46 protein-coding genes and 1 pseudogene (1 of these 47 cut by a window edge) are annotated in these 53988 nt (G+C 45.3%); 27 read left to right on the top strand and 20 right to left on the bottom strand.

What is annotated here, in order from left to right; all coding sequences use genetic code 11:
* From Q4Q57_RS07220 to Q4Q57_RS07210, 3 genes and pseudogenes are all read left to right on the top strand, one after another.
* Nucleotides 1-470 (top strand): hypothetical protein (locus Q4Q57_RS07220; RefSeq protein WP_311890404.1); only part of this gene is annotated, 470 nt, incomplete at its 5' end.
* An 87-nt stretch (nt 471-557) separates the two neighbouring features.
* Nucleotides 558-992: a hypothetical protein gene (locus tag Q4Q57_RS07215; RefSeq protein WP_311890402.1), complete on the top strand. Its 435-nt coding sequence runs from the start codon at nt 558-560 to the stop codon at nt 990-992.
* 1475 nt (nt 993-2467) lie between these two features.
* Nucleotides 2468-2647: pseudogene (locus Q4Q57_RS07210) on the top strand (integrase core domain-containing protein); the annotation flags it as partial.
* A 34-nt stretch (nt 2648-2681) separates the two neighbouring features.
* On the opposite strand, the gene Q4Q57_RS07205 reads toward Q4Q57_RS07210, so the two are convergent.
* Entirely contained in the window at nt 2682-3848 is a 1167-nt protein-coding gene (locus tag Q4Q57_RS07205; protein WP_311890400.1) for a hypothetical protein, read from the bottom strand.
* 44 nt (nt 3849-3892) lie between these two features.
* Between Q4Q57_RS07205 and Q4Q57_RS07200 the strand changes: the two genes are divergently transcribed.
* Complete coding sequence (locus Q4Q57_RS07200; protein WP_311890398.1) at nt 3893-4135, top strand: hypothetical protein; 243 nt, start codon at nt 3893-3895, stop codon at nt 4133-4135.
* Between the two features lie 2129 nt (nt 4136-6264).
* Here the strand turns inward: Q4Q57_RS07200 and Q4Q57_RS07195 are convergent.
* The 5 genes from Q4Q57_RS07195 to Q4Q57_RS07175 all read right to left on the bottom strand — a co-directional run bounded on the left by Q4Q57_RS07195 (nt 6265) and on the right by Q4Q57_RS07175 (nt 11497).
* Entirely contained in the window at nt 6265-7008 is a 744-nt protein-coding gene (locus Q4Q57_RS07195; RefSeq protein WP_028759672.1) for a cupin, read from the bottom strand.
* 174 nt (nt 7009-7182) lie between these two features.
* Nucleotides 7183-8298 carry a hypothetical protein gene (locus Q4Q57_RS07190; protein ID WP_311890393.1) on the bottom strand — a complete coding sequence of 372 codons (1116 nt, stop codon included), beginning with the start codon at nt 8296-8298 and terminating at the stop codon, nt 7183-7185.
* Nucleotides 8299-8425: 127 nt separating this feature from the next.
* Nucleotides 8426-9562, bottom strand: a complete 1137-nt coding sequence (locus Q4Q57_RS07185; RefSeq protein WP_012089431.1) for a hypothetical protein — start codon at nt 9560-9562, stop codon at nt 8426-8428.
* 40 nt (nt 9563-9602) lie between these two features.
* Entirely contained in the window at nt 9603-9971 is a 369-nt protein-coding gene (locus Q4Q57_RS07180) for a cytochrome c3 family protein (protein ID WP_012089430.1), read from the bottom strand.
* Nucleotides 9972-9976: 5 nt separating this feature from the next.
* The gene (locus Q4Q57_RS07175; protein WP_012089429.1) at nt 9977-11497 is read right to left on the bottom strand and encodes a flavocytochrome c; all 1521 of its coding nucleotides are present in this window, start codon (nt 11495-11497) and stop codon (nt 9977-9979) included.
* 346 nt (nt 11498-11843) lie between these two features.
* Between Q4Q57_RS07175 and Q4Q57_RS07170 the strand changes: the two genes are divergently transcribed.
* On the top strand, nt 11844-12602 hold the full coding sequence (locus tag Q4Q57_RS07170; protein WP_012089428.1) for a TetR/AcrR family transcriptional regulator: 759 nt from the start codon (nt 11844-11846) through the stop codon (nt 12600-12602).
* A gap of 772 nt (nt 12603-13374) precedes the next feature.
* Nucleotides 13375-13971, top strand: a complete 597-nt coding sequence (gene trmY / locus Q4Q57_RS07165) for a tRNA (pseudouridine(54)-N(1))-methyltransferase TrmY (RefSeq protein WP_006086220.1) — start codon at nt 13375-13377, stop codon at nt 13969-13971.
* Nucleotides 13972-13992: 21 nt separating this feature from the next.
* Here the strand turns inward: trmY and Q4Q57_RS07160 are convergent, their stop codons facing one another.
* Nucleotides 13993-14859: a LysR family transcriptional regulator gene (locus Q4Q57_RS07160; protein ID WP_107947925.1), complete on the bottom strand. Its 867-nt coding sequence runs from the start codon at nt 14857-14859 to the stop codon at nt 13993-13995.
* Nucleotides 14860-14977: 118 nt separating this feature from the next.
* Here Q4Q57_RS07160 and Q4Q57_RS07155 point away from each other — a divergent pair, with 118 nt between their 5' ends.
* The gene (locus tag Q4Q57_RS07155; RefSeq protein WP_311890384.1) at nt 14978-16084 is read left to right on the top strand and encodes an NADH:flavin oxidoreductase/NADH oxidase; all 1107 of its coding nucleotides are present in this window, start codon (nt 14978-14980) and stop codon (nt 16082-16084) included.
* Nucleotides 16085-16512: 428 nt separating this feature from the next.
* Here the strand turns inward: Q4Q57_RS07155 and Q4Q57_RS07150 are convergent, their stop codons facing one another.
* Both Q4Q57_RS07150 and Q4Q57_RS07145 read right to left on the bottom strand, forming a co-directional pair.
* Entirely contained in the window at nt 16513-18300 is a 1788-nt protein-coding gene (locus Q4Q57_RS07150) for a DUF3413 domain-containing protein (RefSeq protein ID WP_311890382.1), read from the bottom strand.
* Between the two features lie 66 nt (nt 18301-18366).
* On the bottom strand, nt 18367-18585 hold the full coding sequence (locus Q4Q57_RS07145) for a YejL family protein (protein ID WP_011847036.1): 219 nt from the start codon (nt 18583-18585) through the stop codon (nt 18367-18369).
* 77 nt (nt 18586-18662) lie between these two features.
* On the opposite strand from Q4Q57_RS07145, the gene yejK reads away from it, so the two are divergent.
* Complete coding sequence (yejK, locus tag Q4Q57_RS07140; RefSeq protein WP_300480740.1) at nt 18663-19691, top strand: nucleoid-associated protein YejK; 1029 nt, start codon at nt 18663-18665, stop codon at nt 19689-19691.
* Between the two features lie 156 nt (nt 19692-19847).
* Here the strand turns inward: yejK and Q4Q57_RS07135 are convergent, their stop codons facing one another.
* A complete protein-coding gene (locus Q4Q57_RS07135; protein WP_311890377.1) occupies nt 19848-20846 on the bottom strand; it encodes a cytochrome-c peroxidase in 999 nt (332 codons plus the stop codon).
* Between the two features lie 482 nt (nt 20847-21328).
* On the opposite strand from Q4Q57_RS07135, the gene Q4Q57_RS07130 reads away from it, so the two are divergent.
* Both Q4Q57_RS07130 and Q4Q57_RS07125 read left to right on the top strand, forming a co-directional pair.
* Nucleotides 21329-22201: a 6-carboxytetrahydropterin synthase gene (locus Q4Q57_RS07130; protein ID WP_106650772.1), complete on the top strand. Its 873-nt coding sequence runs from the start codon at nt 21329-21331 to the stop codon at nt 22199-22201.
* A 445-nt stretch (nt 22202-22646) separates the two neighbouring features.
* Nucleotides 22647-23510, top strand: a complete 864-nt coding sequence (locus tag Q4Q57_RS07125) for a M23 family metallopeptidase (protein ID WP_106650771.1) — start codon at nt 22647-22649, stop codon at nt 23508-23510.
* 151 nt (nt 23511-23661) lie between these two features.
* Here the strand turns inward: Q4Q57_RS07125 and Q4Q57_RS07120 are convergent, their stop codons facing one another.
* From Q4Q57_RS07120 to Q4Q57_RS07110, 3 genes are all read right to left on the bottom strand, one after another.
* Complete coding sequence (locus Q4Q57_RS07120) at nt 23662-23922, bottom strand: DUF5062 family protein (RefSeq protein ID WP_106650770.1); 261 nt, start codon at nt 23920-23922, stop codon at nt 23662-23664.
* A 307-nt stretch (nt 23923-24229) separates the two neighbouring features.
* Entirely contained in the window at nt 24230-24895 is a 666-nt protein-coding gene (locus tag Q4Q57_RS07115; RefSeq protein WP_311890373.1) for a VOC family protein, read from the bottom strand.
* A 175-nt stretch (nt 24896-25070) separates the two neighbouring features.
* Nucleotides 25071-25583, bottom strand: a complete 513-nt coding sequence (locus Q4Q57_RS07110) for a murein L,D-transpeptidase family protein (protein ID WP_106651838.1) — start codon at nt 25581-25583, stop codon at nt 25071-25073.
* Between the two features lie 172 nt (nt 25584-25755).
* Between Q4Q57_RS07110 and Q4Q57_RS07105 the strand changes: the two genes are divergently transcribed.
* Both Q4Q57_RS07105 and Q4Q57_RS07100 read left to right on the top strand, forming a co-directional pair.
* The gene (locus tag Q4Q57_RS07105) at nt 25756-26610 is read left to right on the top strand and encodes an ion transporter (protein ID WP_311890371.1); all 855 of its coding nucleotides are present in this window, start codon (nt 25756-25758) and stop codon (nt 26608-26610) included.
* Nucleotides 26611-26657: 47 nt separating this feature from the next.
* Nucleotides 26658-28205, top strand: coding sequence for an MATE family efflux transporter (locus Q4Q57_RS07100; RefSeq protein WP_311890370.1), 1548 nt, complete (start codon nt 26658-26660; stop codon nt 28203-28205).
* Between the two features lie 250 nt (nt 28206-28455).
* Here Q4Q57_RS07100 and Q4Q57_RS07095 read toward each other — a convergent pair whose 3' ends face one another.
* Complete coding sequence (locus Q4Q57_RS07095; RefSeq protein WP_311890368.1) at nt 28456-28653, bottom strand: DUF2986 domain-containing protein; 198 nt, start codon at nt 28651-28653, stop codon at nt 28456-28458.
* Between the two features lie 365 nt (nt 28654-29018).
* Between Q4Q57_RS07095 and yqfB the strand changes: the two genes are divergently transcribed.
* Nucleotides 29019-29336 (top strand): N(4)-acetylcytidine aminohydrolase, encoded by a 318-nt coding sequence (gene yqfB / locus Q4Q57_RS07090; protein ID WP_311890366.1) that lies wholly within the window; start codon nt 29019-29021, stop codon nt 29334-29336.
* Nucleotides 29337-29465: 129 nt separating this feature from the next.
* On the opposite strand, the gene Q4Q57_RS07085 is transcribed toward yqfB, so the two are convergent.
* The 4 genes from Q4Q57_RS07085 to Q4Q57_RS07070 form a co-directional block, all read right to left on the bottom strand.
* Complete coding sequence (locus Q4Q57_RS07085) at nt 29466-32513, bottom strand: efflux RND transporter permease subunit (protein ID WP_311890364.1); 3048 nt, start codon at nt 32511-32513, stop codon at nt 29466-29468.
* Nucleotides 32510-35761, bottom strand: coding sequence for an efflux RND transporter permease subunit (locus Q4Q57_RS07080; RefSeq protein WP_311890362.1), 3252 nt, complete (start codon nt 35759-35761; stop codon nt 32510-32512). Before Q4Q57_RS07080 ends, Q4Q57_RS07085 begins: the two co-directional genes overlap by 4 nt.
* Before the next feature lie 12 nt (nt 35762-35773).
* Entirely contained in the window at nt 35774-36838 is a 1065-nt protein-coding gene (locus Q4Q57_RS07075) for an efflux RND transporter periplasmic adaptor subunit (protein WP_311890360.1), read from the bottom strand.
* 298 nt (nt 36839-37136) lie between these two features.
* Complete coding sequence (locus tag Q4Q57_RS07070; protein WP_006081983.1) at nt 37137-38423, bottom strand: citrate synthase; 1287 nt, start codon at nt 38421-38423, stop codon at nt 37137-37139.
* 415 nt (nt 38424-38838) lie between these two features.
* On the opposite strand from Q4Q57_RS07070, the gene sdhC reads away from it, so the two are divergent.
* From sdhC to Q4Q57_RS07020, 10 genes are all read left to right on the top strand, one after another.
* Complete coding sequence (gene sdhC, locus Q4Q57_RS07065) at nt 38839-39234, top strand: succinate dehydrogenase cytochrome b556 subunit (RefSeq protein WP_006081982.1); 396 nt, start codon at nt 38839-38841, stop codon at nt 39232-39234.
* Nucleotides 39228-39575, top strand: coding sequence for a succinate dehydrogenase, hydrophobic membrane anchor protein (gene sdhD, locus Q4Q57_RS07060; protein WP_006081981.1), 348 nt, complete (start codon nt 39228-39230; stop codon nt 39573-39575). Before sdhC ends, sdhD begins: the two co-directional genes overlap by 7 nt.
* The gene (gene sdhA / locus Q4Q57_RS07055; RefSeq protein ID WP_106650760.1) at nt 39576-41342 is read left to right on the top strand and encodes a succinate dehydrogenase flavoprotein subunit; all 1767 of its coding nucleotides are present in this window, start codon (nt 39576-39578) and stop codon (nt 41340-41342) included. It begins immediately after the preceding gene.
* Between the two features lie 11 nt (nt 41343-41353).
* The gene (locus Q4Q57_RS07050) at nt 41354-42061 is read left to right on the top strand and encodes a succinate dehydrogenase iron-sulfur subunit (RefSeq protein ID WP_106650759.1); all 708 of its coding nucleotides are present in this window, start codon (nt 41354-41356) and stop codon (nt 42059-42061) included.
* Nucleotides 42062-42275: 214 nt separating this feature from the next.
* Entirely contained in the window at nt 42276-45107 is a 2832-nt protein-coding gene (locus Q4Q57_RS07045) for a 2-oxoglutarate dehydrogenase E1 component (protein ID WP_311890353.1), read from the top strand.
* 31 nt (nt 45108-45138) lie between these two features.
* The gene (gene odhB, locus Q4Q57_RS07040) at nt 45139-46329 is read left to right on the top strand and encodes a 2-oxoglutarate dehydrogenase complex dihydrolipoyllysine-residue succinyltransferase (protein WP_311890351.1); all 1191 of its coding nucleotides are present in this window, start codon (nt 45139-45141) and stop codon (nt 46327-46329) included.
* Between the two features lie 105 nt (nt 46330-46434).
* Nucleotides 46435-47601 carry an ADP-forming succinate--CoA ligase subunit beta gene (gene sucC / locus Q4Q57_RS07035; protein WP_107947894.1) on the top strand — a complete coding sequence of 389 codons (1167 nt, stop codon included), beginning with the start codon at nt 46435-46437 and terminating at the stop codon, nt 47599-47601.
* A complete protein-coding gene (gene sucD / locus Q4Q57_RS07030) occupies nt 47601-48473 on the top strand; it encodes a succinate--CoA ligase subunit alpha (protein WP_220590441.1) in 873 nt (290 codons plus the stop codon). Before sucC ends, sucD begins: the two co-directional genes overlap by 1 nt.
* A gap of 380 nt (nt 48474-48853) precedes the next feature.
* Nucleotides 48854-49261 carry a nucleoside diphosphate kinase regulator gene (gene rnk / locus Q4Q57_RS07025; RefSeq protein WP_220590440.1) on the top strand — a complete coding sequence of 136 codons (408 nt, stop codon included), beginning with the start codon at nt 48854-48856 and terminating at the stop codon, nt 49259-49261.
* Nucleotides 49262-49364: 103 nt separating this feature from the next.
* Nucleotides 49365-49862 carry a GNAT family N-acetyltransferase gene (locus Q4Q57_RS07020; RefSeq protein WP_106650753.1) on the top strand — a complete coding sequence of 166 codons (498 nt, stop codon included), beginning with the start codon at nt 49365-49367 and terminating at the stop codon, nt 49860-49862.
* Between the two features lie 82 nt (nt 49863-49944).
* Here the strand turns inward: Q4Q57_RS07020 and fur are convergent, their stop codons facing one another.
* Nucleotides 49945-50376, bottom strand: a complete 432-nt coding sequence (gene fur / locus Q4Q57_RS07015; RefSeq protein ID WP_106650752.1) for a ferric iron uptake transcriptional regulator — start codon at nt 50374-50376, stop codon at nt 49945-49947.
* Between the two features lie 257 nt (nt 50377-50633).
* Between fur and cobB the strand changes: the two genes are divergently transcribed.
* From cobB to corA, 4 genes are all read left to right on the top strand, one after another.
* A complete protein-coding gene (gene cobB / locus Q4Q57_RS07010) occupies nt 50634-51365 on the top strand; it encodes a Sir2 family NAD+-dependent deacetylase (protein ID WP_220590439.1) in 732 nt (243 codons plus the stop codon).
* Nucleotides 51362-51811 carry an ATP-binding protein gene (locus tag Q4Q57_RS07005; RefSeq protein WP_300480789.1) on the top strand — a complete coding sequence of 150 codons (450 nt, stop codon included), beginning with the start codon at nt 51362-51364 and terminating at the stop codon, nt 51809-51811. The genes cobB and Q4Q57_RS07005 overlap by 4 nt, the downstream gene beginning before the upstream one ends.
* Before the next feature lie 352 nt (nt 51812-52163).
* Nucleotides 52164-52535 (top strand): hypothetical protein, encoded by a 372-nt coding sequence (locus Q4Q57_RS07000; RefSeq protein ID WP_311890344.1) that lies wholly within the window; start codon nt 52164-52166, stop codon nt 52533-52535.
* 126 nt (nt 52536-52661) lie between these two features.
* Nucleotides 52662-53609, top strand: coding sequence for a magnesium/cobalt transporter CorA (corA, locus tag Q4Q57_RS06995; RefSeq protein ID WP_106650748.1), 948 nt, complete (start codon nt 52662-52664; stop codon nt 53607-53609).
* Nucleotides 53610-53819: 210 nt separating this feature from the next.
* On the opposite strand, the gene Q4Q57_RS06990 is transcribed toward corA, so the two are convergent.
* Nucleotides 53820-53988: the end of a DUF3391 domain-containing protein gene (locus Q4Q57_RS06990; protein ID WP_311890341.1), read on the bottom strand. The gene runs 1094 nt beyond the window's last position; 169 of the gene's 1263 nt are visible here — the last part of the coding sequence; its start codon lies beyond the right edge, outside the window; it ends in the stop codon at nt 53820-53822.

Raw genomic sequence — 53988 nt, 5'->3', positions numbered from 1 at the left:
TAAACATCGCGGCCTCTGGACTCGCAACAAGTTGCTCGCCGTTTAGGCGAGCGTTAAATGCCATGGACACATTAGAGAAACTCGCACAGAAAAATAAAGCTCATCAGAAGCAGCAGAGTAATGATCGCTTTTCTACTGTCGCCATGATCTTGGTTTTGGTTCCATTTTTATTTGGAATTGCCATCGATGTAGGGGCTATTAATTCATCTCTGAACTTTAACCTTTGGTTGTATGGCTTCGGTGCGCTTTGCTTTGGGTTACTTCTAGCGGCCATGGGAGATCTTATGCTTTTCTCGCGCTGGTTAAAAATTTCTGGTTTAATTATTAGCCAAGGTTGGTTCATTTACTTTTGGGCTTTTCAAATGCAATCTTGGCTAGCGTTTGTACCATTAGTGCCAGCATTTGTTTTACTACAAATACAAATGCCCAAAATCAAAAAACAAGCTGAGCGCGAGAAAAATGGCATTTAACAAGTTAAATCATCGGAAAACCGCTCACTGGCTGCGCCAAAACGTTCGCGTTTTCCGCTGTTTAAAGCGTTATGTTTCAGGACAGTCATGAGTGAATATTTGGAATTTGAGCGATTATCCGAAATAGATGATCTGCTGAAACTAAGAGTGAAAGGCGAAAGTAGCGGATTTGCCGGTATAGCCGATTGCTACGTTAATGAAGACCAATTTCAAGAGTTTTGCATTCAACTAATTGGCTTTCCCAAGAAACGAGAGGATAGCGTTCGGTTTTTCTCTGGTGAGAGTGATCAGTTGTCTCATTTCTATATTGTGTTCTCTTGCGCCGATAATTCTGGGCGCATACTGGCGGCTATACAAATTGTATCCAGAGATACCCGTTATCCACGAGAAAAGGTATGTTTTGTAGCTTCATTCTCATTTAAGGTGGAACCAGCCGCATTTGATCGTTTTGTCGGTGGCTTATCTCGGATATCGGTAATTAATAATGTGGGTTCAAAAGCGGCCCTAGTAAATGGAACATAATAATACGCATCACTTGCGGCCTGCGGCCGCTGCGCCTCGTCGCCAGTGTGCTTTGCGTTAGGATCCTTTGCTATATGCCACTGATAAGAATAAATTTACTGTTACTGTTCAGCTTATTGGCAACAATAGTATTACTGGTTGCTGCTTTCTTTTCTTACGATTTAGCGCATGGAAATTTATGGCGTTTTTTATCATGGCCTGCTCATAAGGCTCGCCTCTGGAATGGCGGCATCGTGCTCCAATCAATAACTGACTTCATATTCACAAAGCACAGCCAAGGCAATGTACATATCGCAGAAGCCTTGATATTAATTTTTACGTGGTGGCCAGTAACATTTGCAGCCATGTACTTTACATTCCGAACCAAGCGTACAGGCCCCTAACTAGTGGTTCAAATCGCTCGCTTCGTTCACTGGGACGAGCCCCGCCCCTTAACCAAATGTTAGGTTTCGAAACATGATCGCACATCGACTGTTTTTGTTTTTATCCTGCACGGTCTATGTTGCGGGTTGTGCGGGTGTCATGGGGAGTTCGCACTAACTCATAATGGGGTAGAAGTGAACTAAAGCAGCCAGTCGAATCTGTTTGCATCGTGATTTGAATATTGGCAGGTTAAGTCACTAATCCAGTTCAATCGTGTGTTCAGTTCGACCTGTTCTTAGACTACTATTTTCACCTTCATACGTGTCACCCGATAACATTACGCTTCATGTCCTGTCGTCAGCTTTAACCAATCCCAATACACATAATGAGCCGTGGGCAGTAATGCACTAATGCCGGTGATCGATGATGGCCGGTACTGGTCCTATGATCCTGCCGTGTGTTTACCTGCAGGTGTGTCCGCTAATCTCATACTGGCTAATCGCTTGTTCAGATAATGGATGGATAGATAGGGCAGATACCTCGCATCAATGTGCATGTTTACGTTTTTGTCAGCTGCTTTACCTGCAGGTGCGTTAGTCGTTCAAGCATTTGCTGATGTTTGTGGGTGCAGCTGGCATTGAGAGGGCAGATATAGACGTGCTGTGTGACGGTGGCTAGTGAGAATACCGCACGTTTTCTTAGTTTTAGTTGTTGCTGGTATGTTATTTGATGATAGGGGTTTTACACCATTAGAGTTCAACAGTACTTCAATGCGGCCTAGATAATCCCTAGATCCCCTCAAAAAGTTGGGAGCACTCAAACCCATGCAGCAGTTGGGCTACAGGCATATCGTTGCATCAACCCTACAGGAGGATGCAATGACGTGTTTTTGTTTCTTTTGTGTTAATTATTTCCGTTCGAAAAGGTCTGGGGAATTGCGAGATTTTGAGATGTCTTGTGTGAGCAGTATGCGCTAAATTGTACAATCTCCACTCGACATCACACTTCTGGACAGAAATGAGTTGAACGAAAGAAGGAATTAAAGGGTGACTGAATTAGAAAAAGTATCTTCATTCATTCGAAAGCTCTAATTCAGTCCGCCCTCTTTATCCCAAAATGTACTAGCGGAGCACGTAAATGGGATCCTCAAAAACGAATATCTCATCAGCAACCCCTATGACCTTGAAGATGCGAAAAGAATGACTGCCGAGTCGGTAGCAACATACAATCCAAGAAGATCACATATGGCTTTAAAATACAAAACGCCCGATGAAGTTCATCGAGCGTTGTAGATTGAAAAAGTGTCAAGACTAGTCAAATGTAATGTTAACCTACGTTTTCCTCATCGTCATTAATGAGATAGCTAAATTGTGCATTATATTCACTGTCACCTTTGATCGAAGCTTGATAAGCTAATTTAACGGAGTTCCCGTCACCTAAAGCTTTTAGTAAATCAAATAAATCATCTCCGATTACATCTGCAAAAGCTTTCATGCTTACTGATTGCTCATCTTCTACTCGTGTTGTCTTAATTAAGTAATACATGTTATCGCTAGAGCGCTCAACACCATCAATATAGAACTCTGCTTCTCTAGAAACAGGTGCATTTGAAGGTGATCTCGTTCTTCTGCTGAATTCAGTTATCTCATTTCCACGAAACTCTGAGTGCCCCGCTCTAACAAAATCAGCATCGGGTACTTTTTTCAAAACATTTCTGTAAGCCTGATCTGAATACTCAGATACCTTTTCGTGCATAGCCCCCGTTTTTGGATGCGATGCATAGACGTATTTTAGTGCCGCTAAAGCTTCCTTGGTTGAATTCTCATTAGCAGAAATTGACGCTCGAATTGTGTCATGATTTTCTTTGATTTGAGCATTATCTGTACGTCCCTTAATAAATTGGGTAAAAATCCAAGTTCCAGAGATACAACCTGCTAAGCCTAAAATAAGTAGTATTTTTTCCATGCTATCCATCCCAACTAAAACGACATCTAGCTTTTCAAGAAAATGATTGAGCATACCTGCCGCATCTGCTTTAGTGTCAGATGAGCCTTTCTCAATCTTAAAGACTAATTCAAGATCTTCTTTGTCTTTATACCGTAACTTTTGAAGACTTGACGTGCTATGGATTAAATCGCCATAGAGCCTATACAACTCTTGTTGAAATCCTACATAACCTTCCATTGCTGAAATAGGTAAAGATTGATCATACCGTGGGCCTTGAATGTATAACTCAACACTAGGCCAGCCATCAAAGACGACGGATTCTATATCAGAACAACCATCTAGCAAAACGCTTTTGGCAAGCTCCAAGAAATCTTCTTCTGACTTAATTGTTACTACGGACATTAAATTATAAATCCCTTTATTTTTCTTAGAATTATGCACCTTAGTCATCAGAGTATCAATGAATATTGGTATGCATTGGTCACGAATATTTTGCTCAAATTTTACATCGAATAATTGTTCTAGTGGTTGAAATCGTACAAACATCCCCCATATCTAGTAATGACTTAATCCGACAAGAGGTAATACTGATGAACAAGAAGAAAACTTCTAAGAAACTAGCTAGTCAAGCAGGTGCAACACTTAATGATCCGAATGCATCTAAGATTAAGAAATCAATGGCAGCGGGGGCATTAGCTCAAGCAGACCCATCGAAACAGACTAGCAAAGAGATGGAGAAAAAGGCTAGTGATGTACTGAAAAGCGACAAGTTCAGCGAAGAAACAAAGAGCTTTGCGGCATCAATAGTGTCTCAATCGAATAAAGAGAGATGATTCGATGACCTGAATTATCATCCAGTAAAAGCCCCCTATTAAAGTGGTTTTACTCACTCTCTGTCTTATTTGATATGATTCATCGTTTCATTAAGGCAACGGCTGCCCAGTGTCTCATGGACAAATTTCATCTAAGATTTTTGCATAGGAGATAAGTTTATGAGTGGGCAACGATATACCCCAAATTTAAAGAAGAAGCTATTAAACAAGCGTAGTGCTATAGCGAACTTGGTCACTCTATTGAAGGTGATATTAGATTATTGAGGGTAAATACAAATGACTAAACCTCGAGAGATATCCATTTCAAACACGTTTTGGGGCAGAAGTGAGCTAAAGCTACCTGTCGGATCTAATTGCATCGTGCGTTCTGTTTGACCTGTTCTTAGACCACTTTCTTCACCTGCAGACGTATCACCCGAGCACCTTATGCGTCATGCCTAGTCGTCAGCTTTATCCAATCCCAATACAAATCATGAGCTGTGGGCAGTAATGCAGTAATGCACTAATGCGGTGGTCGAGCATGGCTGGTATCTAAGAGTGTTGTTCCACTTGGTCCTATGATCCTGCCGTGTTGATCTGCATGTGTGTCGCTAATCTCACGCTGGCTAATTGCTTGTTGAGATAAGGGAATTGATAGGGCTGATACCTCGCATCAATGTGCATATTTACGTTTTTGTCAGCAGCTTTACCTGCAGGTGCGTTAGTCGTTCAGGCATTTGCTAATGTCCGCGGATGAAGCCGGCATTGGTAGGGCTTATATAGGCGTGTTGTGCGACGATGGTGAGTGAGAATTCCGCACGTTTTCTTAGTCGTAGTTGTTGCTGATATGTTGTATGTCGATAGGGGTATTACGCCATTAGGGTTCAACAGTACTTCGTTGCGGCCTAGATAATCCCTAGATAGCCTCAAAAAGTTGGGAGCACTCAAACCCATGCAGCAGTAGGGCTACAGGCGAGTCGTTGCATCAACCCTAGAGGAGGATGCAACGACTCGATTTTGTTGCTTTTGTGTTAACGTTTGAGGGGTGTAAAGGGTAGGGCAAAAGGTGAGGTTTTTGGCTGTTTTGGGTGAATTGATGGCGCCCAAATGGAACCTCCTATTCGGCTCACGGTTTCGGTCGCGGCCTCATCCTGCGAAGGCGTTATCCGCTCGCCGTTTTTGGTTATGAAAAGTAGGCAAACTGGGATGATCGACACACTGTTTCTGGGTGATTGAACGCGTTTTTAGGCTCATGCTGCCTTAATTTGAATTGTTATTGATATGTTTCTATTCAATGGGTGTTGTTCAGTGTGTTGCACCAATATGGTTCAACCGTTTTTCGATGCGGCCTAGATAATCCCTAGATAGCCTCAAAAAGTTGGGAGCACTCTAGCCCAAGCAGCAGTAGGGCTACAGACGAGTCATTGCATCAACCCTAAGGAAGGATGCAATAGCGTGTATTTGTTGCTTTGGTGTTAAATGTTGGCAATGGGGTGAAGAGGGTAAAAGCCAAGGTTTTAAACGGTTTTAGACGGTTTTAGGTGAATTGCTTCTGTCTAGGACTAGGCTCATTTTAACCGAGTGCCAGAGTCGTTATCTTTACCTATATTAGTCATCCTGCATGGATAGGAATAGAGCGATGATCATGTGCAATTATGAGGAATTTTGATTTTCAGATGGGCGGATTTTGTGTCTCGCCGATGCTCACGGTTTGATTGAAACCGAACGCGACACTTTATGATGATGAGAATCGCTCTCAACTTGCTGCAGATGCGAACCATTATCATCGCGGGTCCTTCCGGCGCGGTTGATTGCGGGGGCGGCGACACGCAGTGCTTCACTACATATGAGGATTTTAGAGGGCTTGGTTGTTGTTTTATTAGCGGGCTTTTAGGGGGCGTTCATAATTTTGAACGCTATCTATGGTGTTGATTGTAATTGATTATTTTGCTTGCTTTCTCAGAATCTCAAAAAATTGGTGTGCTCGGATATACCAACTTCACTAGATCGATTTTGTGATCCTTTGATCTTTGCTTTATGCGCCAATGTTATATCTCCATTTTTACTTCGCAGGATGAGGTCGTGGCGATATAAGCGGAGCAAAGACGGCTAAACCACCTTCTTAGGAAGGTGGTTTATTTCAATTTGGCTTATTTTTTAAAGAATGCTTCGTTTGTACCGTATGGGCCTAGGTTAAGATCACGTTTACGAATGGCATCAACACGATCAAAGGCTTCTTCAGCCACTCTCAAGTTTTTCACATCTTTGCGCCAATAGTATTTAAAACCATCAAAATGAGCATTATTCGGATACCAGTAGAACACGCCTAAACCCTCTTTGTTTAAAATTGGCGTGTTGTGGATATGAGCCCCAGGTATGTAGAAGTATTGACCTTTAGCTAGGGTTTCGAATTTATTGTTTGCTAATGTTTTACTTGTGCCATTTACGACGTAATAACACTCAGGTTGGCCATGAAAGTGCGGCTCATGATCTGACTTGCCACCATTAGTAATACCGATAACAACTGGGCTGTCAGACAATTCTTTCCAAATATAGCCAACGGGAGAGTTTTTAGGGTCGCAGTTTTTTGCTTCTAGGACATTGCCATTATCATCCAAGGTTTTACAGAAACGTTGATCCGCGGCGATGCTGTCGTTGGGTTTAATGGTATTAAAATCGATTTTGCCTGCTTCCCAATCAGTAATATAAGCTTCAATTTCTGGGTTACGACATTGCTCAGGCATAGTATCTTGTGGGACATAAGGAGTACTGTCCGCTGGCACCGGTGTCATTTGTTGGTATGGAAGTTGTGCATGGTTACATTGTGGGCCTTGCGCCATAGCTGCTGTTGATGCCAATGCGGCGATTCCAAAAAGCATTTTTAATTTCATCATTATCTATCCTATTGTCTTAATTTTTAAAATGGCGGTATTGTGTTGGTATTATTGTTCTGTCACTAACAATAAAGAGATTGGTCTACCGCAAAGGTGAAATGGATCACGTCATGTTTTCAGTGGCAAACTTATTCGTGACTCTGCTCGCGAATAATCTTATCTGCGACCCCAGCATTAGAAATGGAATTGCAGACTGACTTGTGCATAGTTGGAGGCTCCCTGAGTTGCCCTGGGCTGGGATACTGTGGGCACAAGAGAAGTGATATTGTCTTGCATTTGATAACGACCTATTTCAGCGCCTAAAGTGAGTGATTGGGTTAAATTGGTGAATAAGTTAACTCCAAAATGACTGCGATCTGTTTGTTCTTCTTTTGTGGATGTGTGCCCATAAAAGATACTTGAACGTGTGTGTTGGGTCCAAAAGTGCCTATAGGCGAACATGACGGATAAAGAATTTTCTAATTGCCCATCTGTGATATCTCTAGCTGCATCGGTTCCTACATAGCGCCCTAAATGACCATAGTGCAATTGAATACGAAGATCATCTTTCCCTATGGAATGTATTTTTGCCGCTATTGATGTACCACCACCCCATTGGGCTGTATCGGCGGAGTCTAAATATCTTAGTAAACCTGATATCGACACATTACCCCAGTCACCCGATTGGTTGTAACGAACGATCATGTCTGGCAGATAATCATGGTTGGTATCAATCCATAGCGGTTCTGTTGACGTGAGTGCTGTGGCGAATTTAGTTTGTGCACTTGCTTGTTCTGGTGCTTGAGTTCCGTAGGTGTAGGGGTTTTCTAGGGCAAACTGCCAATGGGTTGTGTCATAACGTACCAGCGCTTGTCTTATCATGGCTTGACCAACTAATGGCCCGCCTAAATCGGCCGTTTCAGCAAAGGTGCTGGTATTGACTAAGGTGGACCAAGTTTGCCCAGCCGTTACGCCTTGGTAGGATATAAATGCGTGCCTTAGGCGGGGGCTGTAGGAATTGGAGATGATCGGATTCCCCTGCGCCGAGCCAACAAAGTCGATTTCAGCAAAGGCTTGAACTTCATTTGAGGTGATCGTCATATTTACGCGACTTTCTTGCGCACTGAATTGAGTACGTTTAGTGTTATCAGCGAAAGAACCTCCACCTGTCCAACTGTCTTGAAACTTCAGATTACCTTCAACATAACGTGCGTTTGCCTTAATAAATCCCCCCATTTGTAACTCTGTTCCATAGAGTGGTGAAAACGGAATAAAAAATAGGGATAAGGCGAGTAAAGTGTGTTGCTTCATGGTTGGCTAAATCACATTGAAAAATAAAAAATGCCCTAATAAATAGGGCATAAAAAGAACGGTCGATCAAAACGGCAGGAACGTCCTGATCGACTTGATTATTACAAACAAGAGTTAGAATGGAGAGTTAGAAATAATAGCCAAAGTTGATGTTAATGCGTTTATCCCAATCATTACCGACTTCAGGTAATCCAACATGGTCGTTATTGGCGGTAGAGAAGGTCATATTTTTACCCATAACAAAGTCGATCATTGTGTAGGTAGGGCCTGCAGAAATCGCCATACCAGTGACGTTTTGCATACTGTTATCGTAGCTATCATCATCAACATCTGGCGTCATTAAACCAAAGTCGTTGTAGAACTTAATGCTACCCCAATCTGTGTTTACGGTTTTGGCAATGTTGATGTTATAGGCTTGGCCCTTAGAGGCAATTTCATACTGCCAGCTTACTACTGACACCCCAATTTTATTGGAGTCGATAGCATCTGCAGCATCGTATTCATATTGCATGGCTTGCATTTGTAAGTTCCAGCCTTTGTAACTGCTGTCTAAATGCAATGCTACGGCATAGCGATCGCCATTGTTGCCCGTCTCGCTGTTGTAGATTTGGCCATACTGCACAGAGCCACCAAAGGTAGTCGAGCCGCCTTCGTATTCTGTTGTATAAGTTTGGCGCACGTTTAACTGGTTAGTCTCTTCATTGTGATACTCAGTGCCATTGATGGTACCGGTATACAAATCGGTCGAATAACGCTTGTTCTCGGTCGCACCATATTCAGCATTTTTGTAAAAGGCTAAATCAGTATGCCAACCATTTTTTTCGTAGGTGGCTTTAAGACCGATATCATGATCATCCTCAAAACCTAAGTAGTAAGGTAGACCAAACCACCAACTGTTAGAAATAAACTCGCGATTACCAAAGGGTACCTTGTTGATACCAAATTGCAGTTGCCAGTCTGGATCAATGTTGTAGTAACCATAACCGTACTTGATATAGTTAGTGCCTGAAGTAAAACGGTATTCTGCGGCTAAACCGAAGTCGCCTTTTTTACCATCAAATTTAATTGCGGCCATATCAAAATTAAAATCGCCGCCTTTGTCTTTTGAGGCTTTGTCATAATCTTTATAACCATAGTTAACACGCACTGCACCGCCAACGTTAATACCATCTTCTTGTTGTTCTGCAGCAAAAGCGGCTGAACTCGACATGGCCATTGCAGTTGCAACCATGGACAGCATAAACCGAGTGGATTGTTTCATCATCGTTACCTTTTATTTTAGTATTTGAATTTTAATAATTAATTTACATTTCTTTGAACCAAGTACGGTGGCATTCAGCACAAACTGGGGCCTTTTTTTCGTGTTCAGCGTGGCAGGCTAAGCAGCTTGCACCTTCGTTGTAGTGCAACGATTTGTGCGGATGAGCCTCTGGGATCGGTAGCTTTTTCTCGTCAACGGGGATACTGGTTATGTCACCGTGACATTCAACGCACGCAGCGTCGGTAGCATTTTGCTTACCTGAACCTTGGTGACAGCTTTTACAGCCTTCTTGATAGAGAGACTCATGATTTACTCGGCCTTGAGTACTGCCTTTCATTTTTACCAGCTCTCCGGCGTTTACATTGCCAGCAAATACGAATCCAATAAGGAGTGTGAGTAGTAATTTATTCATAATATTTAAGCCTGCATGTCAGATTTGATGGTTTCAGATACGATAATTCCCATCGTCAAGCACTCTAGGCATGCCGTTGAACTTAAACGTGTTCCACCATGTGTACCACCGGTCGCTTCACCAACTGCATACAGTTTCTTAATTGTCGTTAACGATTGACTGTGCATAACACGGGCACCTAAATCGGTTTTTAATCCTCCCATGCAGTAATGCACTTTTGGCCAGATCCGCGAGACAATAAAGGGAGGTTTTAGCTGTACAGCCGTATCCATCATGCGGCCAAAGAGTGGATCAACACCTTTAGGTACTTGTTGGTTGTACTCAGTAACGGTTTGTTTTAACTCATTTAGTGGGATATTAAACTGCTTAGCTAATTGCTCTAGGCTATCGACTTTCCAGGCAATTTGGTCACGCACGGCACGGGTGACGCGTTCATCGCCAACATGGTCATCATGATTAAAAAACACGACAGGATAAGCGGGGGAACCATCTGCATTACGGTTTTTCATTATGGCGTCAGAGCAAGTTTTTCTGTCGGCACGTTCATTCATAAACCGTTTACCATCAAGAACATTGACGGAAATGCCCTTATGGAAACCAATCGACAGTAACGCATTTGACCAACCGAAGCCGCCTTCATCAGGCGAACCCCAGTGGCCAGTTTGAATAAAGCTCATATGTATAGGCAGTGCACCGTGTGCCATGGCTGTAAGGGTGACTTCTCCAGTCGCTCCTAGCGCATTGGTGCAATCAAGTGTCTTATCAAGCGATGGATCAACCAGCTCACGCAGTTTTAAATTTCGAGAAAAACCACCGTGGGCAAGGATAACGGCCTTGTTAGCTTTGATATAGATTGTTTTGCCGGTTTTGAGATCGGGGAAACGATAATTTTGGCGAACTTTGAGGCCGATAATTTCCTGACCATCCATTATGAAATCTTCAACATAGTGTTGAAGACGATATTCAACTCCTTCTTTTTTACCCACTTCATAAAGTTTAGTGGTGATATCGCCGCCCACACCGTGTTGGGTACGAATCGCTCGTGCTTTATTATGTCCACCCACTTGCTGGTTAAATCCTTCGCGAAATTTTACTCCTGCATTAATACACAGGTCATAGGCATCCAGTGCGCGATTAGCCATTTGGCGCAACATGTCAGTATTTTGCATACCGCGGCCAGAAATGATCTGATCTTTAACCAGTTCCTCTGGCGAATCATCTTGAATGCCTTGGGCTAATTGGATTGGATTTTTGGGAATGGCTAGCCAACCGCCATTAATCGCAGAGTTACCGCCAATCACTTGCATTTTTTCCAGTACAAGTACGGAACCAAGACCTTGGCGTTTAGAATTGAGTGAAGCAGATAAACCCGCGAAACCTGAACCCACGACGATAACATCGCGTGTTTCATCCCATTTTATGTTTGATGTGCACTCGTTAGCTGATGCTGCACTTGGCAGTGCGGCTGCAATACCGCCAATAGCTGCACCTGCACCCAGTTTTAAAAAGTTTCTTCTATTATGCATGTTGTTCACCCTCTACTTCAGAATGCAAGCAAGATAGAGGCTATGGGGCAGGCTAAAGGTGAACTAAGTCACGGCTTTTTTGGAGTGGCAAACTTATTCGTGAGTTCTGTCTAGAATAATCTTTTTTGAAAATGAAAGTTTTTTGCAACAAAAATGTAAGTGAAGGGATTTTAATCTATGAAAAAAACTTGTTGTTGCAATGTATGCTTGAGGTAACTCACAAAGAACATAAATAAAATGCTCACTTGCGTGAGCTTTATCCCGATTAGTCATCCTTACCCTATAACAGGCATAAGTTAACAACGCATAATTCACGCTTACTTAGCGTTTTATTCGGGTTTAGTGCATGAAATGTCCTTCTGACACACTATCTATTTTAAGGTGCAATCAAATACTGGATGCAGCTGAGCTGTTGATTGAGTCGCAAGGCATCGTCTCTTTTAAGTTTTCTCAACTGGCCAAAGAAGTCGGTTGTTCTACAGGCACCTTGTACAAATTTTTTGAACGTAAAGAAGACGTTTTAGTTTGTCTGTTCCTAAGAAGTGCAACCTCTAATCACTTGCCAATCTTTATTAATAAAAATCCTGAATTAACGGCTAAAGAACGAGTGTTGTTGCCAATTCTATTTACCTTTGAAACGATAAAACGCAGCAAAAGCTTTGCAACGTTACGTTCTGTTTCTGTTAATACCATGGTATGGCAACTTGCTAGTGATGAAAAAGTCGAACGCTTTAAAAAGCGCATTAATGCGTTCTGGGGCTGGTTTACTGACTCGCTCAATCTAGCAGTAGAAAAAGGGGAATTAGAGGCGACACCATTACAGGTAAAGGAGTTAGTACAGGGTATCACCTTTTATTTAACCGGGGCGTTAACTCAATTTGAGAGTCAGCTTATCGCGCCAGAATACCTTTCTAATCGTCGAGAAACCTGTTACCGACATTTGGCTAAATTGATGGGGCAATATAAGTGGAAAATGCCCTTAACCCCAGAATTATATGATTCTTTAGAGGCCAGAACGATTAAGTTCTTCGACCAACATTATCGTGATCATATGAGTTGCGCTGCATGTAGTGCGCTGTCTTGTACAAATGGTGTTGGGGGTTAACGGTGATTGAAATTAACAAAGCTCTGTTTCAGTAGGTTTTATACTTGTGCCCAAATTCAACTCAGAAGAATGGTTTCTTTTACGGATAATTTATCAAACTAGTGTGTTGCGGCTCTTCATAGCAATCTAGTTTTTGATCAAACTTTATTATGCTTCTAGATAAAGTCGGAGCGACGTTGGCCTGAATAAAGTCATCAGGCTAGGTATGCCTGCAAATAATTCGTTCGCTGTTCATATTTTCAGCATGAAATATTCGTTTAAAAAAATAGATTAGATTTGCTTGTGCTAAAAATAGTGCAAATTGTACGGTCAAATACAGTGTAAGCTATTGAATACACAGGCTGCACATTTCGCATTTGCATGTAAATGCACATAAATTATTAGGGTAATTAAAACGTGCAAAATTATATAATTTATGTTTAAATTTAGCAGGTTATGATTAAACGGTTCACTGTCATGGGGTGTCAGGGGGCGGAGGTTCGAATCCTCTCATACCGACCAAATTAAATGCTTAATTGTTAGGCTGTTTTAATTATTAAGATAAGTGACAGTTAAGTAAAAACAAAACCCCGTGGTAGCATTGCTATACGGGGTTTTGTTTTTTTATATCTTTTTTGTAGTCATGAGGACGAACGCTAATCGTTTAAGCTCCAGTAGTCGACGTCATTGGTACCACTAAGACAAAAATCCTCAACGTGAAATGACAAGTTTCACACAGATATTTGAATTCGCCATTTAGCATTTAAGACATTATTGAGTAGGACATTTACCTATGCGCGCGTTTGTTTTACGAGCAAGATCTGCACCTACTGACAGTCAGTTGTTTTTGGCTTCTGTCGGCCAAGAGGCGCACACCGAAATTTTGGCTCATACCCTAATGAACACTATCTTTGTGGCTCAGTCCCATCGAAACGATGTTGTCGTTTATCTAGTATTAGAAAGTACCCATGATTTTTCTCGCACTATTTGCTTCGATACGCGAAATATTTGCCATATTGGCGGTTTTCACGAACAAGCTTTGCTGACGAAAATTGCTAAGGCCTTAGATATTTCTCGGGGCATGACGAAAGAGCAAACTCGCGTTGTGGATGAGGGCATTACTGTGAGCACCATCAGTTTTGAAAAGCTGGTGCAGGACCTCGCGGTCGATTATCAATTATTTATGATGGATAAGAAGGGCACTTCTATCCGTGAGCAGGAGTTTGTGGGCAATCCGTGCTTTTTGCTGACCGATCACATTCCTATGCCGAAGAAAAGTTTTAATACTTTGAAACGACTCGGCGCGCAAAAGATCAGCCTTGGGCCAAAGATGTTGTTTGCTTCCCAGTGCGTAGTACTGATCCATAATGAATTGGATATCAATCAGTAGCCAGTAGCCGCTGAGCCCTATCTATATCTTGCCCTTTAAAAACGCGATCGCTTTTTGGGCTCTGCGTGACAAGGGCCATTCCGCGCGGTGGATAAGCCAAATGGTGTCTACAACTTGGCTGCCACATTCAACAACATAGATATCTTGTTGTCGTTCAAAGGCTTTGCGGGCGTATTGCGGGATGACTGTAAATCCGAGCCCTTTTGCGACAGGTTCGAGGATCAGGCTGATTTGGTTGGTAAATCCCCTACAGGGAATGTCTTGAATACCGGGATGACTTGGATATTTACGGCTAAGCAGCCGAGTTGCCATTGCCTCGCCATCGGGATGGGAGATAAACCCTAGCCGTTGTAAATCAACCCATTCATTTTGTTTGTGGCACGCAGGTACGACGAGTTCAAGCGGCTCTTCGGTGAAATGCGTGCTGTGAATGCGAGGATCGGAAGGTTTTAAGGTCACCATGCCGATTTCATGTTCATTGGCTAATACCGAGGCGACTATTTCACTGTCAGGGGCAAAACGGTGGCGAATGTTTAACGCCGGAAACGCCTGTTGTAGTTCGATTAATAGCGGAAAGAGTGTTAAACCAATGCTCCCCGGAGTGATAAGGCTAATGTCGCCGACCTCAGCATCATCATGGATCAGTTTCTGCTGTAAGCGTTTTTGCGCGCATTCGACGTCTTTAACGTAGGTCAGCAGGTTTTCGCCAATCGGAGTGATTTCAAGTTGACGGGGGCGGCGTAAAAACAGTGTGCCGTATTCTTCTTCTAAGCGACTGATATGTTGGCTCACTGCCGCTTGGGTGATACCTATGGCTTCGGCGGTTCGGGTGAAGTTACCTTTCTCGACCAGAACCGCAAAGGTGTGTAACCACTGTGGATTTATCATAAGCAAACTTTATCAACTCTATAATCTGTGCGTGCTTTTAATTATGGCATGATAAGGCTAGTCTGTCGTCATTCAGTATTCCATTCCTTTTTGATTCTATTTGACACAGGAAACACCTATGGCCGATCTATTTTCATCCTTCAAACTTAAAGACATTACCCTCAAAAATCGTATTGCCGTTGCGCCCATGTGCCAATATCAAGCCACGGACGGACTCATCAACGACTGGCATCAGGTGCATTACACTAGCCTTGCCCGTGGCGGAGCGGGTCTTGTTGTGGTTGAAGCCACTGCGGTTTCTCCTGAAGGACGTATTACCCCAAAATGCCTCGGACTGTGGAATGACGAGCAAGCCCAAGGCCTAGCTAAGGTAGCCTGCGCGATTAAAAATGCCGGCGCAGTGGCGGGGATTCAAATTGGTCATGCGGGCCGTAAAGCGAGCGCCAATATTCCGTGGGAAGGCGATGATCATATTCCCAATGGTGAAGGACAAGGCTGGCAACCGATTGCGCCGTCTGCCGTTGCTTTCGGTGCAAACTTACCTAAAGTTCCAACGGCTATGACGATTGAAGACATTGAGCGCGTTAAAGCAGACTTTGTGGCGGCGGCAAAACGGGCTTTAGCGGCAGGATTTGAATGGTTAGAGCTGCATTTCGCCCACGGTTATTTAGCCCAGAGTTTCTTCTCAACCTATGCCAATGAACGCACCGACCAATATGGTGGCAGTGCAGAAGGGCGGGGACGCTTTTTGCTCGAAACGGTTGCAGCGGTAAGAGACGTTTGGCCACAGCATTTACCCTTAACGGCGCGATTTGGTGTGATTGAATTTGACCATAAAGATGAAGAAACGTTAACTGAATCAATCGCCTTGGTGAAGCAATTTAAACAAGCTGGGCTCGATATGTTAAACGTCAGCATTTGCTTCTCTACGCCGACGGCAAATATTCCATGGAGCCCGGCATTCTTAGCACCTGTTGCTGCGCGGGTTCGCCAAAAAGTGGGTTTCCCTGTTGCGACGTCGTGGGGCATGGATAATCCACTGCACGCCAATGCGGCTATTGAAGATGAACAAATGGATTTAGTGATGATAGGTAAAGCCTTTTTGGCGAATCCACATTGGCCATATCAAGCGGCACAAACCTTAAAGATAGCGCGCCCATCATGGGTATTACCCGCATCTTACGCCCATTGGTTAGAGCGTTATTCCACGGTTAAAGCCGATTGATTTTGAGCTGACGTGATTGCGAGCTGACATTATTCTGAACTGGCATAATTGCGAGTTAACTTGAGAGTGAGCTGACTTTTATCGTTTATGCATGATAGATAACAGGCTTGATTGTGTACAAGGTAAAGCAGGCCTCAAGATTCAGCCTAAGTCTTAAAAGCCGTTATCCATGGATAGCGGCTTTTTGCTTTGTGAATACACCATATTTAGGTTGAAGGCACCGCGCGGCTGTAGCTTATATCAGACCCAGACTCAGACTCAGACTCAGATACTGTACTCTGATATTAATCTCTTATAGTGAGCTTTGAGCTGGGATTAGTGCGGTATTGAGAAGTGGACTCTGACTTTTAGGCACTCATCCTGCCGTGTAGGGATTAAAAAAGCCCCAATCCGTAGGGAATGGGGCTTGTTAGAGAAAAGGATTCAGATTAGTGATTATAGAAACGTCGACCTTCGCGCATCACTTCAATCAACTCAGGCGCACTCATTTTCTTATTGAGCCTATGTTCATAGTTTTCATCGTAAATACGGTATTTGCCGTGGCGGTCAATCACTGTCACTTCCGCTTCTTGATAGATTGCAAAAATACGGCTATCACCTATGTAGATCCACGTTTCTTTACTCGGTTGCAATAAGCTGCGGCCAGCGCTGTAATCTGTGGTGTTATTGGTGCAGCCGAGCACGTGGGTCATCAAAGTCGGCGCTATGCCGTAATGGCTGGTGCGGTATTTGACCTTAGACGCGCCCGTATTAGGCCAGTGGATCACTAAGGGCACTTTGACACTCTGTGGTGACAGGTTGCGATTCGCTTCGTCACTGTTACTGGTGAACATCTTGCCATTCACCCCTGTGATAATCACTAAGGTATCCTTGGGCACATTGGCCAGCATTGCCTTAAGTTGTTGATCGACAAAATACAGTGATTGGCGATATTGATTAAACAGTACCTTTTGCGCTGGCATAAGGTCGGGATTGGCTTTCACGGTTTCAATGCCAAGGAAACCCACGGGAGTATCGAAATTTTCCGGCGCTTTTAAATTAACGAGCGCAAACCAAGGTTTATTTTGGATGCTGTGCCACTCGTTAAAACTGGCCACTGTGTGCAAGTCGGCATCGGCGCTGCCATTGGTTTCTTTAGCTATCACAGGATTGAAGTCATTAAACATTGCCTGTGAAGAACGCAAATTAAGATTGGTTTCTGGCAGGAACAATCCCAGTTCATAACCCGCTTGCTGGAAGCTTCGGGTCATTAGCGGACTGGTGCTATTAAAAATTCGCGCATCGCCATAACTGCCTTGCAGGCCGTAGAGTAGCGAAAACATGCCGGTTCTAAATTGGTTGCCGCCGCTGAAATGCTGGGTAAAAGACTGGTTACTTTCAGTGTATTGCTGCAAGAATGGCATGCTTTTGCCATCGACCATATCGGCACGCAAACTATCGATGGTGATCATCAACACATTGATTTTAGTGTCAGCTTGGCAGGTCAGTGGTTGCTCTGGATAATTGAGTACACTGGTATTGTGATTGACATCATCTCCTTGTGACGAGCCATCAATACCGTGACTTTCCATAAAGGAGCGCGCTGTCGCAGGGTACGATAAAGGATAAGTATCATCGAAACGGGTAATTTCAGTGATATCGGCGGCATCGGCCCAAATGTGGATTAAGTGGCTACTGACAAAACAGATACCCACTAAGGTGATGACTTTATTGCCTAAATTCAGCTTCTGGATCTTCTCTATTCGCTTCCACAAAAAGTTCGCTGCCGTAAGCTCAATAGCAATAATGGCGAGTGGCGTGACGATATAGGAAGTGCCATGGAGCAGGGCATTGAGATCCGCCCAGGCCAAATCGAAGGCGAAGGGGCTCAAGTGCATGCCGTAATCGGCGTAAACAATCGTATCGTACAATAAGATACAGAGACTTAGGGTCGCGATCACCGCCGCGACGCCTCTTAATATCTTCGAATAAGGCAATATCAAGGTCAGTGGGAACAGACAGATCAAATAGGCGATAAAGGCGAGAAAGCTAAACTGACCAATAGTGCTGACGCTTAGATAAACCCAGCCATACCAAGTTTCTGGATAACCCACGCTGCCAAGATATCGGCTGCCGACTATCATGGCTAATAGGCCATTGAAGAAGGCGAACCAATGTCCCCAGTTGATGAGCCGGGAAACCCGATCGCGGCTCATTTGCTTTTTTCGCTCGACCATAGTGATCCGCTTATTCCTAAAAGACCTTGTATCTTATATTCTTTTGACGATTATTACCCAGTTAACTTACTGGGATTTAACCGATTGTGCGAGTGCTTTTGCAAATTGTTCGGCCACGGCTTGGCGCGATTCGCTTGGCACTTTACGTTCTAGCAGGTTTGTCACGCAGTTACCCAATGCCATCAGGCTCAGGTCAGTCGGTGCTTTATGCTTTTCTAACACAGCCAATATTTCGGCGATTAATGATTCAACTTGGGTGTTTGAGTATTTCGATTGGATTGCCATAATCAAAAAATGTTTCACTTTGGAATGGATTAGCGGCATATAATAGCGGATTTATCCCAGTATCACTATCAGGGCTTATGAGTATTAACATCGAACACGCAATTATTCACGAGATTTCTCAGGACAGTCAGGGGCAATTGCGCTGCCGTTTGCGTCCTCAACCTCTGCTGAACGGTCAGGCGGTCGAGATGATGCTCGACGAGCTGCATCAGACTTATACGGGAAAGGCAGGTAAAGGTTTTGGCTATTTTGGGGTCCATGGCGACGACGGCGAGGCCAATCCTGCCTTTGCTAACGCACTAACCCAATACCGTGGCGGCGACTTAGGATTTGTGGAGTTTTCGGGCCAAGCCAGTAAATTGCTGCAAGAAGAGTTGTCGAAGTACGATTTCAGCCAAGGCGGTTTTTTGCTGATGTCTTGCTACACCAGCATCACCAGTGATTATCTGTTTGTCGCCTTATTAAGTGCTAAGTCGTCGATGACTGTGTTAGACGATATGGAACTGTCGCAAAATAATCATTTGGATTTAAACAATATCCAACTGGCGGCGCGTATCGATTTAACCGAGTGGCAAGCTGATAAAGACTCGCGTAAATACATTTCCTTTATCCGTGGCCGCGCGGGACGTAAAGTGGCCGACTTTTTCCTCGACTTTATGGGCTGCGTCGAAGGTGTCAACACTAAGGCGCAAAACAAAACCTTAATGAATGCGGTTGAAGATTTTGTTGCCAGCAGTGAGTTGACGAAAGACGAGCGTCAGCAGTGCCGTAATAAAGTGTTTGAATATTGCAGTGAGCGCTTCGATGAAGGCGCTGACATTGAGATCAAAGACTTGGCCTATGAGTTAGCCGATCAAGGTATGGATTCTTTCTACGATTTTGCCCGTGGCGGCAGCTATGATCTCGATGAAGAGTTTCCGGCCGACAAATCGACTCTGCGCCAATTGAAGAAGTTTTCTGGTACGGGCGGCGGCGTAACCTTAAGTTTTGATGGCGGCCACTTAGGCCAACGGGTGATTTACGATCCCATTTCGGACACGATTTTAATCAAAGGCGTGCCAGCTAACTTAAAAGATCAGCTCGACCGTCGTCTTAAAGGCGAATAGCACTTAATTAATCCACCGTTTTTTAAGCGAACGAATAACCCAAGGCCGAGCGTGTTGACTCTCGGCCTTTTTGCTAACCTAATCACCAAATCACTAAGTGTCGCGCTGACTCAGTTTCTAAGTGAGAACTTCTTAGTCAGTGACTCGTTGCCTATGTTAATTATTGGAGCTAAATGGCACAGGACGTGGCGTATCTTTATTCGATGGTGGCAAAATCGGCAGCGTGATTTGTGGCTGTTCGCCTGTTAAGGCTTCAAGGAAGGCGACCATTTCTTTCACTTCTTGGTTAGAGAGTTTTTGCCCTAATTGAATGTCTGCCATGGTATTCACCGCTTCTTCTAAGGTCCATACGCTGCCATCATGGAAGTAGGGATAGGTGAGCTCAATATTGCGTAGTGTCGGCACTTTAAACACAAATTTATCAGCTTCTTTACCTGTGACGCCCTTACGACCTTCTGCAGGATTATTGGTGTGGAACGGTTTGATGAGGCCCATTTTCATATACATAGTGCCACCGACGGCGGGGCCATTATGGCAACTTACGCAACCTTTATCCTTGAAGAGTTGGTAACCTGCTTTAGCATTCGCGCAGATGGCATCTTGTTTGCCCAGAAGAAATTGATCGAAGGGGCTATTAGGGGTGACTAAGGTTTTTTCAAAGGTGGCAATTGCATCGGTTAAACGGTCAATTGTGACTTTGTCATCGCCATAGACCTTGGCGAAGTGCGCTCTGTAGGCTGGCATAGAGGCGATAGTTTCAGTTGCGAGTTCATGGGTAAAGCCCATCTCTTTCGGGTTGGCGATAGGGCCCGCGGCTTGTTCTTTCAAATCACTGGCACGACCATCCCAAAATTGAGCCAGCATAAAGTCGGCATTTAGCACTGTGGGGGAGTTAATTGGACCTTCCTGCCAATGGTGACCAATGGATGTGGGTAGAGCATCGACACCACCAGTGGATAAATTATGGCAAGAGTTACAAGAGATAAAGCCAGATTTAGACAGTCTGGGTTCGAAGAACAGCATTTTACCTAATTCAACTTTTTCAGGTTCAGTGATTTTGGCTGCTGTGATCACTTCGATGGGTTCTGCACTGATAGCATGGGCACTGGCTAACATACCTGCGATGAAAATGGCGATAGATGTAAGTTTGGTCATCTTATTTCTCCCTATATAACCTTGGTATTTGTATGGTTTAATTGGGATGCTAGCGGTTAATAAGGCTGAGTGATAATGCTTTGTTTCGATTGGGTCTATCGCTGTTGCGGATTAAGCTTTTGCGATCTAATTCTCTGTTTTTATTCTATTATTCTGCTAGGTTGAACTGTGTTCCTGTTAAGGCTTTATCTGTTAATCGACAAGGTCGATGCATTGTTGCTTTCTGTCTAACGACATTTGATGGTTGCAATGAGTTACATTACTGGATTTTCGACTACCTGATATACACATCTGATACAAACATCTGAGACAAAATATTGAACCGAGTGGATTCATTTGTCGCGACAACAGACGGAATTGATTAGAATCTCTTTTCATGTTGAGTTGACTCGTGTTGAGTGCCTCAAGTTAGCACGCTCGGCCATCGCCAAGCGGTGCTATAAAATTACATAGGTGGACTGTTTTTCTGCCGAGGAGCGTTAATGCAATTGTTTGTCAAAGATTTAACTGTGATCGATTTTTCCTATTTGTGCCCAAAGCGCGGCATGGTGGGGGAGAGTTGGATTGTCGATGTTCTGCTTGAGGGCGGATTAGACGAGCAAAACATGGTGCTCGATTTTGCTAAAGTCAAACGTACGATCAAGCAGACCATAGATGCGGTGGCCGATCATCGTTTATTAGTGCCTACGGCCTGCAGCAGTGTGCGATGGCAACAGCAGGGCGATAGAGTGTGGATGGATTTTGATAGTCAGTTAGGTGAAATTCATTTGGCCTGTCCTTCCCAAGCCTTTGCCTTAGTGCCGACCGAAGAGATTGATATTCCCAGCGTGAATGCCTTTTTACAGAAAGCGTTACGTGAAGCTTTACCTAAGAATGTCGAAGGGATCACGCTCACTTTGAGACATGAAATCCTCGATACGCCTTACTACCATTACAGCCATGGTTTACGTAAACACGATGGTAATTGTCAGCGTATCGCCCATGGACATCGTAGCCCTATTCACGTTTATGAAAATGGCAGCCCAGCACCAAAGTGGGATGAGTATTGGGCCAAGCGATGGCACGATATTTATTTGGGCAGTGAAGAGGATTTAGTTTCAGTTGACACTCTCAATCTTTCGTCGCAAACACGGATCACCGATAGCAGCCATTATGGTTTTCACTATCAAGCGCCCCAAGGGGATTTCCAATTGGCAATGCCAAAGGAATGCTGTGATTTAATTCCCCACGACACCACGGTTGAGTTGTTAGCCGATTATATTGCCACGACATTAGTCGCTAAAGTGCCTGGAAGTCAGTTTAAAGTGGTGGCGTTTGAAGGTGTAGGTAAAGGCGCGATTGTGTCTAAGGGATAAGCGCTAAGTTTGGGTAGCTAAGTTTAGGTAAATAGAGCCGAGTAAATATAAATTACTTGCTGAATGAGCCTCGGCTGATTGTCGGGGCTTTTTTGTGTCTTCATAACCTTAGATAAAGCGCGATTATTATTGTATGCAATACATCATTAGGTATTTGCGCCGCTGTGGATCGATTTTTAGGGCGGGTTAGGTTAACGTGACGCATGGATTTAATCGGTCAGAGTTTAGTGATTCAGTGTTAGCGATAAGTTAGTGGTGTGCTGGTGATGCGTTAGTGTCGTGCAGAACGCATTCAATGGGCATTGCCCTGAGTTGACCATCGAGAAGATTTTTTGTGAAGATGTTTAGGGCTATGATGTTCGAGGCTAAGATGCCCGATAATAGAATATTAGGAACTCAGATTTTGGAAACTATTGGTTTGGGAAACGTTTCGGGAAGAAATAAGATGTTGGGAAATCGTTTAACGGCATGGTTAACCTTGGGCCTAGTGCTCATTGCGCCTCAGGTGCAAGCAGCGGTGACTTTGCAAGGCAAGTTAGAGCAAGGCGCATTAATGCGGGGTCAAGCGCCAGCGGGCACTCAGATTAGCTTAAATGGTGAAGCCATTAAGGTCACGCCTGACGGTCATTTTGCCTTTGGTTTTGATCGTGACGGTGAACTGAGTCAGCAGTTAACCTTGGTTTATCCCGATGGTTTGACTGAGGTTAAGCCTTTAACTTTGGCCAAGCGTGAGTACGATATTCAAAGTGTCAAGGGCATTAGTTCTAAGATCATGAAGCCCGATCCCGTCGCGCAGGAAAGAGCGGCGAAAGACACGGCGCAGGTAAAAGCAGCGCGGGCAACATTTAGCGAACAAACGGCCTTTTTACAGGCGTTTATTTGGCCGCTGACGGGGCGTATTTCCGGGGTTTATGGTAGCCAACGTATTTATAACGACGTACCCGGTAATCCACACTTTGGGGTGGATGTGGCGGCGAAAACCGGCACTGTCGTGGTAGCGCCCGCCGATGGTGTGATAAGCCTGTCTGTTCCCGACATGTTTTATTCGGGTGGGACTATGGTGATCGACCATGGCTATGGCGTAAGTTCGAGCTTTTTGCACTTGAGTAAGCTGTACGTCAACGCGGGTGAAGCGGTTAAGCAAGGTCAAGCCGTGGCAGAGGTGGGCGCAACAGGTCGTGCTAATGGCCCGCATTTAGATTGGCGAGTGAACTGGTATCAAATGCGCCTCGATCCCACAACCATAGTGCCACCCATGGCAACAGTGCTAGCGAATGAGAAAGCCAGTAAAGCGGCTAAAAAGGGCTAGGTTCGATATCCTATTCTGGCTCAATTAAATGGCGCTATGATGCGCCATTTTTTAGATTTTTATCTTTAGCACTCAGTGAGTTGGATTGTTCTAGACTCGTTTCAACTGTCCGCTTGCAGATTATCGGTTTTAACCGCTTAGCTCAAAAAGATTACTTCAACAATGGATGATCGGCAGGTAGCTGGCGGGTGATCCATAAAATCAGTTTGTGTTTCATGTTTGGCCCATCTTCTTTATCTTTGGCCAGTGGCTGGATTAAGTTGTCTGTGACCAATAAACGGTAAATACATTCCACTTTATCTTTGGGCGAGATGCCCTTGTCGAAGTCCGCATATCCGCGTTTTTTGGCATAGCCAATCCCGATTTCCATGGCGAACTTCAATATTTGCGCTTCGTTCTTGTGTGGTTTCATTGGCGAACCTCTGTTTGCACATCGAATCCATCAAGTGGACCCGATAATGTATGCCTGATGGCATCTGCGAGTTATACGTCCTAAGTTACGCTAAATATGCTGTTTTCGAGATTTAATTTTGGCAATTTTTGACAAAACTACCAAAAAAAGGGCCTAAAGATGATCTGGATACTGAGTCTGAACACTGAACCTGATTGATATAGTCATCAACAGATTTGTTCGTTAAGACAAGTGCGGTAAGTGCCAATGGAAATCTAAGCTCAATGCTATCTTCTTGCAGATATTAAGCCCGCCTAAAATAGGCTATTTACGTTTGCTCGCTGGCGATCACTGCTTTTATGCCATGGGGATGCACTTTAATGCACACATCATCGCGCTTAAAGGCAATCGTCGGATTGGCTAAACGCTCTTTATCCCCTTTGGGCGAGCTCATCTTAATTTTTATCCCAGCAAGGGATGCTAAGCTTTGTGAGTTCAAGCCTTGTGAGCTTGACTGAACGGGCTCTGCAGTGTGCTCCGATGGCAGTAAGGCGCTGAGTTTGGGACATAGTGCGAGCAAATCTTGGCTCAGGGTATCGCAATCTTTGGCTTTAGAATCAATGACTAGCTCTATGTGTTCCCAGCCTTCCTGCGGATAGACTTTGTCGCTGGGGTAGGGAAGTTCGACACAGGCAATGCTAAATTGACCCAGCGTAAGTGGGGTATCCAGTTCGATAATCAGAATCGTACGACCATTGATGATATTGTCTGAAATGATCTTACCGACGCGGCTAAAGGCATAGCGCAGCGCATCGGCACTGTCGATGGAATTGACGCGCAGCGCGACATGATCGCAAACCAGTGCTTTATCCGCTAAGTCTAAGGTTTCAAGCAAGGCTAAAATTTGTGCTTCGAAGGCGGGCCAGCTTTGGGTTAATTGCTCATAGCTGATGCTTGTGCTCTGCGGCGTGGCAGCTTCATTGGACGATGACATATAGGCTCCAAGGCATGTGTATTAGCGTTAGTTTTTATCCTTTACACAAAATCACGGGGATAATACGGCTAACGATATGATGTAAATGGCTAAATAAAAACGCCCATTAAGCTGGGCGTGTTTGATGTTGTGACATTATCTATTCGGCGTGTTGCCATGGCTAAGTAGGCTTAGGTTACGGCCAAATTTCAATTGGCGTTCCTTCATCGACCACTTTCCACACTTCATCCATTTCGGCGTTGGTTATCGCAATACAACCGTCGGTCCAGTTGTATTGCTGGGCTTGTTCTGGCGGCAACGGCGACTTAGGGTTCTGACCGTGGATCATGATCATGCCTCCGGGTCTAATGCCTAAGGCTTTGGCTCTGAGTTTATCTTCTTCATTGGGATAGGAAATATGGATCGATTTATAATAGGCACTGTCGGGCTTTTTATAATCTAGGGTATAACGTCCCTGTGGTGTGCGTTGATCGCCTTCCTTTAATTTGTGTCCTGCGGGTAAGTCACCCATGGCAATGCGATATTGTTTGAGTATTTTGCCATCGCGCAATAAAGCCATACTGGATTCGGATTTTGTGATCACCACAAGATCCACTTTACCCATGCCTGAGGCATGTAATCCGGGTGAAACGAGTGCCGCGATAGTCACAGTGAGGGTGGTCAATGTGGAAAGTAGGGTGGCGCGCATGAATTCCTCGAAAATTAACACTAGTTGTTGGCTTTTTTCGGCATCATACCGCAATTTTATCTTGCTGTGAGTAGATAATTTTGAGCTGAATGCAATTGCATGGCAGACTCGTGGGATATTTATGATGTAATCCCAGAGTTACTCAGTTTGTTGCAAGGAAGTAAAAGCTTTTATGTCTGAAAACATCGAATCCGAAAGCCCACTAAAACGTCAATTACGCACCATTATTTTTGGCACTGATACTCCCGCTGGCCGCTATTTTGATATCGCCTTAATGGTGTGCATTGTGCTGAGTGTCGCTCTAGTGTTTCTCGATACGGTAGAAGTGTTTCATCGTGAATACGGGCAGATTATTCGCGTCTTGGAGTGGGTCTTTACGATTATATTCACCCTTGAATATGGCCTACGTTTGTATTGTGCGACTCATCCCGTGTTATATGCCCGCAGCTTTTATGGCATAGTCGATTTGTTATCTGTATTGCCAAGTTATCTGGCGTTACTGATCCCTGGCGCCAACTTTACCTTAGTCATCCGAATTCTCAGGTTATTCAGGATTTTCCGCGTACTCAAATTACTGCGTTATTTGAGTGAAGGGAATGTGTTGCTTAGAGCCATGATGCAGTCGAGTCGTAAGGTCTTTATATTTTTCTTCTCGGTCAGTTTGATCGTTATGGTGCTCAGTGCGGTAATGTATGTTGTTGAAGGGCCTGATAATGGTTTTAGTTCAATACCTAAAGCTGTCTACTGGACAATTGTGACTATTACTACTGTCGGTTACGGTGATATCACCCCAAAAACGGGATTAGGTCAGGCGATTGCCGCTTTTACTATGTTGATTGGTTACTCAATTATCGCGATCCCAACTGGGATTTTAACCGCGGAAATCTCCCAAGAAGTGGGGCGCCATCGAGATTTACGCTCGTGCAATCAATGTCATAAAACCGGCCACGATCTTGATGCCATGTACTGTAGCCGCTGCGGATGCGAGTTAGATAGCTTAGATGCCCCCGTCGAAAATGACGCTTAGTCATTGTTTTAGCAAACACTTATTATTTTTGCAGGTAACACACACGTATGACGCAAGCCAAGTTTGTTGAAGGCCCCATATTACGTCACATCTTAGTGATGAGTTCGACTGCTGCTGTGGGGATTTCTGCCTTATTTGTGGTGGATTTACTGGATATCTTTTTCCTGAGTTTATTGGGGGAGCATGAGCTTGCGGCGGCTGTGGGTTATGCTGGCAGCATCTCCTTTTTCACGACATCCATTGGGATAGGCTTATCAATTGCTTTAGGCGCCTTAGTGTCTCGCTCGATTGGCGCAAAAGATGTGGTGTTAGCAAAGCGGCTATTGCTCAATAGCGCTGTTGTGACAACGCTGATTAGCGTGCTGGTGGCCGGCGTGGTCACTACTTTCATCCCTGAGTTGGTTGCCTTAGTGGGCGCAAGTGGCCATACGGCGGAGCTCGCTGCCAGCTACTTGTATATCTTAGTGCCTTCCTTGCCCTTTATTTGTCTTGCGATGGCGCTCGGCGGGGCTTTGCGCGCCGTGGGTGATGCTAAGTTATCCATGATGTCGACCTTAGCGGGCGGCGGCGTTAATGCTGTACTCGACCCGATTTTTATCTTCTTGTTCGCCATGGGGATAGAAGGTGCGGCATTGGCATCCGTTTTAGCGCGGGTGGCGGTATTTTTAATTGCTGGCCGCGGCGTTGTGGTTAAGCATAAGTTGTTAGGTCATTTCGATAAGGCGCATTTTATCGCCGATCTAAAACCCATCTTTGCTATAGCGGGACCCGCTATGTTAACCAATGTGGCGACGCCTATCGGTAATGCCTTTGTGACCCGAGCCATTGCCGATTTCGGTGACGCTTACGTGGCGGGCTGGGCGGTATTAGGGCGTTTAATCCCTGTGACCTTTGGGATGATCTTTGCGCTTTCGGGTGCGATTGGCCCTATTGTTGGGCAAAATTTTGGTGCGGGACAGTTTGACCGAGTGCGCGAGAGTTTAACGCGGGCGATTCAGTTTTGTGCTGTGTATGTGCTGGTAATGTCTCTGTTGCTGTTTGCGCTTAAGTCACATTTGGTCAATGTGTTTGATATGAAGGGCGATAGCGCCGACCTTATCCACTTTTTCTGTAGTTATATTGCGGTTTTCTTTATCTTTTCGGGGATTTTATTCGTGGCGAATGCGTCCTTTAATAACCTCGGTAAGGCTAAATACTCCACCCTGTTCAATGTCGGTAAAGCCACCTTAGGCACAGTGCCTTTTGTGTATTTTGGTGCACTCTGGGGCGGAGTTTACGGCGTATTGATTGGGCAAATATTAGGGTCTATTTTGTTTGGCACCTTAGGTGTGTGGGTTGCTTATCGTTTAGTGGATAAAGTGGCGGCGCAGGCACAGTTCTCCGCGATGGTGAATGTCGGTGGCGTCAATGCTGTTCCCCGCAATGTTGCGCTGACTGAGGAAGAAGAAATCGCTAACTGTGTGGCGGAGAACTTGCCGAGTGCGACCAATCCACTTTCATCTTCTTGCGTGCAGATGGCGCAATTAACCGAGGAGCAAGAGAGTGAGTCGGTATTACCAATAACGTATTTAGAAGAAGGCAAAAAGCCGAACTGACTTTAGCGGTTAATGGTTCACCTGTTTTAGTGCTGATACAAACTGTCAAATAACGATATTGAATCAAACATAAACACTCAAGCTGGTTCACCGCGCGCCGTTAGGAATACAGAAAAACAAAAATGCCACAAGATTGCTTGTGGCATTTTTGTTTTAAGCGGCGTTTGCAGTTAATCGAGTCGGGTTAACAATGCAAAAATAGGCCGCTAGAAAGCGTTATTCTGCGGTACTGCTTATTCTTCAGTACTACTTATTCTTCAATAATTGGCGCGTCTTGTTGGCCTTCGACTTGTTCAGTCGTGGCTTCTAATGCCGCCATTTTTGCGCGTTCGGCCTTAGAGATGTAACCTGATTTTGCTGGCGAGCCGATAGTCACTGGGTCGACTTTATTCAGTCTGGCCTTAGCGCGTTTAGCAATTTTCTTGATGATCTTTTGTTTCTTGTTCATGACGTCTCTAATTTCGTTTCGCACCCGCTATGCGCAGGAATATGAGGCCAAGGGCTCAATTGAGGGCGGATTCTAACTCAATCTGAGCGAACTGACCATGTTTTGCTGAATTGTTTTACTGAAAGCTGTCGAAAAGAACTGCAACTTTTGGGCGTCTAATAATTGGTAGTCAATTCGGCAATAGCGCGTTTGTACGGGAGTTTGACTCAATGGGCAGTACAGGGATGAGTGCAATCGATGCCGAGTATTTACCGCTATATGCTGTCAGTAGGCGTTAAAAGCCATTATATTGCCCCGCATGATTCGTTCGATAAACTGACGCCAATGTCATTTTTTATTGCTTATGTACAATCTGAGGAAAAGCTGTGTTACTCACTAAAATCACTTTTTTCGAGCGTTTTGAACACGATATCCTAAGTGGTTCGAAAACCATTACCTTGCGCGATGCAGCCGAGTCCCATGTGATAGCGGGGCAAATTCTACCTGTGTCCACCTTCGAAACGGACCGCTGGTTTTGTGATATCCAGATTATCGATGTCACGCCAGTAAAGTTAACTGAGCTCACCGAAGTGCATGCCAAACAAGAGAATATGACTCTGCCACAGTTACGCGATGTGATTGCCGAGATTTACCCCGGTCTTGAGCAATTGTTTATGATCCGCTTCAGGATTTTGTCGCAGTAATCTGTCACAGTAAAATGTGCAGTGAGACATTCTCGCTAAATGCGTAAATAAAAAAGGCTGCGCTGCAGCCTTTTTGTTCATTTTTTCAATGTCATGTGCTTCAAAAGCATATTCAGTTGTGCTTGCTGGCTACACTGTCCAAGGTAGTAGCTTTTGAGCTACGCGGTCGGCTTGCCCTAAACGAATGGCGGCACGATGGCGCATTCGATACAAGGCTTGGTAGCACAAGGGCACTAAGTACAAGCTAGTTAAGGTCGAGAACGACAAGCCACCAATAATGGCGATTGCCATGGGCGAATACGGCGGGCCGCCGCCACCGATTTGGGTTTCACCCATCGCCAGTGGAACTAAGCCCAACACTGTGGTGCCCACTGTCATCAATACTGGGCGCAAACGCGTGATACACACATCTCGAATGGTGGCGGACAATTTGTCGAGATCCGGCGTCATCTGGTTAATTTGATCCACCAGAACGATGCCGTTATTCACCACAATTCCCATTAAAATCAAAATGCCTATCATGGCCATCACAGAAATAGGCGTGCCCGTGATAAACAGCGCCCAGAATACCCCTGTGATCGAAAATAGGATTGAAGTGATAATCGCCGTCGGCAATAACAGAGACTCAAATAGTGCCGCCATAACGATGTAAATCATCGCAACAGCCAATAGCATATTGGTTGCCATCACATTCTGATCTTCATCTTGACGCTCGAATCCACCGCGCAGTGAATAGTCGTAGCCATTAGGGAAATGGATATTTTCCATCACTTGCTTGATCTTAGTTTGCGCTTCTTCCGTGGTGAGGTTTTCTAAGTTTGCGCCAATCGACAAAGAGGTTTGGCGATTAAAGTGCTTAATGGTATCGAAGCGAGGTTGGATCTCAATCTTCGCTAAGTTATCTAAGGTGTACACCCTTTGGTCGATGCGCACTATTGGTAACTGCTTGAGTTTTTCGAGCGACTTTTGCCACTCTTTCTCATAGGCCATTTCGATGCGCAGTTCGCCATTAGGATCGTGACGGAACGAGCGCAGCGGTGAACCACGCAGTGCCATAGAGATACTCGAAGCGATTTCATTGAGTTTTAAATCTAACCGCGCCGCCATTTGCCTGTCGATACGGATAACCACTTCCTGTTGCGCACCGTTAAGCTCAGAGCGAACATCTTGCATTCCTTTGATATTTTGCAGTAAAGGGATTACTTGTTCGCTTAAGTTAATCAGCTCAGAGGTTGAGCGACCTGTGAGCGTGACGCGCACACCAGAGTTGTCATTGCCCCAACCAAATTGTGGTTTGGCGATTGAATACTTAGGAAAGCCGCTACGGATTTTCTTTTTCAACTCATCCAATGGTATAGGTAAGTCTTTCTTCAGCAATATCACCGATGAACCGTCGTCGGATGAATAGTAGCTGTAGACAGAATCAATATGAAATTCCTCTTTATTTTTATAAAGATACTCTTCCATTTGATTGACCATAGCTTCAGTCACATTGAGATTATGCCGACCTTCCACTTGGTAGTTGATGTAAATCCGCTCCTTGCTCTGGCTGTCTTCTTGATCCTGTTTGACCATCGACAGCGGCAGGGCGGTAGAGGCGAGAATGGCCACCGCAATCAAGCCTGAACGCCAAGGCCTCAGCAATACCCAGTTAAGCGTATTGTTGTAGAAGCGCTGTAACTTACCGGCATCCTTTTCGGGCGCGATATCGAAGTGGAACTTAGTCAACATCAAAGGGATCAAGGTTTTAGCAACCAGTAGTGATGCCGCAAGCGAGATACAAATCGCGATGGCAACATGCTCGAGGAAAATCGTCAGTTCCACTTTCACGCCAAAAATATTGGGTAAAAATACGATGGCAGTGGTCATAGTGCCCGCCAATACGGCGAGGGACACTTTATCGACCCCAGTCATCACTGACTCTTCATTATCCTTGGGTGATTTGCCCTGTTTCTCCTGCAACACGCTCTCGGTCACTACTACAGCGTTATCAATTAACATACCAATGGCGAGTAAGAGTCCCATCATAGACAGGATATTCAAGCTATAACCGAGTAAATACATGGCGGCGAGCGTCATACCGATGGAAATCGGCACAGACGACACGACCACTAAGGTCATTTTCAAATTACGTAGGAACAAGTACAGCACCACAAAGGACAGCAGGGCACCGATTAAGCCCGAAAGTAAAAGGTCCATCAGTGACGATTTAACCCCAGAGGCTTGATCTTCCATGATAAACAGACGAATACCTTGGAATTGCTGATCTTGTTTCGCTAGTTCAATGACTTTTAGTACGCGTTCAGACACTTCGACTAAGTTAGCGCCTGATTCCTTAAACACATCTAAACCGACAGCATAGTGCTGATCTAAGTGCCGGCCTTCGATACGCTCGGGCAAAGCAAACTGCACATCTGCAACATCGCCTAAGGTCAATCCTGGGATTAGCACCAGTGCTTTGATATCTTCAAGGTTTCTAAACTCGCCCTTCGGCGACACTTGGTAAACGATGTTACTGGCCCTGAGTGTGCCTGCGCTAATCACAAAGTTTTCTCTGCCGAGGCGGGCTTGCAAGTCGGTGGCTGAAAATCCACTGGCGGCAAGACGGTCGGCATTGATGCGCACTTCAATCTGCTTTTGTTCAACGCCGTACAGGCTGACCTTAGAGACACCTTCAACACGTTCAAGCGGACGTTTAAGCTGTTTATCGAGTAAATCGAATGCGCCTGACAGCTCGCGGTCGCTCGATATACGTATCGTGAGCACTGGCATGTCGGCGGTGGAGAATTGGCGGATAAAGACCCGCTCAACATCCTTTGGCAGTAAATGCCGCACCGCATCGATTTTTTCCCGCGCTTCTAAGCTTTTAGTGGCAACGTTTTCACCCCACTTCATGTTGATTTCGATTTCAGAGCCTTCTTGGGAAGATTCTGATTCGAGCTCATCAATCCCACCCATAGTGGCGAGGGATTCCTCCAGCACTTTGGTGATATCGCGCTCGACTTCAGCGGGGGTCGAGCCCTTGTAGGGCACTTGCACCACAATCTGCGGAATATCGATACCAGGGAACATTTCCAGCGGTAACAAACGACTCGAGGCGAGACCAAATAGCAAGATAGCAAAGAAGAACATGCTGGTGGTCACGGGACGCTTAATGGCTAAACGGGTGAGGTTCATGGGCGAGCCTCCTCAACCTTATGGGCCATATCCACAACTTCATACACTTTACGGTCGAACAGGGCATAGAGCACTGGGAGCACAATTAGAGTCAATAAAGTCGATAAACTCAGACCAAAAATCACCGTAATCGCCATAGGTGCACGCACCTCAGAACCATCGCCCAACCCTAGTGCCATCGGCAATAAACCTAAGGTGGTGGTGAGCGTAGTCATCATAATGGGACGTAGGCGCGATTTAGCCGCGGCGCGAATGGCATCGAGTTTTTCAACACCTTCACTGCGCAGTTGGTTGATGCGATCCACAAGCACAATCGCGTTGTTCACTACGATACCCGCCAACATGATAAGACCGATAAACACCACCACACTCAAATGGGTTTGGGTGATATACAGGCCCAGCACGCTACCCGCCAATGCCATAGGCACGGCAAAGAGGATAAGCAAGGGATGCAACAGTGACTCAAACTGACTCGCCATCACTAAATACACTAAGAAAATCGCTAAGATAAGGGCAATTTTGAGTGACTGGAATGAGTGCTCCATTTCCTCATTTTGACCACCAAAGCGGGCTTGCACCGATGCGGGCAGCACTTGTTGCGACAGTATTTGCTGCGCCTGTGCCACTGCATCGCTTAAGTCACCGTAGGCGAGGTTCGCCGACACCAATGCCACACGTTGCTGGCTGATACGGTTAATCGCCGAGGGGCCTAATTGTAATGACACTTCGGCAACCGCGCTTAAGGCAATGGGTTGGCTGCTGTTCGGGTTGATGATTAAGGCATCGATATCGCTGATATGATCGCGCTCGGAGAGTTCACTGCGCACCAGAATATCAATCTTACGATCACGTACTGTGTATTGGCTGGCAATAGTGCCGCCAACCCGCTGGGCAATGCGATTCGCCACCGTTGGCGCGTCCATTCCGAGCGCTGCTAACCTTGCATGATCGAAACGGATACTCAGCTCAGGTTGACCATCACGCAGACTGGTATTCACATCAGCAAAACGATCTGATGCCGATAACGCTTTGACTAGACTATCGGCACTGCGCTTGAGCAAGTTCAAATCGTAGCCTGTGAGCTCAATCTCCAGTGGCGTTTTAAAGCTGAACAACTCAGGTTGCTCGATTTTCGCTTCAAGTTCAGGAATGCGGCGTGCGGTATCACGCAGCACTTGAGTGATTGCGTTATAGGCACTGTGATCTGTCAGCACCACTTGTAAGCGGCCCCAATTTTCACCCCCGCGAGCAGTATCCGAGGTCATCAAACCACCGCTACCAGCTTGGCTATAGGCATGTTTGACTTCGGGTCTGTCTTTGATAGACAACGCGAGTTGTTGCAATACCTTATCGGTTTCGCTCACTGCAGTACCCGGTGGCAGTAGGATTTCTACATAGAATTCGCCCTGATTCATCGGTGGAATAAGCTCCATACCTAGGCGAGGTAATAGGCTAATACACGCACCTGTTATCGCAATGGTGAGCAGCAGCGTGGTCATTTGTTGACGCAGCGCCGAGGCCAGCAGCTTGTGATAAACCTTCTCGATACTGTGGTAGATAAAGTTAAATCCTGAACTCAAAGGACGCATGATAAGACCGATTAGCCAGGAGAAGAAGCGGCCTAAAATCAGCACTAAGGTCAACAATGCACTTGGTAAATAACTAAATATCAACAGAATAGGGAATGAGAATACCGTCGCGCTATAGTGTTTAAACTTACCCATTTTAGTGGTGGGTTTATCCTTAGGTGTTGTTTTTATCAGTGCGGGTAAGGTTTTAAAGCCTTCGCGTGATGCCAGCATAGGGATAGAGGTTAAGGCGACTAATAGCGAGGCCAACAGGGCAAACGTGACCGTCAGCGCTTGGTCGGAGAACAGGGCACCGGCAATCCCATCTACAAACACTAAGGGTACAAATACCGCAAGGGTCGTCAGCGTGGAGGCGAAAATAGCGCCCGCTACTTCTTTAGTTCCTGTGACTGCAGCGTCTAACTTACTCATGCCTTCGCTGCGACAGCGGTCAATGTTCTCTAATACCACAATGGCGTTATCGACTAACAGACCAATGGCCAGCGCGATACCGCCTAATGACATGATGTTTAAGCTGATATCGGCAAAATACATCATGTTAAAGGTGGCGATAACCGAGAAGGGAATCGAGATGGAAATAATCAGCGTTGGGATGATGTTACGCAGGAACAGGTAAATCACTAGCATAGACAATAAACTGCCCATCAGCGCCGAAGAGGTGACTTCACTGACCGCACTTTCGATAAACTCGGATTGATCGTAAATCACTTCGAGTTTGTTTTGCTTAGGATCTTGATTGATTTTGACAAGTTCATCGCGCAGTTTTTTGGCGACGGCGACAGTGTTAGCATCACCTTCTTTATAAATCGCCAGTTCAATCGATTCTTGGCTACCGATGCGGGTGATATCACTGCGCTCTTTATAGGCATCCGTAATCGTAGCGACTTCGAATAAACGTACTAAAGTTTGCTCGTCGCGATAGACGATCACTTGGCCAAGTTCATCTAGTGAATTGAATTGGTTAAGTGTGCGCACTAAGTATTCGCGATCACCTTGGATCACTTTACCGGCAGAGAGGTTAATATTCTCTTCATTAATGCGACGTTTAATGTCGTCGGCATTGAGGTTAAGTTGCGATAGTTTTTCTTGATTGAGCTGAATGTGTACTTCTTGCTCTAGGCCGCCAGATAAACGCACGGCGGCGACCCCAGAAAGCGCTTCTAAGCGACGCTTAAGCTCTTCTTCTGCGTAGGTGCGCATTTGCTTAAGATCGGCTTCTGAGGCATTGGGTACTGACAACGCGAGACGCATGATCGGGTCAAGGTTGGGGTTAAAACGCAGTAATAATGGCTTTTTAACGTCCAAAGGCAGGGCGATAGTGTCGAGTTTTTCGCGCACATCTAAACTCGCCATGTCCATTGTGGTGCCCCATTCAAACTCGAGCACTACATCTGACATGCCTGAGCGCGAAATAGAACTGATTTTACGTAAGCCTTTGACCACGCCAACGGCTTCTTCAATCGGTTTAGAGACGAGCTGTTCAACTTCTACTGGCGCCGCACCGTCATACATAGTGCGGATGGTTAATGTGGGATAGCTTAAGTCTGGCAGTAACTTCACCGCTAAGCGGGAAAATCCCACCATACCGAATAAAATCACCGCCAGCATGAACATCCATACCGTGACTGGCCGTTTAACGGAAGTGCTGATAATTGACATGAAAGGCTCCTATCAGTTCTTAGCGGAAGCAAGATCGAGTGGGGTGATCACTTCGACTAAGGATTGGTCTTTCAAGTTTTGCTGGCCACGGGTCACGACTTGTTCACCTGGGTTAATGCCTGCAATCACTTCTACAGAGTCACCTTCACGGTAGCCAATTTCGACTTCACGGCGGTTAGCATTAGTGCCATCGATAACATACAAAGCTTGCCTGTTATCTTGGTTGATCAGTGCGCTATAGGGAACGGTAATCACGTTTTCATGGGTGTCGTACTTAAGCTCAACACGGGTAAACATCCCTGCTTTTAGGCGCGCTTCTTGATTCGGTACGGCTAATGTCACTTTAAACGTGCCGCTTTGTGGGTCCACAATCGGGCTTATCCGTAGCACTTTGGCATGGATAGCATTTTTACTTTGTTGATTGCTGAACACTTGTGCCTCTTGGCCGAGTCTTAAGCTGGCAAGTTGTTGCTCTGGCAGATGGACTATACCGTGAAGTTCATCTTGATTGACTATGTAGAACAAGTCGCCAAATTCCTTCGCCATGTTGCCTGCTTTCACATAACGTTTAGCGACGACGCCGCTAATAGGGGACAGTACGCGGCTTTCTATGACTTGTAGCTCGGCAAGATCTTTCTTGGCGATGGCGGCTTGCAAGTTATATTCAAGTTTGGCCATCGAATCTGCGCTGATAAATTCTTTGTTGCCCATTTTCTTCAGACGATTCAATTCCTGCTCAATGATTTTAACTTCGGCTTCTGAGCGGTCTAAATCGTATTGCTGTCTTTTGGCATCGATAACGGCGAGCACTTGGCCCTTTTGTACGCGGTCACCTTCTTCAACGGCCAATGATTCAATGAGTCCAGAAATGCGGCTGACGACATTGGCTTCTTGAGGTGCTTCTAAGGTGGCCGTTGTGCTGTAGAAAGATGAAACGTTTCCTTGCATCACTGTGGTGGTTTCGACGGGAATGGCATATTTTTCTTCTTTTTTAGCCACTTCTTCCTTACCACAGGCTGCTAGCATTGAAATCATTAGCAGGGGGAGGGCGAATTTAGCAATGTTTGACTTTTCCATAAGTGTGTTACCTGTTGTCTATATTGTGATGCCATTTAATAGCAGAAACCGTGCCAATGTTAAATGTAGCTTAATTTCATATAGTTAAGCTATATTTAAGTTAGGGCTAATGTGTGGATTTCACTAAATGTAGCTAAAAAGTTTAAAAAGTGATGAGAATAACTAAAGGCGGTTAACAGCGGTTATGCAAGTAGGCAATTGCAACAATGTATTTTGTGTAACAAGGGGAGTGTAAAAGGTGATTGTTCGATATGAAAAAAGCGCCCTCAGGCGCTTTTTAATGCGTAAGCCGTGGGACTTAGCGTTTGTCTTGTGCGACGAAATCACGTGCAGTTTCGCCAGTGTATAACTGACGTGGACGGCTGATTTTGTGGCCTGGTTGATCTAACATTTCTTTCCAGTGAGCAATCCAGCCTACAGTGCGAGCCAGTGCAAACAGCACAGTGAACATACTGGTTGGAATACCAATGGCTTTCATGATGATGCCAGAGTAGAAGTCGACGTTTGGATAGAGCTTCTTAGAAATGAAGTATTCGTCTTCAAGCGCAATGCGCTCAAGCTCCATTGCCACATCCAATAGTGGATCCTTAACTTTCAGTTCTTTCAGTACTTCGTGACAGGTTTCACGCATAACTTTGGCACGTGGGTCAAAGTTTTTGTAAACACGGTGTCCAAAGCCCATCAGACGGAATGGATCGTTCTTGTCTTTAGCACGTTCAATGAATTCAGGAATGCGGTCAACTGAACCGATTTCTTCTAACATTTGCAAACAGGCTTCGTTAGCGCCGCCGTGTGCTGGGCCCCAAAGAGACGCGATACCCGCTGCGATACACGCAAATGGGTTAGCACCTGAAGAACCCGCTAAACGTACGGTTGAAGTCGATGCGTTTTGTTCATGATCAGCATGTAAAATGAAGATCCTGTCCATTGCACGTTCAACAATAGGGTTAACTATGTATTCTTCACATGGTACAGCAAACATCATGCTTAAGAAGTTGCCCGCATAGCTTAAGTCATTACGTGGATACACGAATGGCTGGCCTGAAGAATACTTGTAGCACATGGCTGCTATCGTAGGCATTTTTGAGACTAAGCGATAAGCGGCGATTTCGCGGTGACGTGGATCGTTAACATCCAGAGAGTCTTGGTAAAATGCAGATAATGCACCCGTCACACCACATAACATGGCCATAGGATGAGCATCACGACGGAAACCTCTAAAGAAGAAGGCTAGCTGCTCGTGAACCATAGTGTGGGTTTTAACTGTATGTACAAACTCAGTATATTGCGCTTTCGTCGGCAGTTCACCGTAAAGCAGCAGATAACACAGGTCTAGGTAATCGGAGTCAACGGCTAGTTGATCGATTGGATAGCCACGGTGTAACAATATACCCAGATCACCATCAATATAGGTAATTGCAGATTCACAGGAGGCAGTCGCAAGAAAACCTGGATCAAAAGTAAAGTAACCTTTGCTGCCAAGTTTACTGATGTCGATTACGTCAAAACCAGCGGTTCCCTGCTTTACTGGCAATTCTATCGAGTCGTTCCCTGGTAATTCTAATTTGGCTTTTAAATCAGCCATACCCCGTTCTCCTTACTTAGTTCTTATCTGTGAGTGCGGCATGTCAAACCGCCATTACTTTACAGCCATTCTAGATCACATTTCAATTTAAATAAGCGTTTAAATTTGTTAGACCATGGTATAAATGCCTTTACTTTCCCATGCGGAACTGGCACTTACAGTAAAAATTCGTCAAAAAAACATAATTTGCATTCTGTGATGTTTGTATTTGACATTTGCCGCGAGTATACTTGCCTCGCCCAATAAGGGCCGCAAACAACGATTATAAAGCACCCTCTGTTTACATGTTAAATGAGTGCGTGCTCAGATAGTTAACTGTTTGTTTAAACTTTGCTTTTGTGTTTACTTTTGCCGTGATTCACATCCCAGTTTAAAGTTTGTACAAAAGCGGTTCACATAACAAAAAAAATGCTCAATGGAGCTGAGTGAGCAGAACGTGAAAAAGCAAAGACCTGTCCATTTAGATCTGCAGACCATTCGCTTTCCTGCAACAGCGATTGTGTCAATTCTTCACCGTGTTTCCGGTGTCATCATGCTGTTCGCAGTTGGCATTCTCATTTGGTTGCTAAATTCATCTTTAGCATCAGCTGAAAGTTTCGCTGGCGTACAATCTCTATTCGATAACTTCGTTATGAAGTTCATCATGTGGGGCATTATGACTGCACTGGCGTATCACTTGTTTGGTGGCCTGCGCCACTTAGTAATGGATACCGGTCGTTGGGAAGAATTGTCATCGGGTGCCGCATCAGCGAAAGCTGTATTTGCCTTAACGGTAGCCTTTTCAATCATAGCGGGGATTTGGGTATGGTAACCAATGCAGCAAGTTTTGGACGCAGTGGTGTTCATGACTATATTCTACTACGCGCTAGTGCAGTGATCCTCGCCTGTTACACCATTTTCTTGGTTGGCTTTATTGCATGTAGTTCCCCTCTCACCTACGACGTCTGGCATAGCCTTTTTAGCGCTCTGCCGATGAAAGTGTTTACACTTTTGGCGCTGGTAGCATTATTAGTACACGCTTGGATTGGTGTATGGCAAGTGCTGACAGATTACGTCAAGTGCACGTCGTTACGTGGTGTTTTACAGTTCACCTTTGTCGTTACCGTTTTTTGTTATTTAGCGGCCGGCATTGTTATTGTGTGGGGTGTCTAAGTGAGTATTCCAGTACGCGAATTTGATGCTGTAGTGATCGGTGCCGGTGGCGCTGGTATGCGTGCAGCGCTGCAGATTTCCAAAGAAGGTAAAAGCTGTGCGCTTTTATCAAAAGTATTCCCAACTCGTTCTCATACCGTATCTGCGCAGGGTGGTATCACTGTTGCGTTAGGTAACGCCCATGAAGATCATTGGGAACAGCACATGTACGATACCGTGAAAGGTTCCGATTTTATCGGTGACCAAGAAGCGATTGAATTCATGTGTAAAACCGGTCCTGAAGCCGTGATTGAACTTGAGCAAATGGGTTTGCCTTTCTCTCGTTTCGAAAATGGCACGATTTACCAACGTCCGTTTGGTGGTCAATCTAAGAACTTTGGTGGCGAGCAGGCTGCACGTACTGCGGCAGCTGCCGACCGTACTGGTCATGCTTTGCTGCACTGTTTATACCAACAAAACGTTAAGCATAAGACGCAAGTCTTCTCAGAATGGTATGCATTAGATCTCGTTAAAAACGATGATGGCGCCGTTGTGGGTTGTACTGCGATTGAAATTGAAACAGGCGATATCGTTTATTTCAAAGCCAAAGCAACGATTTTAGCGACAGGTGGAGCAGGGCGTATTTACGCTTCGACCACTAACGCACATATCAACACCGGTGACGGCGTCGGTATGGCAATGCGTGCTGGCGTGCAAATGCAAGACATGGAAATGTGGCAATTCCACCCAACTGGCATCGCCGGCGCGGGTGTACTTGTGACTGAAGGTTGTCGTGGTGAAGGCGGTTATCTGCTGAACAAAGACGGCGAGCGCTTCATGGAGCGTTATGCCCCTAACGCGAAAGATTTGGCATCACGCGACGTGGTAGCACGTTCAATGATGACTGAAATCCGCGAAGGTCGTGGTTTAGACGGTCCACTAGGTCCACACTGTTTACTCAAGCTTGATCACTTAGGTAAAGAAACATTAGAAGCACGTTTACCAGGCGTGTGTGAATTGTCTCGTACCTTTGCCCATATCGATCCGGCCGATGGTCCAATCCCAGTATTACCAACCTGTCACTACATGATGGGCGGTCTGCCAACTAAGGTCAGTGGTCAAGTTATTCGTAAGAATGAAGACGGCACTGAACAAGATGTGATCGGTCTGTTCGCTGTGGGTGAGATTGCCTGTGTATCTGTTCACGGTGCAAACCGCTTAGGTGGTAACTCATTGCTCGACTTAGTGGTCTTTGGCCGCGCAGCGGGTCAGCATTTAGGTAAAGCTTTGGATGAGACTGACGATCCAAAAGACGCAAGCGATGCGGATATTCAAGCATCTCTGGCGCGTCTGAATCGTTGGGAAAGCAACAAAGATGGCGAAGATCCAGCGCAAATCCGTAAGGATCTGCAACTGTGTATGCAATTAAACTTCTCTGTATTCCGTCGTGGCGATGCTATGGCTGAAGGTTTAGAGCAGTTGAAAGTCATCCGCGAACGTCTTGCAAAGGCGAAGTTGTCTGATAACTCTCGTGAATTCAACACTCAACGTATTGAATGTTTAGAGTTAGATAACCTAATGGCAACAGCAATCGCTACGGCCTATGCTGCTAACTTCCGTACTGAAAGTCGCGGTGCTCACTCACGTGAAGATTATTTAGAGCGTGATGATGAGAACTGGTTATGCCACAGCTTATTTGACCCTGTGACTGAAACGATGGATCGTCGTGCAGTGAACATGGCACCTAAGTTACGTGAAGCATTCCCACCGAAGAAACGTACCTACTAGGAGTTGCAAAGATGAAATTGACATTTGCAGTTTATCGCTACAATCCTGACGTAGATACTAAACCGTATATGCAGGATTACAGCTTAGAAGTAGCTGACGGCTCTGACATGATGGTGCTCGATGCACTGATTAAGTTGAAAGAGCAAGATCCGACTCTGTCATTCCGTCGCTCATGCCGTGAAGGTGTGTGTGGTTCTGACGGTGTGAACATGAATGGTAAAAATGGTCTGGCGTGTATTACCCCAATTTCAACCTTCAAAGGCAAGAAATTAGAAATACGCCCATTACCAGGTATGCCAGTTGTTCGTGACTTAGTTGTTGATTTAACTCAGTTCTATAAGCAGTATGAGAAGATCAAGCCTTACCTCATCAATGATGAGAAAGCACCAGCCCGTGAACACTTACAATCACCTGAAGAGCGTGCTCATTTAGATGGTCTGTACGAATGTATCATGTGTGCCTGTTGTTCTACGGCTTGCCCATCATTCTGGTGGAATCCTGATAAGTTTATCGGTCCAAGCGGTCTGCTTCACGCATATCGTTTCTTGATCGACAGTCGCGATACAGCAACAGAAGAACGTCTTTCTGAGCTGGACGACGCCTATAGCGTGTTCCGTTGCCACGGCATCATGAACTGCGTTGACGTGTGTCCAAAAGGTCTTAATCCGACTAAAGCAATTGGTCATATTAAGTCCATGCTGTTGAAGCGAGCAGTGTAATGCGAGAACCCGAGCTGAAACCAATAATAATATAGCTCTTGAAGAGTCACTTTCTGGTAGCAGAAGGTGACTCTTTTGCGTATGTAATGGAAGACAACGCGCCGTATATCTGGACATCTAGGGGCGGCAGAAATTATGCGTCGAAGGTAATCTCTACAGACTGCATATTTAATACTATGGCTAAGCACGTGTATAAAGTTTGAAAGGAATAGAAATGCACCAAGGCATCATGAAAGCCTGGCTCGAATCATCTCACTTAAGTGGTGCAAATTCGACCTACGTAGAAGAGATGTATGAAGCCTATCAAGAAAACCCACAGTCAGTCGCTGATGATTGGCGTGCGGTATTTGATAATCTCCCTCCTGTGAACGGTGCCTCTGTTGATGCGCCTGAAGCTGCTCACTCAAAAGTACGTGATTATTTTCGCAGTTTAGCGTTAGAAGGACGCCATAAGAGCTCTGCTCGTGTGACGGATCCTGAACTGGATGCTAAGCAAGTTAAAGTCCTGCAGTTAATTAACGCCCATCGTTTCCGTGGTCATCAAGGTGCTAACCTTGACCCCCTAGAACTGTGGAAACGCGAACCTGTGGCCGATTTAGATCCTGCCTTCCACGGCCTGACTAAAGAAGACATGGATCGTGAGTTTAATACTGGTTCTTTTGCTCATGGTGGCGAAACCATGAAGCTTGCGGATTTGGTAAAAGCACTGAAAGCCACTTATTGTGGTTCTATCGGTGCTGAATATATGCACATTACCGATACCGATGAGAAACGCTGGATCCAACAACGTCTCGAACCTTCCTTAGGTAAAGCTAACTACGATAAAAGTGTTAAGACACGCATTCTTGAAGGCTTAAACGCCGCAGAAGGCATTGAAAAATACTTAGGTGCTAAATTCCCTGGTGCGAAACGTTTCTCGTTAGAAGGCGGCGATGCGTTAGTGCCTATGATGCGCGAAATTATTTATCGTGCAGGTGAAGCGGGTACTAAAGAAATCGTCGTTGGTATGGCTCACCGTGGTCGTCTAAACGTACTGGTTAACGTATTAGGTAAGCGTCCTGCTGAACTGTTTGATGAGTTCGCGGGTAAGCATGCTGATACCCACGGTTCGGGTGACGTTAAGTACCACCAAGGTTTCTCCTCTGATTTCGAAACGCCGGGCGGCAATGTGCATTTAGCACTAGCCTTTAACCCATCGCACCTTGAAATCGTTAACCCTGTGGTCATTGGTTCGGTACGTGCCCGCCAAGACCGTCGCGGTTGTAAGGATGGCTTACAAGTCATGCCTATTACTATTCACGGTGACTCAGCCATTGCGGGTCAAGGGATAGTACAAGAGACATTCAACATGTCTCAAACCCGCGGTTTTAAAGTGGGCGGCAGTATTCGCATCGTAGTGAACAACCAAGTGGGTTTCACTACGTCTAACCATGCGGACGTGCGTTCAACTGAATATTGTACTGACATCGCTAAGATGGTTCAGGCGCCGATTTTCCACGTTAACTCTGACGATCCAGAAGCGGTTGCATTTGTATCGCAGTTAGCCGTTGACTATCGTAACGAGTTCAAACGTGATGTAGTGGTTGAATTAGTCTGTTATCGCCGTCATGGCCATAACGAAGCCGATGAGCCAAGTGCAACTCAACCGCTGATGTATGCCAAGATCAAGAAACACCCAACGCCACGTAAGATTTATGCAGACAAGTTAATTGCTGAAAACGTGATTGCTGCCGATGAGGTGACTGGACTTATCAATAATTACCGTGACGCATTAGATCAGGGTGATTGTGTGGTGAAAGAATGGCGTCCAATGACGCTGCATTCTGTTGACTGGACACCTTATATTGGTCGTGAGTGGGACGAAGCGTTCGAATCTGCGATGTCGGCAGAACGTTTACAAAACCTTGCGGACAAATTGAGCTACGTTCCTGAAAGCCATCCATTACAATCCCGTGTTGCTAAGATTTATGGCGACCGTGTTGCTATGGCAAAAGGTGAGAAACCACTCGATTGGGGCTTTGCAGAAACCTTGGCATATGCCTCGATTCTGGAAGACAACAAGCGCGTTCGTATCACAGGTCAAGATTCTGGCCGTGGCACTTTCTTCCATCGTCATGCTGTGCTGCACAATCAAAACGATGGCACGACTTACATGCCACTACGCAACATTGCCGATGAGCAAGGTCCGATTGATATTACTGACTCAGTGTTATCTGAAGCCTCAGTATTGGCATTTGAATACGGCTATGCGACGGCAGAACCTGGCGGCCTGACCATTTGGGAAGCCCAGTTTGGTGACTTTGCCAACTGTGCGCAAGTGGTTATTGATCAGTTCTTGTCATCGGGTGAACAAAAGTGGGGCCGTTTATGTGGTCTGACTATGTTGTTGCCCCATGGTTATGAAGGTCAAGGCCCAGAGCACTCAAGCGCCCGTTTAGAGCGTTTCTTGCAAATGTGTGCTAACCACAACATGCAAGTGTGTGTGCCTTCAACACCTGCACAGGTTTACCATATGTTGCGCCGTCAAGTGGTGCGCCCAATGCGTCGACCACTTATCGTGATGTCGCCTAAATCATTGCTGCGTCATCCATTAGCCGTGTCGAGTTTGGAAGAATTGGCCAGTGGTAGTTTCCAAAATGTGATCGGTGAAATCGATACCTTGGAAGCAAGCAAAGTGGATCGCGTTGTTTTCTGTAGTGGTAAAGTTTACTTCGAACTACTGGAAAAACGTCGTAAAGAAAACATCACTAACGTAGCGTTAATTCGTGTTGAACAGTTATATCCGTTCCCACATGATGAAATGATCGTTGCTTTGGTTGATTACCAACATGTGAAAGATTTTGTTTGGTGTCAGGAAGAGCCACAGAACCAAGGTGCTTGGTACTCGAGTCAACACCATTTCTGGGCCGCGGTTCCTGCAGGTGCACAGTTAACTTATGCTGGTCGTGAAGCGTCAGCTGCACCAGCGTGTGGTTACCCTGAGTTGCACACACATCAGCAAGAATCTTTAGTGAACAGTGCCCTGAAACTTACAATCACACTGTAGTAATAGACATTTTATAAAAGGATAGTTTTTCATGAGTATCGAAATCAAGGTACCCGTACTACCAGAATCTGTTGCCGATGCCACGATTGCCACTTGGCATGTGAAAGTGGGCGAGCAAGTTTCTCGTGATCAAAACCTGGTTGATATTGAAACCGATAAAGTGGTTCTTGAAGTGGTTGCGCCAGAAGATGGCCACATTGGCGAGTTTTTATTTGAAGAAGGCGCCACTGTTCTGGGTGAACAAGTGATCGCTAAATTTATCGCCGGTGCTGTATCGGGCAAAGAAGTCACTAAAGCACAAGCTGAAGCGGCAACGCCTGCAGCTGAAACCAGCGATGAAAGCAGTGATGCGTTAAGCCCATCTGTTCGCCGTTTACTGGCAGAGCACAATGTTGATGCCAGCAAAGTAAAAGGCACTGGTGTGGGTGGTCGTATTACGAAAGAAGACGTAGAAGCCTTCGTTAAGTCTGCCCCTAAAGCTGCGGCGCCAGCAGCACCTGCTGTAGCTCCGTTAGCGGCTGGCCGTAGCGAGAAGCGCGTGCCAATGACACGTCTGCGTAAGACAATCGCTAACCGCTTGTTAGAAGCGAAAAACTCTACCGCTATGCTCACGACATTTAACGAAGTGAACATGAAGCCCATCATGGATATCCGTAAGCAATACCAAGATATCTTTGAAAAGCGCCACGGTATCCGTTTAGGCTTTATGTCTTTCTACATCAAAGCTGTGACAGAAGCACTGAAACGTTTCCCAGAAGTCAACGCGTCTATTGATGGCGATGATATCGTTTATCACAACTACTTCGACATTAGCATCGCAGTATCAACACCACGTGGTCTGGTAACACCAGTGTTACGTGACACAGATACCATGAACTTAGCTGAAATCGAAAAAGCGGTTCGTGATTTAGCCATCAAAGGCCGCGACGGTAAGCTGACTGTGGCAGATATGACTGGCGGTAACTTCACTGTGACTAACGGTGGTGTTTTCGGTTCATTGATGTCTACCCCAATCCTTAACCTGCCGCAAAGCGCGATTTTAGGCATGCATGCCATTAAAGACCGCCCAATGGCAGTTAATGGTCAGGTTGAAATCCTGCCCATGATGTACCTAGCACTCTCATATGACCATCGTATTGTTGATGGCCGTGAGTCTGTTGGTTTCTTGGTTGCGATTAAAGACTTCCTAGAAGACCCAACTCGTCTGCTGCTTGATCTGTAAGACAACTCGCTAAGAGTTCGCGCTTAAAGAAATAGCCAGACATACCCTCGTGACTGGCCCAAACGGGCCAGTTGGATTTGATTAGAAGTATACGGATAGATCATCATGAATTTGCATGAGTATCAGGCAAAATCCTTATTTGCCGAATATGGTTTACCAGTGTCAGAAGGTTTTGCATGTGATACAGCCCAAGAAGCTGTAGAAGCGGCAGGCCATATTGGCGGAAATTTATGGGTTGTTAAGTGTCAAGTACACGCTGGCGGCCGCGGTAAAGCGGGTGGCGTTAAAGTCACTGGCGATAAAGAAGAAATCAGAGCCTTTGCCGAACACTGGTTAGGCAAAAATCTGGTGACTTATCAAACTGATGAGAAAGGTCAGCCAGTTGCTAAAATTTTAGTAGAAAGCTGTACCGACATCGCTAACGAACTATACCTTGGTGCCGTTGTTGACCGCGCGACTCGTCGCGTTGTGTTCATGGCGTCGACTGAAGGTGGTGTTGAAATTGAGAAAGTGGCAGAAGAAACGCCAGAACTCATCCACACTGCAATCATCGATCCTTTGACTGGCCCACAAGGTTATCAAGCTCGCGATCTTGGCTTCAAGTTAGGTTTAAACCCAACGCAAATGAAGCAGTTCACTAAGATCTTTATGGGTCTGGCGACTATGTTCGTTGATCATGATTTCGCACTATTAGAAATCAACCCACTGGTTATTACCACTGAAGGCAACCTACACTGCCTAGATGGTAAAATCGGTATCGACGGTAACGCACTGTTCCGTCAACCAAAAATCAAAGGCATGCACGATCCATCACAGGATGACGCGCGTGAAGCTCACGCGGCTAAGTTCGAACTGAACTACGTAGCATTAGACGGTAACGTTGGCTGTATGGTGAACGGTGCTGGTCTGGCTATGGGTACTATGGATATCGTTAACTTGCACGGTGGCAAGCCAGCGAACTTCCTAGACGTAGGCGGCGGCGCGACTAAAGAACGTGTAGCAGAAGCTTTCAAAATCATTCTGTCTGACAGCAATGTGAAAGCGGTTCTGGTTAACATTTTCGGCGGTATCGTACGTTGTGACATGATCGCAGAAGGTATTATCGGCGCCGTTAAAGAAGTGGGCGTTAAAGTACCTGTTGTGGTTCGTTTAGAAGGTACTAACGCTGAACTTGGCCGTGAAGTATTAGCTAAATCAGGTCTTGATATCATTGCAGCTACCAGTCTGACTGACGCGGCTGAGCAAGTAGTTAAAGCTGCGGAGGGCAAATAATGTCTGTCTTAATCAATAAAGATACCAAGGTAATTTGCCAAGGTTTCACTGGCGGTCAAGGTACATTCCACTCACAACAAGCTATCGATTACGGTACGCAAATGGTGGGTGGTGTGTCTCCTGGTAAAGGCGGTCAAACTCACTTAGGTCTACCAGTGTTTAACACGGTAAAAGATGCTGTTGCTGCAACTGGCGCAACGGCAACTGTGATCTATGTACCGGCACCATTTTGTAAAGACGCCATCCTTGAAGCTATCGACGGTGGCATCGAGCTAATCGTTTGTATCACTGAAGGCATTCCTACACTGGACATGCTGCAAGTTAAAGTGAAGCTTGAAGAAACTGGCGTTCGCATGATTGGCCCTAACTGCCCAGGTGTTATCACCCCAGGTGAATGTAAGATCGGCATCATGCCAGGTCACATCCACTTAAAAGGCAAAGTGGGTATCGTTTCACGTTCAGGTACTCTGACCTATGAAGCGGTTAAGCAAACGACTGATGAAGGTTTCGGCCAATCTACTTGCGTAGGTATCGGTGGTGACCCAATCCCAGGTACTAACTTCATCGACGTATTGGAAATGTTCCAAAACGATCCACAGACTGAAGCGATTGTAATGATCGGTGAAATCGGTGGTAACGCTGAAGAAGATGCGGCTGCTTACATCAAAGCACACGTAACTAAGCCTGTTGTGTCTTACATTGCTGGTGTAACTGCACCTGCTGGTAAGCGTATGGGCCACGCTGGCGCGATCATCGCTGGCGGTAAAGGTACTGCAGAAGACAAATTTGCTGCATTAGAAGCAGCTGGAGTGACAACTGTCCGCTCGCTAGCTGATATCGGCAAAGCGCTGCGTACTCGTACTGGTTGGTAAGCTAAACCGTTCGATACTAAAAGGCGCCTAAGGCGCCTTTTTTATTGGCTGTATAAGACAGGAATGGGATTGAGCTAACACCATGAAGACTAGATATTTTTTCTTCTACGGGTTAGATTGATGCTTCTCTACTCAGCAGTCGCCTGCGCCATGGGCGAGCATAGCGTGAGTAGAGCCATTAACCATGAGCCAAGTGCTTATGGCTTCAGTGCTGTTTCTGCAAAATATCTTGAATTCAAATTTATATCACACGGTTGCAGCTTTTTGCTGCGAGCGTATTTGTATTATGGGGCTTACCGCATTGGGGGAGGGTAAGCCACTGAGTCGATGTTAGCCACAGTAACGGCTTGAACATCACGTTTCTTTAAGAGGGAAAGACTGTGAAAACACCTAAAATCATTATTTCGGAAATCGACTTAGAAAGACTAGAGCGATTATTAGAGTCACTGCCGGCAAATGCGTTTCCGGGCAAAGCGGCATTGGAGGCTGAATTAGACAGAGCCGATATCGTGCCTGCGTCGCAGATGCCAGCGAATGTGGTGACCATGAATTCGGAAGTGAAATTTAGCGTTTCATCCAGTAATGAGACCTTCTGTTTACGGTTAGTGTATCCAAAAGACATCAATGGCGCGGGCACGATTTCTATTTTGGCGCCGGTGGGGAGTGCATTATTAGGGTTGTCTCAAGGCGATGAGATTGAATGGCCAGGCCCTGGTGGTTCTATGGTAAAAGTGCGTATTGAAGAAATCCTGTATCAGCCTGAGCGCAGTGGTGATTACCACCGTTAAGCTTAAGCTTAAGGTTCTGGCGTAGTGTCGTTGACGTTACGCCAATAGTAACCATTTATCGATAGGCTGATGTATTAAGCGATCCATTTTTGAAGGAGTAAAGATGATAACCCAAACTGAACGATTAATTATTCGGCCATTTACTGAGCAAGATTGTGAAGCCCTGTATTTGATGAACAGTAATCCGGCGATGCTGAAATACATTCCCACTGCTGCTTTTACGTCTCGTGAGCAGGCGGTTGAGTTATTTCACCAGGTGATCCAAGCCGATTATCAGCAACATGGTTTTGGTCGCTGGGCGGTAGAGCATAAAGCCGATAAACGTGTGATCGGTTTTTGTGGCCCGAAATTCATTGCAGAATTTAATGAAGTCGAACTGGGTTATCGTTATTTCCCTGAGTATTGGGGCACAGGGATTGGCACTGAGGCCGCATCTGCTGCATTAGCCGAATTTAAGCGTTTTGGCATAGAGCAGACAATTGCACTTATCTTAGAAGGGAATCTCGGTTCAGAAGGCGTGGCTAAGCGAGTGGGGATGCACTGGCGCGAGCAAAATGAGTTTATGGGCCATAAAGTGAATATCTACGCCAAGCTATTATAACGATTTGCCGATTAACATCATCCAATAAAAAAACCAGCCTAAAGCTGGTTTTTTGTGTCTCGGCGATGAAAGCTGAAGTCGACTAAGCGTCGTTATGCTCACAGGTATCATTGGTGCAAGTGCCGTACAAATATAAGCTGTGATTCGTCAGCTTAATGTTGTGTTTCATGGCAATTTCATCTTGACGACGTTCGATAACTTCATCTGAAAACTCAATCACTTTACCACACGACAGGCAAACTAAGTGATCATGGTGATGCTGAGTTGAGAGTTCGAAAACAGCTTTACCGCTTTCAAAATGGTGACGACTGACAATGCCAGCATCATCAAATTGGTTTAACACACGGTAGACGGTGGCTAGACCAATTTCTTCACCCAAATCCAGCAGCTTCTTGTACAAATCTTCTGCACTGATATGTTGGTTTTCAGGTCCTTGCATCAGTTCTAGGATCTTGACTCGTGGCAGGGTAATTTTCAAACCCGCTTTTTTTAGCGCTTGATTTCCATCTGTCATTGCTAATCTCTTGATTGCAGAACCAATAGGTTCATCCGTGGATAGTGTTTGCCATTATAGGGGCTCAGGTTGAAAACTTAAACCTTTGTTCTGGCTTTATAGCGCGATATGCAGATAAATTGTGTCAATAGGCGTTAAATCACAATATTTTGCGGCAATTCAAGCATAGTTTTTGTATGGTTATACCAAGGAATAATATTCACGGCTGCCAAAGTCAGTAAGAATAATTCAAATAAATAAAATAATAAGGAATCGGCATGTACCAGCAAATTGTGGTGTTAACCGGCGCGGGGATCTCTGCGGAATCGGGACTACGCACCTTTCGCGATCAAGATGGTTTGTGGGAAGAACATCATATTGAAGACGTTGCCACACCTGAAGGGTATGAACGTGATGCTGAACTTGTGGAACGCTTTTACAATAGTCGTTGGCAGCAATTGCACAGTGGTACGGTTGAGCCCAATGCCGCGCACCTTGCCTTGGCAAAGTTAGAGGCAGAATTTCAAGGTCAGTTATTGGTCGTGACCCAGAATATTGATGATCTGCATGAGCGTGCGGGTTCACGTCGATTGCTGCACATGCATGGCGAACTATCCAAAGGCCGTTGTCCGCGTTCGCGTCAGACTTTTATTTTACGTGAGCCTTTTGGTGCCGATAACTGTTGTACCTGCTGTATTCCTGCCCAGCGTTTGCGCCCCCATGTGGTGTGGTTCGGTGAAATGCCCTTAGGGATGGATCGAATTCACGATGCGCTCGATAACTGCGACTTGTTTATTGCCATTGGCACCTCTGGTACTGTTTATCCTGCCGCAGGCTTTGTCGATACCGCTAATCATCACGGAGCGCAAACGGTTGAAGTGAATATGATGGCACCCGATAGACACAGTCAGTTTCAATACCATCTCACGGGCAAAGCGGGGGAGTTAGTGCCTCAGTTGGTCGAGACTATTTTAGCGGGTAGAGTGATTGGCAGTGAGTCGAACGCATGAGTGATAAAATCGCGATTATTATGCGTGGCTTACCGGGCAGTGGTAAGTCACATTGGGTTGAAACTTATATTCTTTCCCTTGCTTTAGAAAAAGCCATTGGCGTGCGCCAACGCGGTGTCTTTTCGACCGATAGCTTTTTCTACCATCAAGATGAATACCGTTTTGATGCTAAGAGGTTGCCTGAGTATCATCAATGTAATCTGACGGGGTTTATTCAGGCACTGTCTTCAGGCGAGCCCGTGGTGATTTGCGACAACACTAATCTGTGCCGCTGGGAATACATGGCCTATGAAGCGGCGGCAAAAGCCTTAGGTTATCAAGTTAGAATTGTGCTTGTGGGCGAACCGAGTAATCCTACCCATCAGTTGGAATGCGCAAAACGGAATCGCCATGGCGTACCTTTGGCGCAAATTCAACGAATGGCAAAGGTATTTGAAGATTTTTAATCTAAATGGCTTATCATCATGAGTGTTGTGACGCTTTTGTCACAGTAATCGGATTAGGCCTTTATCTGTATCTCGCGGTGTTTTTTATCCTGTCATTTTTCGTCCTGCCACATTGTAGTAGTACTCTGTTTCAAATCATTGCTTTTGTGTAATGTCATTTGTCATTTGTCATTTGCCATTTGTCTTATCTCTTCGACCGTGAGCGTTAAGCTTGATCCCAAAGACAGTTTATCCACTTGAGTCAGCGTATAATGGCCTTTATATAATGTGTGGCACTGACGGGTTAATGCTCGATTGCAGCATGTGTTATATCGTTGACTGCGCGTAGGCGAAGTACATCAAAGGAAGGGTCATGCTCACTAAAGTTTTACTGACATTCTTAATCATGGCTGGTGCTTGGTTTTTACTGATGAAACGTCAGTGTCATATTGTGCCTCAGGCCGCGAATATCAGCACTAAACGTTTAAATGAACCCATGTGGCGTCGTTATTTACTCACAGGCGTGTTTGTGGTGCTCGGACTGAGTGTACTCAGTTATAGCGTTTGGTATTGGCGAGACCAGCACACAATAGTCACGGTAAGAATCGTGTCACCCAATGCTGACAACAATGGTGAGTATCGCGTGCGTAAGGGTGATATTTCAGATTCCAAAATGGTGACGCTCGATGGCATCCATATTCGCTTTTCGACCCAAGAACGGCTGACGATCATCGAGACCGATTAAGGCATATTTATTTTACTAAATTATCCTTCGCGCCTTTTCATTGCCAACTTATGCGGTAAACTAGCGACAATTTTTTAGCCTGCACTTAAGTGGGATCGTTAACTTAAGTTTTTTTCAGGAGGACAAATGATTACTGCTTATGTGTATGAAAATCGTCACCTTACTGTGACAGAGCTCGGCATACTGGACAGTATTCCCGCGTCGACCATTTGGTTAGATCTGTATAAACCCGATGATGCGGAGCGAGAATGGTTAAGTCATTTTTCTGTTGAAGAAGTGCCTGACGAAGAAGATATCAATGAAATTGAGGCCTCTGCACGTTTTTATCAAAACAGCGACGGCTTGCATATCAATTCGTTATTTCCCCAGCGTGTCGGCCAAGATGTGCGTGGTGTTAACGTGTCCTTCAACCTTCGGGCCAATTTTTTACTGACAATCCGTGAAGAAGACGTCGGTCTTATCCGCTTGCTACGTAACTATTTACGTTTGGGCCGGTTAGACGTGTCGACGCCGCAGGAATTATTTCTCGAATTATTTAATCTGAAAGTGGATTATCTGTCTGACTTAATCGAAGACGTTTACACTGTTCTCGAAAATGTCGGTGAGCAAGTGTTTGATAACGATGAGCTTGACGATGTATTTAAGCTCATCACTCTGCAAGAAGACTCCAATGGTAAAATCCGTTTGAGTTTGCTCGATACCCAGCGTTCACTGCGTTATATGCAGCGTTACTATCGTGGTCAGCTATCCGATGAGCACTTGAAGGATTTGCGGGAAATGTTATCGGATATCGAGTCGCTGATGCCCCACAGTCAATTTATTTTCGATAAATTAAACTTCTTGCTTGATGCGGCCATGGGTTTCAGTGGCCTGCAACAGAACAAAATCATTAAAATCTTCTCGGTTGCCGCTGTGGTGTTTCTGCCACCAACCTTGATTGCCAGTAGTTATGGGATGAACTTTACCAGTATGCCTGAGCTTGAGTGGCAATACGGTTACCCTATGGCGATTGTGATGATGTTAGCCAGTGCCGCTGGTACTTACTTCTTCTTTAAACGTAAACATTGGTTATAAGTCAGCCGCTAGACGTGTTGGTTTTGTCGAATAAAAAAATAAGGGTCGAATATTATATTCGACCCTTATTTTTATCACTGCGATTGTATCACTGTGATTTAATCACTTCACTTGATTTAATGAGCTTTATGTCACGAGTCTAACTCTATGACTTTGATTAAATCAGTGCCGCCAGTTATGCACCAATTGTACGGCTACTTAACTCAGTCATCATTTACGACTGTCACCACCAAAGTAGTAACTCACTCGTTCGCGGGGATTCAAGTACTCGTGAACTTTTTCAGGAAGCGCCGCAGGGGGTAAGCAGCGCACTATGCTGATCCCTTCAATCTCTAAATCAACGATAGGCGCTTGATCTTTAGGGACTAATGTATCGTAA

This window comes from Shewanella sp. SP2S2-6 (assembly GCF_031931965.1).
Lineage (GTDB): Bacteria > Pseudomonadota > Gammaproteobacteria > Enterobacterales > Shewanellaceae > Shewanella > Shewanella baltica.
This window is presented reverse-complemented; position numbering and strand designations above follow the sequence as displayed.

Excerpts from the sequence above, each read along its gene's own strand:
- Q4Q57_RS07215 (WP_311890402.1), top strand. The coding sequence starts at position 558 with ATGAGTGAATATTTGGAATTTGAGCGATTATCCGAAATAGATGATCTG.
- Q4Q57_RS07205 (WP_311890400.1), bottom strand. The coding sequence starts at position 3,848 with ATGTTTGTACGATTTCAACCACTAGAACAATTATTCGATGTAAAATTT.
- Q4Q57_RS07200 (WP_311890398.1), top strand. The coding sequence starts at position 3,893 with ATGAACAAGAAGAAAACTTCTAAGAAACTAGCTAGTCAAGCAGGTGCA.
- Q4Q57_RS07195 (WP_028759672.1), bottom strand. The coding sequence starts at position 7,008 with ATGATGAAATTAAAAATGCTTTTTGGAATCGCCGCATTGGCATCAACA.
- Q4Q57_RS07190 (WP_311890393.1), bottom strand. The coding sequence starts at position 8,298 with ATGAAGCAACACACTTTACTCGCCTTATCCCTATTTTTTATTCCGTTT.
- Q4Q57_RS07185 (WP_012089431.1), bottom strand. The coding sequence starts at position 9,562 with ATGATGAAACAATCCACTCGGTTTATGCTGTCCATGGTTGCAACTGCA.
- Q4Q57_RS07180 (WP_012089430.1), bottom strand. The coding sequence starts at position 9,971 with ATGAATAAATTACTACTCACACTCCTTATTGGATTCGTATTTGCTGGC.
- Q4Q57_RS07175 (WP_012089429.1), bottom strand. The coding sequence starts at position 11,497 with ATGCATAATAGAAGAAACTTTTTAAAACTGGGTGCAGGTGCAGCTATT.
- Q4Q57_RS07170 (WP_012089428.1), top strand. The coding sequence starts at position 11,844 with ATGAAATGTCCTTCTGACACACTATCTATTTTAAGGTGCAATCAAATA.
- trmY (WP_006086220.1), top strand. The coding sequence starts at position 13,375 with ATGCGCGCGTTTGTTTTACGAGCAAGATCTGCACCTACTGACAGTCAG.
- Q4Q57_RS07160 (WP_107947925.1), bottom strand. The coding sequence starts at position 14,859 with ATGATAAATCCACAGTGGTTACACACCTTTGCGGTTCTGGTCGAGAAA.
- Q4Q57_RS07155 (WP_311890384.1), top strand. The coding sequence starts at position 14,978 with ATGGCCGATCTATTTTCATCCTTCAAACTTAAAGACATTACCCTCAAA.
- Q4Q57_RS07150 (WP_311890382.1), bottom strand. The coding sequence starts at position 18,300 with ATGGTCGAGCGAAAAAAGCAAATGAGCCGCGATCGGGTTTCCCGGCTC.
- Q4Q57_RS07145 (WP_011847036.1), bottom strand. The coding sequence starts at position 18,585 with ATGGCAATCCAATCGAAATACTCAAACACCCAAGTTGAATCATTAATC.
- yejK (WP_300480740.1), top strand. The coding sequence starts at position 18,663 with ATGAGTATTAACATCGAACACGCAATTATTCACGAGATTTCTCAGGAC.
- Q4Q57_RS07135 (WP_311890377.1), bottom strand. The coding sequence starts at position 20,846 with ATGACCAAACTTACATCTATCGCCATTTTCATCGCAGGTATGTTAGCC.
- Q4Q57_RS07130 (WP_106650772.1), top strand. The coding sequence starts at position 21,329 with ATGCAATTGTTTGTCAAAGATTTAACTGTGATCGATTTTTCCTATTTG.
- Q4Q57_RS07125 (WP_106650771.1), top strand. The coding sequence starts at position 22,647 with ATGTTGGGAAATCGTTTAACGGCATGGTTAACCTTGGGCCTAGTGCTC.
- Q4Q57_RS07120 (WP_106650770.1), bottom strand. The coding sequence starts at position 23,922 with ATGAAACCACACAAGAACGAAGCGCAAATATTGAAGTTCGCCATGGAA.
- Q4Q57_RS07115 (WP_311890373.1), bottom strand. The coding sequence starts at position 24,895 with ATGTCATCGTCCAATGAAGCTGCCACGCCGCAGAGCACAAGCATCAGC.
- Q4Q57_RS07110 (WP_106651838.1), bottom strand. The coding sequence starts at position 25,583 with ATGCGCGCCACCCTACTTTCCACATTGACCACCCTCACTGTGACTATC.
- Q4Q57_RS07105 (WP_311890371.1), top strand. The coding sequence starts at position 25,756 with ATGTCTGAAAACATCGAATCCGAAAGCCCACTAAAACGTCAATTACGC.
- Q4Q57_RS07100 (WP_311890370.1), top strand. The coding sequence starts at position 26,658 with ATGACGCAAGCCAAGTTTGTTGAAGGCCCCATATTACGTCACATCTTA.
- Q4Q57_RS07095 (WP_311890368.1), bottom strand. The coding sequence starts at position 28,653 with ATGAACAAGAAACAAAAGATCATCAAGAAAATTGCTAAACGCGCTAAG.
- Q4Q57_RS07085 (WP_311890364.1), bottom strand. The coding sequence starts at position 32,513 with ATGAACCTCACCCGTTTAGCCATTAAGCGTCCCGTGACCACCAGCATG.
- Q4Q57_RS07080 (WP_311890362.1), bottom strand. The coding sequence starts at position 35,761 with ATGTCAATTATCAGCACTTCCGTTAAACGGCCAGTCACGGTATGGATG.
- Q4Q57_RS07075 (WP_311890360.1), bottom strand. The coding sequence starts at position 36,838 with ATGGAAAAGTCAAACATTGCTAAATTCGCCCTCCCCCTGCTAATGATT.
- Q4Q57_RS07070 (WP_006081983.1), bottom strand. The coding sequence starts at position 38,423 with ATGGCTGATTTAAAAGCCAAATTAGAATTACCAGGGAACGACTCGATA.
- sdhC (WP_006081982.1), top strand. The coding sequence starts at position 38,839 with ATGGAGCTGAGTGAGCAGAACGTGAAAAAGCAAAGACCTGTCCATTTA.
- sdhD (WP_006081981.1), top strand. The coding sequence starts at position 39,228 with ATGGTAACCAATGCAGCAAGTTTTGGACGCAGTGGTGTTCATGACTAT.
- Q4Q57_RS07050 (WP_106650759.1), top strand. The coding sequence starts at position 41,354 with ATGAAATTGACATTTGCAGTTTATCGCTACAATCCTGACGTAGATACT.
- Q4Q57_RS07045 (WP_311890353.1), top strand. The coding sequence starts at position 42,276 with ATGCACCAAGGCATCATGAAAGCCTGGCTCGAATCATCTCACTTAAGT.
- odhB (WP_311890351.1), top strand. The coding sequence starts at position 45,139 with ATGAGTATCGAAATCAAGGTACCCGTACTACCAGAATCTGTTGCCGAT.
- sucC (WP_107947894.1), top strand. The coding sequence starts at position 46,435 with ATGAATTTGCATGAGTATCAGGCAAAATCCTTATTTGCCGAATATGGT.
- sucD (WP_220590441.1), top strand. The coding sequence starts at position 47,601 with ATGTCTGTCTTAATCAATAAAGATACCAAGGTAATTTGCCAAGGTTTC.
- Q4Q57_RS07020 (WP_106650753.1), top strand. The coding sequence starts at position 49,365 with ATGATAACCCAAACTGAACGATTAATTATTCGGCCATTTACTGAGCAA.
- fur (WP_106650752.1), bottom strand. The coding sequence starts at position 50,376 with ATGACAGATGGAAATCAAGCGCTAAAAAAAGCGGGTTTGAAAATTACC.
- cobB (WP_220590439.1), top strand. The coding sequence starts at position 50,634 with ATGTACCAGCAAATTGTGGTGTTAACCGGCGCGGGGATCTCTGCGGAA.
- Q4Q57_RS07005 (WP_300480789.1), top strand. The coding sequence starts at position 51,362 with ATGAGTGATAAAATCGCGATTATTATGCGTGGCTTACCGGGCAGTGGT.
- Q4Q57_RS07000 (WP_311890344.1), top strand. The coding sequence starts at position 52,164 with ATGCTCACTAAAGTTTTACTGACATTCTTAATCATGGCTGGTGCTTGG.
- corA (WP_106650748.1), top strand. The coding sequence starts at position 52,662 with ATGATTACTGCTTATGTGTATGAAAATCGTCACCTTACTGTGACAGAG.